We start from the raw sequence: 57,671 nt of genomic DNA on the forward strand, positions 1-57,671 counted from the left end.
ATCTTCCAGTCTGCTGATGAGCTCAAGTAAATGCTGTTGAAAGGGGCACAATATTTGAGGCCGTAGCACCTCTGATGCTGCAAGGGCTATCCGCAGCGCTGAGGCTTTTACGTTGGGCCAGGAGATCCACGCAGGGATGCGTGGATCAGTTCGGGGCCGACCAGGGATGGTCGATCCCCGAACGTTCCGTCGGCACGACGTGGAAGCCGAGGGCACCGCGCCAGCGGCGCGAGGACTGCCCGGCAGCAGCAGAGGTGCTACGGCCCGCACCGACACGCATTCAGCAGTTAAGCAGTTAAGCAGTTAAGCAGTTAAGCAGTTAAGCAGTTAAGCAGTTAAGCAGTTGGCATCGCTTATGAACACTCAGCAAACACCGTTCTTCATCACCTCAACCGCCCGGGCAATTTCCGGTGCCAGCCAGCGATCTTCCTGCCAGTTCGCCACCTCTGCCCGCAAACGGCGCAACGCCTGTTTCGTGCCTTCCGCCAACTCCGCCTCGCCATGGAAATCCAGCGCCTGCGCCGCCAGCAGGTACTCAATCGCCAGAATCTGCCACACATTCCCCACCAGCTTCAGCAGTTTCAACGCAGCTCCCGTACCCAAGCTAAGATGATCCTCCTGCAAACCCGAGGTCACGTAATTATCCAGCACCGCCGGTTGCGCCAGCTGACGGTTCTCCGCACACAACGACGCCGCCACGTACTGCGCAATCATCATGCCGGAATTCACGCCCGGCTGCGCCACCAGGAACGCCGGTAAACCGCTGACCAGTGGATTCACTAAACGATCCAGACGTCGCTCCGCAATGCTGCCAACCTCCGCCATGGCAATGGCCAACACATCAGCCGCCATCGCCACCGATTCACCGTGCGGGTTGGCCTGCGACACCACACGCCAGTTATCCACGGTGCCGAGTATCAACGGATTATCGGTACAGGCATTCAACTCGGTATTCACCTGTCGCGCCGCGTGATCAAACTGATCGCGGCTGGCACCGTGTACCTGTGGCATCGAACGCAAACTCAGTGCATCCTGGGTGCGCACACCCACGCTTTTAGCCAGCAGCGGGCTGTCGCTCAGCAACTGACGCAAACGCAGGCCACTCACTTGCATGCCAGGACTGGCTTTCAGCGCAATCACTTCGGCATCAAACGCCACTAACTGCCCGCGCAGCGCCTCAAAACTCATCGCGCCAGTCACGTCAGCCCAATCCAACAGCCGCGCCGCATCATCCAGCGCCAGACACGACAACCCGGTCATGCACGGCGTGCCGTTCACCAGGCTCAAACCCTCTTTCGCGCCAGGTCGATAAGGCGTTAATCCAGCCTGCGCCAGCGCTTGCTCTGCAGACACGATCTGTTGCTGATACTCAACATCGCCCACGCCAATTAGCGCGAGTCCGATGTGCGCCATATGGCTGAGATAGCCCACTGAACCTTGCGACGGCACCTGCGGCGTAATCTGATGATTCAGCAGCGCCAGCAAATGCTGCACCAGTGCCACGGAGACGCCCGATTTGCCATGGCTATAGTTCGCAATCGCCGCACACAGAATGGCACGCACCTGTTCACGCGCCAGTAATGGGCCCACGCCACAAGCGTGACTCAATAGCGTATTACGTGACAACTGGCTGAGCTGCTCTTCCGGCAAAGTGATATTGCACAGCGCCCCCAGACCGGTATTGATGCCATAAGCGATATGCCCGCTGGCCACAATCTGCTCGACAATCTCACGCCCCTGAGCAATACGCTGCCAGGCGCTGGCGCTTAACGTCAGTTCGGCATTGTGCCGTGCCACCTGCACCACATCCTGCCAGGAAAGCGTTTCATCGCCCCACACTGATGTCATGCTGGTTGCTCCGTGTGATGGCTCTGATGGCTGGAGATAAACTGCTTAAAGCGCTGCGAGCCTTGTGCGCCAAACATCTCTTCCGGCGTCCCCTGACAATCAATGGTCCCCTGATGCATAAACACCACCCGGTTGGAAACGTTACGCGCAAAGCCCATTTCGTGCGTCACCACCAACATGGTGCGCCCCTCTTCCGCCAGGCTGCGCATTACTTTCAATACTTCGCCCACCAGCTCGGGATCAAGTGCTGAGGTTGGCTCATCAAACAGCATCACTTCCGGGTCCATCGCCAGCGCGCGGGCAATCGCCACACGCTGCTGCTGGCCGCCGGAAAGCTGTGCCGGATAAAAATCTTTGCGATTCAACAGGCCAACGCGATCCAGCAACTGCTCCGCCTGGGCAATGCAGCTTTTCTTATCGCGCTTCAGAACATAGTGCGGCCCTTCAATCACGTTTTGCAGCACCGTCATATGCGACCACAGGTTAAAACTCTGGAACACCATGCCCAGACGCGAACGCAGGCGCTCAATCTGTTTGGGATTGGCCGCCAGCTGATGACCACGCGCATGGCGCTTCATCTCAATGGTTTCACCACCGACGCTCACCACGCCAGCATCCGGCGTTTCCAGCAGGTTGATACAGCGCAATAAGGTACTTTTACCCGAGCCGCTGGCGCCGAGAATTGAGATGACATCGCCTTGATGCGCCTGCAGCGAAATGCCTTTCAGTACTTCCATTGCGCCAAAGGATTTATGGATATCGGTGGCGCTTAAGGTTACGGGGGATGTGGATTGCATATCACTCTCCGGCAAGCGGTTTAACGGCGGGTAACGGCTTTTTTTCAACGCGATGCACCGGGGTTAAACGGCGTTCTAACAACGCGTAAAGCTGGACGATAATGAAGTTCAGGATCAGATAAATAGCGGCGGCGCAGATAAACACTTCCATGGTGCGATAGGTACGCTGAATGATCTGCTGCGCCACACCAGTGACATCCCACACAGTAACCAGACTGGCCAGCGCCGTGGACTTCACCAGCAGGATCGCTTCGGTGGAATACGCGGGCAATGCATAACGCAGCATGATGGGTGCGATGATGCGGCGCAGCAGCAGCCAGCGCGACATGCCGCAGGCCAGCCCGGCTTCGACCTGTCCGGGTGGCACCGCCAGTAGGGCACCACGCAGGATTTCAGCGGTATAAGCAGCGGTACACAGTGACAGCGCCAGCACGGCGCAGGTAAAGGGCTCGCGCAGGAATGGCCAGACAAAACTATGACGGATCACGCCAAACTGCCCCAATCCGTAATAGATCAGGAACAGCTGGATCAGTAGCGGTGAGCCGCGAAACACCAGAATGTAGCCGCGCGCAAAGCCGCTCAGCACCCGCCAGCGGCTCATGCGCAGTGACAGAATGCCGATAGCGAGAATGCCACCGCAGAGAAAGGCACTGATAAACAGGCCGAGCGTCACCGGCAGCGCGGCGCTCAGCTTGAGAAAGGTATCGGTCAGAAAGGCGAAGTCAATCATACTGCTGCTCCTTAATGCTGTGCCGCAGTGCGACTTTGCCACGCGCGTCCAAGGCGAGACTCTGCCCGACGGAACGCATGATTAGACAGCAGCGTCAGCACCAGATAGCAGCCACCGCCAATCAGATAGAAAGTGAAGTAATCGCGCGTGGATCCCGCCGCCACCTGGCTGGCGCGCATCAGCTCGACGATGCCGGTCACCGACACCAGCGCCGAATCTTTCAGGCTCATCTGCCAGACATTCGACATGCCCGGCAGCGCATAGCGCACAATCTGCGGCAGCAAAATGCGCTGGGCAATACGCCAGCGCGGCATGCCGATCGCTACCGCCGCTTCCACTTCACCTTTCGCCAGCGCCAGACGCGCCGCACGATACACCTCACCTTGATAGGATCCAGAGATGAGCCCGATTGCCAGTGCACCAATCAGGAACGGCGGCGCTTCGATAAAACCATCCGCGCCAAACATCTGTCCCACCAGGGTAATCAGGCCCGATCCGCCAAAATAGAACAGGTAGATCACCAGCAGTTCCGGGATGCCGCGAAACACCGTGGAATAGGCTTCACCCAACCAGCGAACCCAGCGCTGCGGCGACAGTTTCGCTGCCGCCACGCCGGAACCGACCACCGCGCCAATCATCAACGCCGCCAGCGACAGCAGCAGCGTGGTGAAGGCAGCCCCCAAAATCAGGCGGCCCCAGCCATCAGCACCAAAACTCAGCAGGCTCATCATCTTTCACCTCACTTACGGGGTTACGTCAGTTTTAAACCACTTCTCACTCAGCTTTTTCACGGTGCCATCGGCCAGCGCGGCCTTGATAGCCTCGTCGAGTTTGGCTTTCAGCTCGTTGTCAGCCATGCGCACGCCCATCGCCTCGCCCTCACCCCAAATCGGGCCACCCAACTGCGGGCCACTGAAGGTCAGGTTGCTGTTCTCTTTGCGCGCCAGCATCGATTGCGCGAAGGTCACATCGTCGAATACTGCATCAATACGCCCCGCCTGAAGATCGAGAATCGCATCTGCTGAGGAAGTGTATTCGCGCACGTCGGCGACATCTTTGAAGTACTTATCAATAAAGGGCGTGTAAACCGTGCCGGACGCGATACCAATCGTTTTGCCTTTTAACGCCGCTTTCAGTGGCGCAATCGCGGTGTTGATCTCTTTCTCATCGTCATGCAGCTTGATGATGTTGTGATCGGCCGGCATCAGCGGACTGTCTTTGGTGGTGATAAAGGTGGCGGGAGTCGACGCGTAAGGCACGGTGAAATTGACCACTTTTTTGCGGTCCGGCGTGATGACGATCGCATCCATGATCACGTCATATTTGCCAGCATTCAGTCCGGCGATCATGCCGTCCCAGTTTTGCACCACCAGCTTGCACTGGATGCCCATGCGCTTACACAAGTCTTCCATCAGTTCAGGTTCAAAGCCGCCTAACTTGCCGCCCGGCAGCGTCAGGTTCCAGGGTTCATAGCTGCCTTCGGTAGCGATGGTGATCGATTTCCACTCTTTGGCCTGTACAGCAACACCGCTGATCATCAGGCTGGCAAACAGGGTCGTGAGGCAAAAACGGCGAATCGGGGCACGGTGCGTCATGCGGCTTCTCCTGGTCATTAATCGAATTGGCTGTCTCTGTTAGCTGATACAGCGCAGATGACATTTCATGTATATACAAGTTAGCTTGCGGCAGATCATTGTCGGCATAAGCTTTTTGTGAGCCAGCCAGAATAAAAAGTGATAATTACCACGTGGTCTTTACTTGTACATACAACCTAGCAAGCAGTGTGCCAAATCGGCAGAGGCGGTGGAATCAGGGAATGGTCACGGCACGGACGTATTGATGCACATTTTTGGGGCGCGATTGCACTTTTATGGGGATAACGGAGTTTGAGAGGGAACGAGATGGGTCTGGTGCGTTGTCTGAGCCCGCACTTCCCTACCAATAAAAAAGGCAGCCACCTTTCAAAGGTGACTGCCTGGTAAAAAATTTGCCCTGGCGGGCATGACGACTCGGGCGATTAGAGAGGTTTTCCAGCCTGTAAATAAGCCTGCATCATCGGTTTTAACACTTTTTGCAGCTGTGACGCGCGATCCTGTTGCCAGGCAAACGGCGGGGTTTCATCCATGTAATTAAGCTGTGCCAGCTCGAGCTGTACGGCCTGTACGCCCTGCTGCGGCTGACCGTAAGCACGCGTGATATAACCACCTTTGAAACGGCCGTTAACCACCCAGCTGTAATCGCTTTGTGCGGCACAAACCTCTTTGATCGCTTCGATCACCGCCTCCGAGCAACTCTCACCGCTGTTGGTGCCAATGTTGATATCCGGCAACTGGCCGTCGAACAAGCGTGGAATCACCGAAGCAATTGAATGGGCGTCAAACAGCAACGCATAACCGTGTTCCGCTTTCAGTCGCGCCAGCTCTTGCTGGATCTGCTGGTGATAGGGCTGCCAGATATTATCGAGATAACCCTGTCGCGCGGCGGCGCTGGGGGTTTTACCCTCGGCGAAGGTCGGCGTGCCGTCAAACAGCGTCTCAGGATAGAGTCCGGTGGTAGCGGTGGTGTACAGCGGCTGGTTATCCGGCGGACGATTAAGGTCGATGACAAAACGTGAGTAGTGGCCAATCAGCACGCTGGCCCCTAAATCGCGCACAAAATCGTACAACAGCGGAATGTGCCAGTCGGTATCCGGCAGGCCGCGAGCCGCGTCGCTCAATCCTGCATCCACTTCAGGCGTTAACTGAGTACCCGCATGCGGGATGCTGACCAGCAGCGGCAGCTTACCGGCGGTGAAATGAAAAGGTGTCATTGCGCTTCTCCACGATAGATAACCTGGCACGGCAATTCGCCGCCCAACCAGTAAACCAGTTCTGCCGGACGCGCCAGCGGCCAGTGCACAAAGTTCGCCACTTTGCCGACCTCAAGCGAACCGTGCGAATGCTGTAATCCCAGCGCTTTCGCGCCCCATAAGGTCACGCCCGCCAGCGCTTCTTCCGGCGTCATGCCAAACAGCGTACAGCCCATATTCAACATCAGACGCAGCGACAGCGCCGGGGAAGTCCCCGGATTGGCATCGCTGGCCAGCGCCATTGGCACGCCGTGTTTGCGGAACAGATCCACCGGCGGGCGTTGCGTCTCGCGCAGTAGATAGAACGCGCCCGGCAGCAACACCGCAACGGTGCCGTGCTGCGCCATCGCTTGCGCATCGGCTTCGGTGGCGTATTCAAGATGATCGGCTGACAAGGCGCCGTATTCAGCTGCCAGCGTGGCACCGCCCAGTGCAGAAAGCTGTTCAGCGTGCAGTTTAACCGGCATCCCCAGCGCTTTGGCTTGATCAAACACCGCGCTAACCTGCTCAGGGGAGAAGGCCAGATGTTCGCAGAAGGCATCGACGGCATCCGCCAGCCCTTCCGCCTTCACCTGTGGTAACAGGCGATTGCAGATGATATCGATCCAGCCTTGTGGATTTTCTTTAAACTCGGGGGGGAAGCCGTGCGCGGCCAGGCAGGTGGAGAGCACATCGGCGGGCACCGTTTCCGCCAATTCGCGGATGGCGCGCAGCATGGTTAGCTCGCTGGTTTCATCGAGGCCATAACCCGATTTAATCTCCACTGTAGTGACGCCTTCTGCCAGCAATCGATCCAGACGCCAGCGCGCGCTTGCCACCAACTCCTGCTGTGATGCCGCGCGCGTAGCACGCACCGTGGAGAGAATACCGCCGCCTTGCGCCGCGATCTCGGCATAGCTGACGCCGTTCAGACGCTGCTCGAACTCCTGGCTGCGATCGCCGCCAAACACCAGATGCGTATGGCAATCCACTAAACCTGGCGTGATGATGCCACCGTCAAATTGCTGCTGCGTACGCGGGGCAAAATCCGGCAGTTCACTGCGCGGTCCTACCCAAATCAGCTCGCCGTTATCCACCGCCAGTGCGCCGTCGGCAATCAGGTTATAGTGCCCGTCTCGCATGGTGACGATATCGGCCCCCAGCCACAGGCTGTCGATCTGCTTCGCTTCTGCCATCCCACTCCCCTTCACGTCTGACGATTTACAGTGCGTCTCAAAGTATGTATATGTATATACAACTTTCCGCCCTTAAGGATCAACCATGGCCGTTTTTTTTGCCCCACGCGCGCTGCTGGCCGACGGCTGGCATGAAGACGTATTGATTACCACTGACGCATCCGGACAGATTGCTGAACTTACCCCCAGCAGCACACCAGGCAGCGCCACTCGCCTTGCTGGCCCGGTGATCCCCGCTATCGCTAACCTGCATTCGCACGCCTTCCAGCGTGCCATGGCCGGGCTGGCGGAAGTGGCGGGCGATCCGCAAGACAGTTTCTGGACCTGGCGCGATCTGATGTACCGCATGGTGCAGCGCCTGTCGCCGGAGCAGGTCGGCGATATCGCCACCCATCTCTATATCGATATGCTGAAAGGCGGCTATAGCCAGGTGGCGGAATTCCACTACTTGCACCACGATGCGCAGGGCAAACCCTATGCCGATGACGCGATGCTGCTCAACCTGATTGCCGCCGCCGAGACGGCCGGGATCGGTCAGACGCTGCTGCCGGTGCTCTATAGCTACAGCGGATTTGGATCGCAACCGGCCAGCGACGGCCAGCGCCGTTTTATCCAGCAAACGGAGGCTTATCTGCAGCAACAGCAACGCGTTGCGCAATGGAGCGCCAATAAGCCGCTGCTTAATCATGGCATCTGTTTCCACTCGCTGCGCGCGGTGAGTGAAGCTCAGATGCGTGAAGTGCTGGCCGCTGGCGCTGCTGATGTGCCGGTACATATTCATGTGGCCGAGCAGGAAAAAGAGGTCAATGACAGCCTGGCGTGGAGCGGCGAGCGTCCGGTTGCCTGGCTGTATAATCGCTTCGAAGTAGATCAGCGCTGGTGCCTGATTCATGCCACCCATCTGGACGACAGCGAAATCCACCGCATGGCGGCCAGCGGTGCGATTGCCGGACTCTGTCCGACCACCGAAGCCAATCTCGGCGACGGCATCTTCCCGGCGGTAGAATATATTGCCCAGGGTGGACGCTGGGGCATTGGCTCGGACAGCCATGTATCGCTCAGCGCGCAGGAAGAGCTGCGTTGGCTGGAGTACGGTCAGCGCCTGCGCGATCGTCGTCGCAACCGAATCACCCTGCCCCATCAGCCTTCTGTGGGCGATCTGTTGTGGCAGCAGGCGGCACAAGGCGGTGCGCAGGCGTGCGCGATCAACACCGGTGAACTGGCGGTGGGTAAACGCGCCGACTGGCTGGTACTGGAAAACGATGCCTTCCTGAGCAGCGTGAGTTCCGCTTCGCTACTCAATCGCTGGCTGTTTGGTGGTACGCAAAGCCAGATCCGCGATGTGTTTGTCGCCGGTAATCAGGTGATCAGCGAAGGCCATCATCCCGCCGAAGAGGCCGCAGCCGCGCGCTTCGCCCAGGCCATGAGTGCACTGCAATGAGAACGTATTTCGACTACAGCCAGCTGCCCGTGAGCCGCTGGCGCAACGGCGGCGGCGAAACGCGTGAAATCGTCAGCTTTCCGCCAGGTGAGGCAGAGTTTGGCTGGCGCGCCAGTATTGCCACCATCGATGCTGACGGACCTTTTTCGCCGTTCCCCGGTATCGATCGTGTGATTACGCTGCTGCATGGCGATAGCGTGGTGCTGCGCAGCGAGAGCGTCGAACACGCGTTGTTGCCGCATCAGCCGTGGGCATTTCCTGGCGAATGGTCGATTGAGGCACAGATCAGCGGCAGCTGTCAGGATTTCAATATCATGACGCGCCGCGACAGCTGGCAGGCGCAGGTGGAGATCGTGCAACACGCCGCTACCAGCCAACACGGTGTCGCTTGGGTATTATCCGGCGAATGGCAGAGTACGGACGGCAAACGCGTCACGGTTAATCAGGGAATGTGGTGGATGGATGAAGAGACGCAGCTGGCACCGCGAACCTCGGATGCCAGCCTGCTGTTTGTGGTGCTTAGCCGTGTCCTCTGAAACGCCCCAGTAACTTATAGCGCGAGCCTGGATAGAGCAGGCGCGCGTAAGTCACAATCTTGTTGTCGCTCCAGGTCTGACGACGAATCAACAAGCAGGGTTCGTGCTCATCCAGCGCCAGATGTTTACGCTGGCGCAAATCGGGCAGGACCGCTTCCACAATATGCTCACCGGCGGTCAACGGCGCCACACGCATCAAATAGGTGTAGGGCGTCAGTTGATGATAATCCTGACTGAGGTAATCCGGCGCCACCAGCGGGTTGACCAGACGATCTTCCAGTTGCACCGGCATATCGTTTTCGTAGTGCACAATCAACGAATGATACAGCGTCTGCCCGGTGGATAAGCCCAACACAGCGGCCTGCTCCGGATCGGCCTTCATCTGCCCAATCGACAAAATTTTGCAGCTATGGCGATGACCGCGCTGAGCAATCTCATCGGCAATGTTATGCACTTCCAGCATCGCGGTGTACCCCTTCATCTCCGCGACAAAGGTGCCCACACCCTGCATACGCACCAGGAACCCTTCACTGGTGAGTTCACGCAGTGCGCGGTTGATGGTCATGCGGCTCACGCCCAGTTCGTTAACCAGTTCACTTTCGGACGGTACGCGTTGATTCGCTTTCCAGTGACCTTCCCGGATCTGGCTGACGATCGCCTGTTTCACGCGCTGATAAATCGGTGCTGGCTCATCGCCCATCGCTGCGGCCAGCTGCGCTATTGCCGTTTGCTCCGCCATATCCTGTTCCTTTTCCGAATAATGCCCAAAGTTTACTGTCTCAGCACGTAAATGTATATACATCCAATTGTGCAGACAGCCCGTTAACAGTGCAGCGTTCTCCCTGTTTCGGTGCAATGCAGCTGCGGCTGGATGACACATCCCGCATTGCGGCGCATTTCACAGAATCCAATCAATCTGGCACAGCCCTTGCTACTTGTATAGACAAGATTAGACACTTATGCTTCACTCAGCTCATTCAATGGTGCTACCCCATGCCACATCGCAAACCCAGGGCTTGCAGGTAGTACCCGATCACTTGTATAGACAGGAGTAGACTATGTCAGGTTCGGTTCAGGAAATTCGCCTCGTTCCCGGTGAAGTGGACCTCGCGACCTTGCGGGCGATTTATCAAAGCAAGGTGACGCTCACGTTAGCGGATGACGCTCGTGCGGCCATCGATCGCGCGAATGAAACCGTCGATGCCATCGTGGCATCAGGCAAAGTGGTGTACGGCATCAATACCGGCTTCGGCAAACTGGCTCAGACACAGATTCCTGCTGAGCGTCTGGCAGAGTTGCAGCGCAATCTGGTGCTGTCGCACAGCGTGGGTTTGGGCAACTTACTGCCAGATAACATCACGCGCTTAGTGGTCGCCACCAAAATTATCAGCCTGGCACGCGGTCACTCCGGCGTACGTATCCAGTTAATCGAAGCCCTGCTGGCGCTGTTTAATGCCGGTGTGATGCCGTGTATCCCGGAAAAAGGTTCGGTTGGCGCATCCGGCGACTTAGCACCGCTGGCCCATCTGTCACTGATGTTGCTGGGCGAAGGCCAGGTACGCGTTGACGGAGAACTGATTCCTGCCACCGAAGGGCTGGCACGCGTCGGCCTGCAGCCGATTGTGCTGGGACCGAAAGAAGGTCTGGCACTGCTCAACGGTACCCAGGTCTCTAACGCGCTGGCACTGCGTGGCCTGTTTGAAGCTGAGAACCTGTTCGCCGCAGGTCTGATGGCCGGCGCGCTGTCACTGGAAGCGATCAAAGGCTCAGTAAAACCTTTCGATGCACGTATTCATCAGGCGCGCGGTCAGCACGGGCAAATCGCGGTGGCCGCTGCCGTTTCTTCCTTACTGGAAGGCAGTGAAATCCTCAGCTCACATACCAATTGTGGTCGCGTGCAGGATCCCTACTCGATTCGTTGTGTTCCGCAGGTGATGGGCGCGTGTTTAGACAACCTCAGCCATGCGGCGCGTGTATTGCAAATCGAAGCCAACGCGGCCTCTGATAACCCGCTGGTGTTCAGTGAAAGCGGTGATGTGATTTCTGGCGGTAACTTCCACGCCGAACCTGTGGCATTTGCCGCCGATATCATCGCATTGGCGATTGCCGAAATCGGCGCGATTTCCGAGCGCCGTATGGCCCTGTTGCTGGATACCGGTCTCTCAGGCCTGCCGCCATTCCTGGTGCGCGATGGTGGTGTGAACTCTGGCTTTATGATTGCTCAGGTCACCGCTGCCGCACTGGCTTCTGAAAACAAATCGCTGGCGCATCCGGGTAGCGTGGATAGCCTGCCGACCTCTGCGAACCAGGAAGATCACGTGTCGATGGCCACCTACGCCGCGCGTCGCCTCGGTGATATGTGCTTCAACACCGCTGCCGTGGTCGGCATTGAAGCCATGGCTGCGGCGCAAGGTATCGACTTCCATCGTCCACTGCAAAGCTCGACTGCGCTGGAACAAGAGATGAGTCGCATCCGCGAGAACGTTGCCTTCCTTGATCAAGACCGTTTAATGGCGCCGGATATCGAATCCATGCGTCTGTGGGCCAGCAGTCACGCCTGGCCTGAATCTTTGACTGCGCTGCTGCCAAGCCAGCGTTCACCTTCCCTTTAAGGAATTGATGATGAGCGAAACTTTATCTCAGGCTGTTGCCCGTGAAATCCGTGCGCCGCGCGGTAACGAACTGCATTGTGCGAACTGGTTGATTGAAGCGGCTTACCGCATGATCCAGAACAACCTCGATCCTGATGTGGCCGAGCGCCCGGAAGATCTGGTGGTATACGGCGGCATCGGTAAAGCCGCGCGTAACTGGGAGTGCTTTGAGCAGATTCTGCGTTCACTGCGTGCGTTGCAGCCTGAAGAAACCCTGCTGATCCAGTCGGGTAAACCAGTGGGCGTGTTCCGTACTCATGCCGATGCACCTCGCGTGCTGCTGGCTAACTCTAACCTGGTGCCACACTGGGCTAACTGGGATCATTTCCACGAGCTGGATAAAGCCGGCCTGATGATGTACGGCCAGATGACCGCCGGTTCCTGGATCTACATCGGTGCACAGGGCATCGTGCAGGGCACCTTTGAGACCTTCGCCGAAGCCGGTCGCCAGCATTATGACAGCGATCTGAGCGGTCGCTGGATCCTGACAGCAGGCCTGGGCGGCATGGGCGGCGCACAACCGCTGGCGGGCGTACTGGCCGGTGCCAGCGTGCTGGCGATTGAATGCCAGGAATCCCGCATCGATTTCCGTCTGCGCACCCGTTACGTTGACCATAAAGCTTATACCTTAGACGAAGCGCTGGATCTGATTGAGAAAGCCACCAAAGCGAAGCAGGCAATTTCCGTTGGCCTGCTGGGCAACGCCGCGGAAATCGTGCCGGAGCTGGTGAAGCGCGCCAAAGCGGGTGGCATGAAGCCGGATATCGTCACCGATCAGACTTCTGCACACGATCCAATCAATGGCTATCTGCCAGTGGGTTGGGATCTGGATCGCTGGCAGGCCGAGCGCGTCAGCAATCCTAAAGCGGTTGAAAAAGCCGCTCGCGCGTCAATGGCGGTGCATGTGCAGGCCATGCTCGACTTCCATCATATGGGCGTGCCGACCGTGGATTACGGTAACAACATCCGTCAGGTAGCGTTGGATGAAGGGGTGAAAAACGCCTTTGATTTCCCAGGCTTCGTACCCGCCTATATTCGCCCGCTGTTCTGCGAAGGCAAAGGTCCGTTCCGCTGGGTGGCGCTGTCAGGCGATCCAGAGGATATCTACAAAACCGATGCCAAGCTGAAGGAGCTGTTCCCGGAGCACAAGAACCTGCACCGCTGGCTCGACATGGCGCAGGAACGTATTGCCTTCCAGGGACTGCCAGCGCGCATCTGCTGGCTGGGACTGGGCGAGCGCCATAAAGCCGCACTGGCATTCAACGAAATGGTGCGCAACGGTGAACTGAAAGCGCCTATCGTCATCGGCCGTGACCACCTGGACTGTGGTTCCGTCGCCTCACCAAACCGTGAAACTGAAGCGATGAAAGACGGTTCGGATGCTGTCTCCGACTGGCCGCTGCTGAATGCCCTGCTGAACACCGCAGGCGGCGCGACCTGGGTTAGCCTGCATCACGGCGGCGGCGTTGGCATGGGCTTCTCGCAGCACTCCGGCGTGGTGATTGTCTGCGACGGCACTGCCGAAGCCGACGCGCGTCTTGGCCGCGTATTGTGGAATGACCCGGCAACCGGTGTGATGCGTCACGCGGATGCGGGCTATGAACTGGCGCAGAGCTGCGCGAAAGAACATGGCTTGAACCTGCCGATGCAGAAGTAATTTGTCGTGATAACTGAAGTCGCCCTTAACCGGGCGACCTTAGTTCAGCCGCCAAATTTCCTCGTTACTCTCTACTCTCAACCCGCAACCCTCAACTCTCAACCCTCAAATCCTTAAATCCTTAAATCCTTAAATCCTTAAATCCTTAAATCCTTAAATCCTTAAATGCAACATGCTGCATGCTGCATGCTGCCGGGTATATTCCATTTCGCTATACCCTATAGCCAAATTATTCCTTTCCACGATAGACGCCGCCCTGCGCTTACCACTACAGTGGAGACATCACGTTACGTGTCAGAGAAATCGCAGCAACTGCTGCTGATGGAGAGCCTTACTTTATGAGCCTGCCTGCCGTCCTGCTGGAAAACGCCCTGAACTGGCGTCGTCAGTTACACCAACATCCTGAACTCGGTTACCAGGAGCAACAAACCAGTGAACTGGTTGCGAATGTGCTCGCTGAAGCAGGGTTACAGGTGTTCCGTAGCCTGGCAGGCACTGGCGTGATTGGCACACTGGAAAACGGCCCAGGCCCGGTGATTGGTTTACGCGCCGATATGGATGCATTGCCGATTACCGAAAAAGGCGCGCCGGAGTGGAAATCTACCCGCTCAGGCGTGATGCACGCCTGCGGTCACGACGGACACACGGCCATTCTGCTCGCGGCGGCCTGCCAACTGGCCGCGACGCGCAACTTCAAAGGCACGGTGCACTTCCTGTTTCAGCCCGCGGAAGAGAATCTTGGCGGTGCGCGGAAAATGGTGGAAGAAGGTTTGTTTACCCGTTTCCCAATGGATGCGGTGTACGCCATGCACAACTGGCCAGGTTTGCCGGTGGGTTCGCTGGCGGTGAATCCAGGTGCGATGATGGCCTCGCTCGATTCCTTTGAAATCACCCTCAACGGCAAAAGCTGTCATGCGGCGATGCCGGAGAGCGGTGCCGACCCGATGGTGGTGGCAGCAGAGCTGATCATGGCGCTGCAAACCATTCCGTCACGCCGTTTGTCACCGCTGGCGTCAGCGGTGGTGAGCGTGACGCAGATCCACGGTGGTGAGGCGATCAATGTGATTCCCGAGCAGATTGTGCTGCGTGGTACGGTGCGATGTTTGCAGACTGACGTACGTGACCGCGTGCGCAGTCTGATTGAAGATTTTGTCACTACCCTGCCGCGCCCGTTTGGCGTCAGCGGCGAGATTCACTGGTATCCGGGTTATCCCGTCACCGCCAACCATGCCGGTCCAGCGGAACAGGTGCGCGAGGTTGCCCAGCGCGTGTTAGGTGAATCGCAGGTGCACTGGCAGGTGAATCCTTCCATGGCCTCGGAAGATTTCGCCTGTATGCTGGAATCCTGCCCGGGTGCTTACTTCTGGCTCGGTGCCGATGGCGCATCCCCCTCCGCCCCATTGCACAACGCGCATTATGATTTCAATGATGATCTGATACCGATTGGTATCCGCTTCTGGCAGCAACTGGTGGAGAACGTGCTGGTCAAAGCCTGACTGGCAAGATTCGCGGAACCCAGGAATATCAATCGAGGTGGCATGTTGGTTAAAGCCTGACTGGCGGATTTCTAAAACCAGCAATCTCAAGCGGCATTGTATCAGGCAGCAATAGATTCGACGGCGCGACTCAAGCTGAAGGGAATCGGTTACCTGCCCGCTATGCACCCACCCCGCAAAACCCCTCGATGCACGATTGCACGATTGATTTTATATCCTCTCTCGACTGTGCGTTTGACCCGCAACCCAAGGCTGCGGGTATTGATTTACCCGTCAGATCCCAGCTTGCTGCAATCGCGTTTCCGCCTCATCCAGCGTCGCTGACTCTCCGGTGGCCACTAAGCAGCACGCCAGCTGTAAACGCAGCGCCTGCGGCACGGCACGTTCGCCGGCCAGCACCTGTTTGATCCAGTCTGCGGTGTCTTGCGCATTTTTACTTTCTGGCAGTTCCACGCTGATTTCTGGCTGGCGCTCAACCCACACTTCCGCCTCTGCGCCCGCACCGCCAATGTAGTTAATCGCCGGACAGCGTTGTGGGTTGGCATACACTTCACCTTCGGTGCCATTCAGCAGGATGGCGGGTGCATCAATATCCTGGAAGAACTTGCCGACGCGCGGCACATATTCCGGATGGGAAACACTCGCCAGACGCAACGCGGCACGTTCGGTAAACGGTGTCGCCAGCTTCGCCAGCGTATGTGCGCTGTTACGCACGCCCATGCGCCAGCGCAGCGACAGCTGTTTTGCCATCGGTGCACACAGGTGATCGATGGTGATAAACGCCAGCTCACCGCTCTCCAGTTTCGCTTGTGCCTGCTGCGCCGTGGTGGCCGGCGCAATATCCAGCGCTGCCAGTACCGCTTCGGTGGTGATGCGGGTTGGATCGTCACTCACACCGTGCAGCAACACCGGAAACCCGAGTTTGCTTAATAGTAAAGCTAACAGCGGCGTGAGATTGCCCTGACGACGTGCGCCGTTGTAGCTGGGGATCACAATTGGCATCGGGCGATTGGCGGGCGGCTGCAACTGCATCATTTGCTGCTGCATAGCGTGGTAAAAACCGCGCATCTCCTCTTCGCCTTCGCCCTTGATACGCAGGGCGATCAGCACACCGCCGAGCTCCAGTTCTGGCACTTCATCCGCCAGCATGGCGCTGTAAAGGGCAACGGCGGTGTCGAAATCGATATCGCGCGCGTGGTTCTTACCGCGCCCAATCTCTTTGATAATTTTATTCAGTTCCATCAGGGCATTCCCGCTTCCAGGGCGCGCCGATAACCGGCTGCCAAAAGGTCATTGATGTGCGTCTGGGCACACCTAAGATTTCTTACTTTTACGCTTCGCTGGTTTGACTGCGGTTTTAACCGCTACTTTTACCACTGGTTTTATGCTGGCTTCGGGCACCGCCGGTTGTTCAATCGGAAACACCGGTAAGGCGGCCAGCAGCCGACTGCCATAAGCTTTATTAAGCAGTCGCCGATCGTATATCACGATCTCCCCGAAGCAGTGATGGCTACGAATCAGACGGCCGACCTGCTGAATCAACGTAAACGAAGCGCTCGGTAGACTCTGCACTTCGAACGGGTAGCGTTTAAGGCTCTTCAACCACTCCCCTTCGGTCAAAATTACCGGACTGTCTACCGGGGGAAAAGCGATTTTATGGATGTGCACCTGCGTCAGCAGATCGCCCTTTAAATCCAGGCCTTCAGCAAAAGACTGCAGTCCAACCAGAATACTGGTTTGCCCCGCTTCGACTCGCTGGCGATGCAGCTCCACTAAGCGCGAACGAGGTTGATCGCCCTGCACCAACATCGATAAGCGTAATGCGCTGACATGGCTGACAAACTGCTGCATCGCGCGCCCGCTGGCAAACAGCACCAGCACGCCTTTGTGCTTCTCTTCTGCCATTTGTTGCAGGAAAAAGCCTGCCATCTCGGCAATGTGCTCCGCTTCATTAGCCATCAGCGGTTCATAGCGCATTTGCGGGATCACCAGCTTGCCCTGATCGACATGATTAAATGGCGAATCCAGCGCCACAAAGCGATCGCCCGCTTTCTCGTTTAGCCCTGACATCTCTTGCAGCCGATTGAAGCTGTTCAGTGAACGCAAGGTCGCCGAGGTCACCACCACATGCGGAATCTTGCGCCACAGCAGTTTCTCCAGCTGATCGCTGACGCGAATCCCGGCGCAGTGGAATAGCAGATGCGCCTGGCCGTCCCGAATTTCACGGGTAATCCATTTCGATACCGGCGCATTAGAGGCTTTCTCCATGGCCGCCAGTCGCCACAGTTTGCTGATCGATTCGAACCAACCAAACTGGCGGTTAAGCTGAATGATTGCCCGATGCAGACGCATGATGTCGGCTTTGCCGGTTTGCTCACCCAACTCATTGAGTAAACCCTCGCTCAACCCGCGCAATGCATCGCTCAGTTTGAATAACCGTGCGCACATCGTCATCAGCTCTTCCGGCAACTCACCCAGCACAAAACGAAACTCGCCCGGCTGATTGTGCGCGGGTAACAGCGGATTGAGCGCGTCGCACAGGATTTGCAGCAGTTCACGCATCTCATCGCAATGGCCTTTTAACCGCTCTGGGTTGGTCAGCGGTGGCGGCGATTTCGGGCGGAACTGTGCCATGATGGTTTCCACCAGCCGCACAAACAGATCGAGCTGCAAGCTGCTCCAGCCGGGAGTGATTTCCGCACTCATCTCCAGCGCGTCACGCGCCACTTCCGGCAGATGATGACCTTCGTCCAGCACCAGCATCAGGTGTTTGGCAGGCGGTAAAACGGATTCATTCTCCATCGCCGCCATTACCAGCGCATGGTTCGCCACCACCACATCCGCCTGTTCAATTTCACGGCGCGCGACAAAGAACGGGCATTCACGATACCAGCGACAGTGATGCCCCAGGCAGTTGGCTTTATCGGTGGAAAGGCGCTGCCACAGGCTGTCATCAATCGAGACATCGGAGTGATCGCGCAGGCCGTCCCATTTGTAGCTGCTGAGTTGCTTTTCCAGTTTGGCACAGAACTTCTGCTCTTCTTTCGACCCGGTTACCGCTTCTTCATCGAGATACAGCAGCAAATCGCCTTGCTGATCTTCCGTCGCAGCCAGCGCCGCGAGATTGCGCGGGCAGACATAGCGGCCGCGACCAAATGCAGCAGTGAAGGTGAGATCGGGGATGATTTTTTTCAGCAGCGGCAGGTCTTTGCTGAAGATTTGATCCTGCAGCGCGACGTTGGCGGTGCTGATCACTAACCGTTTCTCCTCGGCGCGGCTTACCGCGATGCCGGGGATCAAATAAGACAAGGTTTTGCCCACGCCGGTGGGGGCCTCAATCGCCAGATGGCGGCCTTCATCACCGGCCAGGCTTTTCGCCACTTCAGCGATCATCTGACGCTGTGGCGCACGGGGGATAAAGTCAGGAACCTGCTGCTGCAGCGCCTTATACCATTGCGCAATCTGGCTTTTTATCGCTGCTGTCAGGGCCATGTTGATTACTGTTTGCTGAATTGGCCTGTATTTTTACACAGTATCGGCGCAGCGTCAGCTTTCACTGCTATTTTTTCGCGCTGGATTCAGAATTTCACGCATCGCGCGGATCAGCGTTTCGCGCGCGCGTCCACGGCGGAAGGCAAACGAAAACGGTGCGCGGAAGTGAAAATGCTGTGGCAACAAGCGGCACAACGTGCCCTGCTGTTCCCCGCTTTGCGCGTAATGCTCCGGCAAATAGCCGATAAATCGGCCGGAGAGGATCAGCGTCAACTGCGCTTCAATACTCTCCACTGAGGCGTTAGTCTGGCGGAAGCCGCGCTTGTTTAACTCCTGCTGATTCCAGTAACGCCGCGTCACCATGCCGGTTTGCTGCACGGTGCGCATATCCGGATCGCCCTGCGCCAGTGGATGGTGCGGACTGCAATACAACCAGTGTTGCTCCTCATAAAGCGGAATGGTGACCAGATTGCTGGCACGCAGTGGAAAGTGCCCGATTGCCAGATCAAGGCGGTCTTCCAGTAACTGCTGCTGCAGTTCATTGGGATCGCGCACGCTGAGATTAAAAAATACCGCCGGAAAACGCTGATTAAAGCGCGCAATCGCCGCCGGAAGATCCAGCGTGCTGTCAGTCACTGTCGCATCCACCACACCCAACGAAAAGGTGCCACCTTGCGCGCTTTTCAGCGTCTCGACCTGCTCCTGCCAACCCGCCAGCGTGGCCAGCATTTCCTGGCTGTAGCGATGAAACTGCTCGCCTTTGCTGGTGAGGGTAAAGCCGCCACGTCCGCGCTGGCACAGAATAAACCCCAGCTGCGTTTCCAGCTCACTCATGTAAGCGCTGATGGCGGGGGTGGTCATATTCAGCGCCTGCTGTGCACGCGAGTAGCCCTGATTTTCCACCACGCTGGCAAACACCTGCAGCAGTTTGAGATTAGGTAATGTTTGCACCGCATTTCCTTCAGTGATTACTGACTAAAGTTAACCAATCTATGAAGTGATTATTTACTGTCAAGGATTTTTCCCGCGTCTCCCTCAGGCCATGATAAGACTCACTTAGCCGAAGGAGTTCGTGATGACCGATTTTCCTCAGCCGCAGGGTGGCAACGAGATGCCCCGTTTCGCTGGCCGTGGCACCATGATGCGTTTGCCCGCTGCCGAATCCCCTGCCGATCTTGATGTGGCGTTTGTAGGCATTCCGCTGGATATCGGAACATCGCAACGCAGCGGTACGCGCTATGGGCCACGCGCCATTCGCGCCGATTCAGTGATGATTCGCCCGTATAACATGGCGACCGGCGCGGCCCCTTTTGATTCGTTGCGCGTCGGCGATCTCGGCGATGTGCCGATCAATACCTACAGCCTGCTGAAGTCGGTCGATATCATCGAAAACTATTATACCGAGTTGAACAATTGGCCGATTATTCCGTTAACGCTCGGTGGCGATCACACGCTGACACTGCCGATTTTGCGCGCGCTGGCGAAGAAGCATGGGCCAATGGGCCTGATCCATATTGACGCGCATACCGATACCAACGATGAGATGTTTGGCGAGAAGATTGCCCACGGCACCACGTTCCGCCGCGCGGTGGAAGAAGGCCTGCTTGACTGCCAGCGCGTGGTGCAGATTGGTCAGCGTGCTCAAGGCTACGCCGCCGATGATTTCCAGTGGGGCGTCGATCAGGGCTTCCATCTGGTGCCTGCCGAACAGTGCTGGTATCGCTCCATGGCCCCATTAATGGCTGAGGTGCGTGCACGCATCGGCGACGGTCCGGTATATCTCAGCTATGACATCGACAGTTTTGATCCCGCCTGGGCACCCGGCACCGGCACGCCAGAAGTCGGCGGCCTGACCTCGATGCAGGGACTGGAGATTGTGCGCGGCTGTCGCGGACTCAATCTGGTCGGTGGCGATCTGGTCGAGGTGTCACCGCCGTACGATATCAGCGGCATGACCTCCCAGCTTGCGGCCAATATCCTTTATGAGATGCTGTGCGTATTGCCCGGCGTCCGTTACACAGAGAAGAAAGCATGACACAACAGAATTTGGTGTTTCCGGCGCGCGTGTTGCGCGGCGCGGGTGTGATCAATCAACTGGGCGAGATTTGCGCGGGGCTGGGCAAACGCGCCCTGCTGATCGGCGGCCATCAGGCATTGCAATCGGTGGAAGCGCAGGTGCGCGCTCAACTGCTGGCAGCCAACGTGACGCTGCTGGCGCAGGAGTGGTTTGGTGGTGAGACTTCAATCAATCAGATTAACCGTCTGGCGGCGATCGCTACCGAACTGCAAGCTGACGTGATTATCGGTGTCGGCGGCGGTAAATCGCTGGATACCGTAAAAGCCGTGGGAGCGCAGTTGGGCTTGCCGTTTATCACCATCCCGACCATTGCCGCTACCTGTTCGGCAGTGACGCCATTGACCATTCGCTACGACGATAACGGCAATTTCTTCGATATTTTCCCGCTGCCACAGGCACCGGCGGCAGTGATCATCGACAGTGAGTTGCTGGCTAAAGCCCCCGCTCGCTGGCTGGCTGCTGGTCTGGGCGATACCCTGGCGAAATGGTATGAGTTCCGCGCGGTGAGCGTCCGCCATCCGGCGCGCGAAGGCAATGCATTGTCATCGCTGGCACATAGCCAGATTTGCTATGACGTGATCGCGGAACACGGCCCGGCAGCTTATGCAGCAGTGCTGCGCGGTGAGAGCAGTGCCTCTTTGGATCAGGTGCTGGATGCCATCTTTACCTGGGCGGGATTGACCTCGCTGATGAGCAACGGCGCCCACGCAGCGGCTTCACATGCGATTTATGAAGGTTTTACCTTCTGCGATAAGACGCGTGAGTTTGGTCATGGCCTGTTGGTGGGCTTTGGCAACTTGTGCCTGCTGGCGCTGGAAGATCGCAGCGATGAAGAGGTGCTGGATGAGATGCGTCTGGCGCGCGATTGCGGTGTGCCATTGACGCTGCGTGAGATTGCCGAGTTGGATGATGCCGAGCTGGCGCTGATTGTGCGTGAATCTGTGCATGCGCCGGATATGGAGAATATGTCAGTCACCGTGACTGAAGCCCGTCTGCTGGCGGCGATGCAGCGGATTGAAGGGTTGGCTGTTCGGGTTTAAATCTGAGCTAAGTACTTGAGCAGGATGAGACGAGTACTTATGCGGAGTGAGAACGAAAAGTATAGGTGTGTTTAGTTTGGGGGCTGGGGGCTGAGTCCTGTGCTGGGTGCGGGCCGTAACACCTCTGCTCCTGCCGGGCAGTCCTCGCGCCGCTGACGCGGTGCCCTCGGCTTCCACGTCGTGCCTACGGAACGTTCGGGGATCGACCATCCCTGGTCGGCCCCGAACTGATCCACGCATCCCTGCGTGGATCTCCTGGCCCAACGTAAAAGCCTCAGCGCTGCGGATAGCCCTTGCAGCATCAGAGGTGCTACGGCCTCAAATATTGTGCCCTTTTCGACAGCATTCACTTAAGCTCATCAGCCGGCTGTAAGATCTGGTTCAACATGCCCGCTATGGACTAAACCAGGCTGCCGTTAACAGTAAGCACGATGGTTAATGAGCAGGCTGGGGGCGCTTTGGCGCAGGCAATCCACAGCGCCGAGCAGAGTGAGTCTGCCAGGATAGCCCGCAGGACGCGGGCAAAAGGCGGGGCGGCACAGGGATGTGCCATCCCCCGCCGTTCCGTGAGGCAGACGAACGAAGTGAGGGGACCGCGTCAGCGGCGCGAGGACGCCAGCGCCAAAGCGCCCCCAGCCTGCGTCACCGCCTATTAGTAACAGTAGCGCCTGAAAATAAAATTGCGGAGATAAAATTAACCTGCATACCCAAGGCACTGCGACAGGTTAGGTGCAAATTTTTACACCTACACCCTATGCACGAGCCAGCAGCGTCACCACTTCCTGCACATCCGCGACGTCATCCAGCTCCATGCAAATCGCTTCCAGCTGTTCAACCTGGTCAACGGGCAACACACGCCCCGCTAAGCTACGGTATTTAGCCAGCAGCGCTTCAAGGCTCAGCGGATTCGCGGGCGCACCAGACGGCACCGGCACATGCTGCTGCCACTGCTCGCCCTGTTGAGTTTCAACACGCACCCACGGCTCGTCGTCACGCCCCTGCTGCTCATCAATCATCAACTCAATCCGCGCCATAAAGGCTTCAACCTGAGGATGCAGACGTTTGGCATCATCGTAACTGGACAATTCAGCGGAGCCATACAGCGCACGCGCCGCCAGTGCATACGGCAGGCTCATTTGCGCACTTGCCAGGCTCTGCAACTCACGTCCGCCACACATCTCCAGCAGGAACGGATTCAGTCCTACCACGATACGTTCAATCTGCTCGACACGCACCGGGTGTTCTTTTAGCAGTAACCCCAGCGCATCAATCGCCGAATGCGTCCCACGACAAGCGGCATACGGCTTGATCGAGCAGCGCGCCAGCTTCCACACCACACCAAGGTCGGCGGTTAATGCAGCGGGTTGCTGTGTTTCAGCGGCCAGGGTTTGCAGGAATCCACCCCACTTCGCTTCAAATACCGCCGAGGGTCCGTTGATACCGCGCTGCGCCAACAAGGCCGCCTGCACGCCACCTTCAGCTGCACGTGCGGCATGCAGCTTTTTGGTGTGCGAGCCGTCGTGAATAAAGCCCCACAGCCCACCGCTAAAGCTGGCGGCAATGCCCATGGCCGACGCGCACTGATCGCGATCCAGCAGCAGCAGTGAACACACCGCCGCTGCGGCACCAAACACGCCACAGCTGGCGGTGGAGTGCCAGCCTGCGCCGTTATGCGCAGAGTAGCCGCCGCAAGCTTCCAGCACCCGGCGTCCGACGTCATAACCGATCACCATGGCCACCAGCAGCGCCTGACCGTCAACCGGCTGCGTCGCCAAAGGCAGTGCCGCCAGAATGGCGGGAATAACCACCGCGCCAGAGTGATCGCAGCCGCCGGTATCATCCAACTCATACATATGTGCGGCCACGCCGTTGAGCCATGCCGCCTGGCGTGGACTCACCTGCTTTGCACTTCCCCACACTTGTGCCTGCTGATGCCCACCTTCTGCGAACGCCAATGACAAACATTCGCGCCAGATAGGACTGTCGCTGCCCGCCAGTGACGCCCCGAGCGTATCCAGCAGATGGCGCTTCGCCTGTTCGACCAGCGCGTCAGGCAGCTGTTCAAAACGGGTGTCGGCGATAAATGCCGCCAGTTGTTCAAGCGTCGAGGCCATGCGCCCCTCCCGTGATGCGGGTAAACACTTCTGCCGGATGGGAAAAATCATTGTCCGGCTGCGTTTGCCAATGCGCCGCCACCTGCTCCGCCGTGGCGATCCACACATTGTGCTGTTGCAGCGTCTCGATCAGTTCACGCAGCAAGCCGATGCGCCCGGCAGTGCCGATAATTTCCGGATGCAGGCGCAGCAGATAACACAGGCCAAAGCGGTGGAAGCCGTGGAAGTCTTGTGTCATGTTCGCCAGCGTTTCGGCATAAGGTGCAATCCGCGACTGCCCCGGTGGGATGGCCGGGCTCAGGTTAAAGGCAAAATAGGGTTCATCTTCCAGGGTGTAGTGCATCGGCAGTTCCACCAGCCGCGTGCCGGGATGGAAATAGGGCAGATCGTCGCCGCGCCAGCTTGATGACCAGCGAATACCCTGCTCCACCAGCGCTTCCGCCAGGCCCGGTTTCCACTGTCCTGCTGGGGTGCGGAAACCCTGAATCGGTTTGCCAGTAAACTGTGCCAGCTGGTCGCAGCCGCGCGTCACGCTGGCGAGCTGCTGCTCCAGCGACAACGCCGAGAAGTCTTCATGGCGCTCGCCGCTACAGGCAATTTCATGCCCATCGGCCACGATGCGTTTAATCAGCTCCGGTTGCTCTGTCGCCACAATTGCCGGTAAGCACCAGCTGGCTTGCAGCTGTTTTTCTGCCAGTAACGCCAGCAAGCGATCCACACCGCGCAGGGTGCCATAACGCCATACCGACAGGGTTTTATCGCGTCCGGCGACGGCAGGTGCCTGGGTCAAAATACCGTGGATATCATTGAAATCGATGGTCAGGATGGCGGCGGACTGGAAGCCCAGCGGCCAGCGGGAAGATTCAGTCATGCTGTTGCTCCTGCAGATACCACTGCGCCACCGCATCACAGCGCGCAAACCACACGTCATCACGCGCCGTCATATGTTCAAACAGCTGCTCCAGCAGCAGGATGCGGCCCGGCTGACCGGAAATTTTCGGGTGGAACAGCGTGGTCAGGCACAGGCCTTCATCCATTGCGCCGTCGAATTCGCGCTGCCAGTTATCACGGGTATGCGCATAGCTGGCAATACGATCGCCGCCTTTCGGGAAGTCAGGCTGGCGCGTATAGGCCAGCGAGGCGTAATCATCCATCTCCCACTTACCGGGGATCTCGACCAGCGGCGTGTGACCCGCCACCGGGATGCTGTAAGGACGATCGTCGCCGCGCATGCTGCTGGAATAAATCACCCCAGCATCACGCAGAATTTGTGGCGTTTCGGCATGCCAGTCACCTGACGGCGTGCGGAAACCGCAGGCGGTGATGCCCAAATGCTGTTTAAAGATTTCAGCGGATTTCGCCATCACGGCACGCTGTTCATCCGGCGAAATCGCCCAGAAAGATTCGTGACGATAGCCGTGATAGGCCACTTCGTGGCCTTGTTCGATAATCGCCTGACACTGCTGCGGCCACTGCTCCACGACCCACGCTGGTACAAAAAACGTGGCGGGAATCTGGAAAGCGCGCAGCAGGTCGAGCAATCGCCCGAGCGCACGGTACGGCCCATACGCACCAAAGGTGAAATATTCTGGCGTTGACCACAGGCTGCCATTCAACATGGCATCGCCGGTGGGACCATCAAGGTCAAACGCCAGCGCCATACAGCCGCGTTTCCCCTGCGGCCAGCGCACTGCGCCCGGTTGTTGCATCGCTACGCTCCTTTAGCCCTGGTTCACGGTCGCCTGAGTCACGCCATTGTCAGCCAGACCCCATTTCGCGAGGATCTTCTGGTAGCTGCCATCAGCAATCATCGCGTCAATCGCCGCTTGTACCGCGGTGGTCAGCTCGCTGGCATCTTTACCAATCGCCATGCCGGTGTACTGGAAGGAGAAGGCTTTATCGAGCGGCTTATATTTACCTTTTTCAAGATCCATGATGTACGGCAGCGTTTCACTCCCCTGCACCACACCATCCAGACGGTTCTGACGCAGCTGGGTGCGTGCATCCGCCGTACCTTCGGCGCCGACGACGATGATGGCTGGCTTACCGGCGGCTTCGCAGTGCGCTTTAGACCAGTTGGCAATCTCTACCGGGAAAGTGGTACGACGGCTGGTGCCAACCTTCTTACCACACAGATCCATGGCGCTATTGATGTCGCTGCGCGCTACCTGAGTGTAGAACTGCGGACCGGTTTTAAAGTAATCGATAAAGTTAACCACCTTCTGGCGCTCTTTGGTGTCGGTCATGCCGGACATCACCAAATCAACACGCTTGGTCACCACCGCGTTCACCATCTGCTCAAAGGCGATCTCCTGCCAGTTGATCTTCACGCCCAGTTTCTCACCGATCGCCTGACCGAGATCGTAATCCACGCCGGTGAGTTGGTTGGTGGCCGGATCTTTAAAATCCATTGGCGGATAGTTCGGCATGATTGCCACAGTCAGGCCTTTCTCTTTGATGGCGGCTGGCACGGCGATATCCGCCCAGGCAGAAGATTGCAGTAACAGCGCGGCACTGATGGCACTCAATAACAGTTTTTTCATGTTTTTCACCCCGGTCACGTTAAAGAAGAATCGCGTTAATAAAGTTTTTCATCCGTGGGTTTTGCGGGTTCAGCAGAATGTCTTCTGGTGCGCCCTGCTCGATAATGCGTCCCTCGTCCATAAACACCACCTGGTTCGCCACTTCACGGGCAAAGCCCATCTCGTGAGTGACCACCAGCATGGTGGTGCCCTCTTTTGCTAACTGGCGCATCACCGCCAGCACTTCGCCGACCATCTCCGGATCCAGCGCCGAAGTGGGTTCGTCAAACAGCATCAGTTTCGGTTTCATCGCCAGCGCACGGGCAATCGCCACACGCTGCTGCTGCCCGCCAGACAGTGACTGCGGATAGTCGTGCGCTTTGTGCGCCAGACCGACGCGATCCAGCAGCGCCATCGCCTCTTCACTGGCTTCGCGTTTTGGACGCAGCAGGACGCGGCACGGCCCTTCGATAATGTTCTCCAGCGCGGTTTTGTGCGGGAACAAGTTAAAGCGCTGGAAAACCATGCCAGTTTGCAGACGCTGGCGAGCAATCTGCTTATCGCTCAGCGCATGCAGTTTGTTGCCCGCAATGCGATAGCCCGCTAATTCGTTGTCGACCCAAATGCCACCCTGATCGACCTTCTCCAGCTGATTAATGCAGCGCAGGAAGGTACTTTTACCGGAGCCGGATGGCCCGAGAATGCACATCACCTCGCCGTAATTCACTTCGAGGCTGACATCCTTCAGCGCATGGAACTGGTCGAAATATTTGTTCACCTTGACGGCGCGCACGATGTTTCTCATCTCTCTCTCCCAATTACTGACGCTGGCGGTGGCCGCGTGAGAAGAAGCGCTCAAGGCGACTCTGACCAAACGACAGCACGGTGACGATGATCAGGTACCAGATGCCCGCCACGAACAGCAGTTCCATCACGCGCGCATTGGCGAAGTAGATGGTTTGCGTGTTGTAGAGCAGTTCGGAGTACTGAATCATGCTGGCCAGACTGGTGGTTTTGATCATGCTGATGAATTCGTTACCCACCGGCGGCAAAATCACGCGCATCGCCTGCGGCAAAATGATGCGCTGCAGCGCTTGCAGACGCGGCATGCCAATCGCCTTCGCCGCTTCGTACTGTCCGGTATCCACGGACAGCAAACCGGCGCGCACCACTTCGGAGGTATAAGCCCCCTGGTTGATGCTCAGACCCAGCAGTGCCGCGAGGAACGGGGTCATGATGGTGACGGTTTGCACGCTGAACATGCCGGGAATACTGATGGTGGGAAACACCAGCGCGAGGTTGAACCACAGCAGCAGTTGCAGAATCAGCGGCGTGCCACGGAAGATCCAGGCGTAACCCACGGCGATGTAGTGCAGCACCGGATTGGGCGACATATACATAATCGCGGTGATCACGCCGAACAGGATGCCGAGTCCCATTGCCAGCACCGACATAATCAGCGTGTTCACCACGCCGTTAAGGATTGCCTGGGCAGTAAAGAACTGGCCGACAAACGACCATTCAATGTTGCCGTGGGCGAAGGCATTCACCAGCAACGCAAGCAGCACCAGGATCACCGCTGAAGCCGTGATGCGGCCGTAATAGCGACGTGGCACCACCTGATAGCGATCCAGATCGTAATGCATCTGCTCGCGGCTATTTTTCAAGCCGGGTTCAACCGGAGTGGATTGGGACATAGACGTCTCCTCAGGCGCGCGGGCCAGCGTAATCTTCAGTCCAGCGCTGCTGGTCCTGCATCAGGATTTGCAAACGCGCGAGCTGTTCGCGCACGCGGGCCGGTGCGGTGCCGCCATAGCCGCTACGTGCCGCCAGTGCCGCTTCCAGCGTCAGGGCACTGCGCACTTCTGGCGTTAAGCGTGCATCGACAGCTTGCAACTGCGCATCGCTCAGGTCGGACAGGCCGCAATTTTCGCGTTCACACAGTTGCACCAGCTGGCCGGTGATTTCATGGGCTTCACGGAACGGCACGCCGCGCATCGCCAGCCAGTCGGCCACTTCGGTGGCCAGAGTGAAACCGTCCGGTGCCTGTTCGCGCATGACGTCGGTGTTGAATTTCAGCGTCGACATCATGCCGGCCATGGCAGGCAGCACCAGCAGCAGCGTGTCCACGGCATCAATCACGTTGCGTTTGTCATCGCTCAGGTCGCGGTTGTAGGAGAGCGGCATGGCTTTCATGGTGGTGAGCAGTGCCATCAGGTTGCCGACCAGACGACCAGAACGACCACGTGTCAGTTCGGCAATGTCCGGGTTTTTCTTCTGCTGCATGATTGAGCTGCCGGTGGCATAGCTGTCATGCAGCTCCACCCAACGGAACTGGCGCGAAGCCCACATGCACACCTCCTCGCACAGGCGCGAAAGGTTGATACCGATCATGCTGGTGACGAACAGGAATTCAGCGGCGTAATCGCGGCTGGCCACCGCATCAATCGAGTTTTCGCACGGTGCGAGGTAAGCCAGGTCTTCAGCGGCTTTTTCCGGCTGGCGCGCAATCGCCGATCCGGCCATCGCTGCGGCACCGAGTGGGCAGCGCGCGCTGCGGCGATCCCAGTCCTGCATGCGCTCAATGTCGCGGGCAAAAGATTGCGCATGAGCCAGCAGTTGATGACCGAACACAATCGGCTGTGCCTGCTGTAAATGGGTAAAGCCTGGCGCCACGCTTTCGGTGTGCTGTGCGGCTTGCTCGACCAGAGATTGCTGCAGAGCCAGTAAAGCACTCACGACTTTGCGGCCGTTGTCACGCAAGTAGAGGCGCAAATCGTTGACGGTCTGATCGTTACGCGAACGGCCGGCGCGCAGTTTGCCGCCCAATGGTCCTAAGCGCTCGGTCAGTGCGCGTTCAATAAAGGTATGAACATCTTCGTCAGCCGCAATCGGATGCAGATTACCCGCACGATAATCGGCATCCAGCGCATCAATCGCCGCCAGCATGGTATGGAGTTCTTCGCTGCTCAGCAGATCGCCGCGAGCCAGCTCACGGGCATGTGCCCGGCAGCCTGCTAAATCGTAAGGTGCCAGGGCAAAGTAATAATCCGGGCTGCGCGACAGCGCGGTTAAACTGGCCGCCGGTGCCGCTTTAAAGCGCGCACCCCATAACAGTTCGGCATTATCAGACATGCTATTTCCCCTTGCAGATACTCGTCAGCGATATGAAAAAGATATGAATGAACCAGAGGTGATAATAAAAACTTATTTCACACTCACACTGGTAAATACGTCATATTTCAGGTTCACTGTACTTTCACCGCAATTATTCCGGAGTTGAATAGCAAAGATGGAAAGTAAAGTTTCCCAGTCTGGAAACAATGCAAATAATCGCGGCGATAATGCGGTTCTGGCACTGAGTAATATCGATTTAAAATTGCTTCGCGTATTTAAATGCGTGGTGGAAGCCGGGGGATTAACCGCTGCCAGCAACGAACTGAATATTGGTTTAGCCGCCATCAGTAAGCAGGTTTCCGATCTGGAGATTCGTCTCGGCATGACGTTATGCAGCCGGGGGCGCGAAGGCTTTGAACTGACGCAGTACGGCATTAATGTCTATCAGGCCACACTGGAGCTGTTCGTCTCCCTGAATCTGTTCCGCGAACGTCTGCACAACAGCCGTAATGAACTGCTGGGCGACATCGCGATTTGCGTGGTGGATAACACCATTACTGATCCGCACTCCCCGGTCACCGCGGCGGTGCAACAGTTGCACCAGAAAGCACCAAAGGTGCAGATTCGCTTACAGACTGCGCAATTAGATGATATTGAACGCGGGATGAGTGAAGGCCGTTTTCATTGTGGTATTGCGCCGGTTTATGAAATGAAAAGTGATTTTGATTACTTCCCGCTTTATAAAGAATATTCGAAATTATATTGCTCCATGTCACATCCTTTATATTCTGGATCTTGTGATAAGAATATATCGGTGGAAATATTACGTGAGCAGAAAATCATTAATCATTTATATGTGACGCCGCGCGATGACCGCCGCCTCATTCCATTACAGGACAGCGGTGCGCAGGCGGTGCAAGTGGAATCCGTCGCCATGCTGATTTTAACCGGGCACTTTATTGGTTATTTACCCGAGCACTATGCCGCGCCCTTTATTGCGCGGGGGCAGCTGTGTGAATTGGGTGATGAATCGGTACGTCGGGAAAATCCGTTCTGCCTGATGATGAAAAAAGGCCGGAAAATTAATCCGATTATCCGGCTGTTCATGCAATCACTGGGCCTGGCCGAGGCCGAAGAGGCGCACTAAGTTGGTGCGATCACCCCACCACTTTATACATCACCGTGGTGGCATCTAACGCCCCTTCCGTCGATTCGGCGTACAACGGAATGGAACCCGCAATTTGCCAGTCCATCGATAAGTAAAGCTGCGTAGCCACATCGCCGCTGCGCGTATCCAACACCAGCAGCGTTTTGCCCTGCTCAACCGCTAATTGCTCAGCCTGCTGCATCAGACGACGTGCAATTCCCTGGCGACGAGCAGCGGGATGTACCAGCAATTTACTGATCTCCGCGCGATGACGCCCATTCGGCATGGCGCTAAACCCGACCATTACCGTCGCAACAATCACACCCTGCTGCCGCGCCACCAGCAGCTGATTATCGCCGCTTGCCAGGCTGTAGATTTTATCCTGCCAGAAGCGTTCCATCGCTGCGCGATCGTCGGCATCAATAAAACCGACGCTGGCCCCGTCAGCCACGCACCCCTGCAGCACCTCGGTCAACGCGGCTAGCAGGGGCTGTGCCTGAGTGGCACTTAACTGTTCAATTTCAATCATGGTTTGCACACCACCAGAATGTAACGCGCGCCGCCTTCAGGATGCGCCTGGAATGATGATTTGCCGGTGAGATGAAAACGCAGGCAATCCCCCGCCTGCAATGTCCAGCGTTGATCGTCCATGGTGAACGTCAGCTCGCCAGATTGCAGCCAGATATGCTGCTCCAGCCCCTGTACCGGCGGTGCGTCATAATCGATACGCGCACCGGGTTGCAACACGCTCTCAACCAGTTCGGCCTTGAAATGGCTGGCGGGCGGCGAGACACTGCGACGCAGATAACCGCTGGCATCGTCGCGCCAAACGCTCTGATCGCTCGCTTTCAGCAGCAGCGCGGCTTCCTCTTCCACTTCACTTAGCAGGCGTGACATGGTCAAGCCATAGGCGACGCACAGCCGGTTAAGCAAAGCGGCTGTGGGGCTGGTCTCCGCCCGTTCAATGCGCGACAATGAAGCCCGGCTGATGCCGGTAGCCATCGCCAGTTCGTCCAGTGACCAGCCACGTTGCACACGCAATTCGGCTAATCGTGCGGCCAGTCGATCTTCGGTATCCGGTACAGACATCTCCACCTCTCATATTTGGGAAATAATTCTCACATATGAAATAAAGCCTCAATTTGCTTAAAACGTCAAGTTGTACAAATATAAAAGAGTTGTACAACCCAAACGAGGCGGTTAAGGTGTTGTAATGCAGGTCAGAATTTTCGAGGACGCCATGGCCTTATACAGTATCGGTGATGTTGCCGAACGCTGTGGAATCAACCCGGTAACACTACGCGCCTGGCAGCGCCGTTACGGTTTATTAAAACCCCAGCGTACAGAAGGCGGTCATCGCCAGTTTGATGATGAAGATGTTCAGCGCATTGAGGAGATCAAGCGCTGGATAGAAAGCGGTGTGCCTGTTGGCAAGGTGAAAGCCCTGCTGGAAGGCCAAACCGTTAATGTGCACGATGGCTGGACCGCGCTGCAGGAAGAACTGATGAGCGTGCTGCGTCACGTTCGTCCGGCTAAATTGCGCACCAAAATTGCCACCATTGGTCGCGAACATCCGGTGGATGCGCTGATCGATCACGTGTTTGTTCCCGTGCGCCAGCGCCTGGGACTGGATCAACACACCGCCCGTACCATGTGCAGCCTGCTGGATGGCGCGCTAATAGATTACGTGGCGTTTTGTCTGGCGGGCGGCCGTAAAAAAGCCGGCAAAGATGCATTGATGATTGGCTGGGGCGTGGAAGATCGCACTCGCCTGTGGCTGGAAGCCTGGCGCTTGTCGCAGCAGGGCTGGCGCATGGATGTCTTAGCCGAGCCGCTGGATATGCCGCGTCCTGAGCTGTTCCCTGGTCAGAATCTGTTTATCTGGACCGGTAAGAAACCGACGCGTCGGCAGCTGGAGCAGTTTGAACACTGGCAGGCACAAGGGTTTGCCACTCACATTCACGATCCCGCCTGACAAAAATCGCACACACGGCCTTTGCCTCGCCGGGTGTGCGCGTTATCATGCCGCACTCCATGACTCTTCTCAGGTTTCCCTTATGAACTGGAATAAAATTCTCATTGGCTCCCTGTTTGCTGTGATGGCCATTGGCGGCATGGGTGGCATGATGCTGGTAGGCTACAGTCTTATCCTTCCCAGCCACTGAGTTGACGTTGCACGCGTTCTAACACGCGGTCGCAAATCAGTGCCAACAGGGCGACCAGCAGCGCCCCCTGAATCACATAGGCGGTGTTAAAGCCGCTCAGTCCGATAATGACCGGCGATCCCAGGCTTTCTGCGCCCACTGTCGACGCGATGGTCGCGGTGCCGATGCTGATCATCACCGAGGTACGCACGCCTGCCATGATCACCGGTGCGGCCAGCGCCAGCTCAATCTGCCATAAGCGCCGCCATGGCCCCATGCCCAGCCCCACGGCAATTTCCCGGTTGCTGTCCGGCACGCTGTCTAAACCTGCCAGCGTTCCCTGCAAAATCGGCAACAGCCCGTAAAGAAACAGCGCTATGATGGCCGGTGTCGCGCCAAAGCCCATCACCGGCACGGCTATCGCCAGCACCGCTACCGGTGGGAAGGTCTGCCCCGCTGCCGCCAGCGTCTCCAGTAACGGCCTGAACGCCCGCCCGGCGCGGCGCGTCGCAAAAACACCACTGCCCACGCCAAAAATAATCGCCAGCGCGCTGCCGCTGATCACCAATGACAGATGTGCGAGGGCCAGCCGCCAGAAACTCTCTTGCTGATACAACGGACGTTCCAGCTGCGGGAACCAGTGGGCAAACAGCGGTGCACTATGCGGCAACCCCCACAGCAGCAGCAGAAACACCGCCAGCAGCCAGTACAGTGGATCGCGCCAGACACGCATCAGATCGCCTCCCGCTGGCGCAGCAGATCGCTGAAGTGCAGGACACCCAACGGCTGTTGATGTTGATCGATCACCGGCAGTTTGTCGGTGCGCCGAGCGATAAACTGTGACAGCGCCTCGCGCAGCGTCAGGTGCGCGGCTATTGGCTCACCGTCCAGCCACTCGCCGCGCCGCGCGGCGCTGCCAGCACGTCCCAATGCCAGCAGTCGCACGCCAAGCTCGCTGCGGCCAAAGAATTCGCGGGCGAAATCCGTGGCAGGCTGCGTCAGCAACTCAATCGGCTTGCCCTGCTGCACGATTTCACCACCGTCCATCAGCACCAGTTGATCCGCCAGCGTCAGCGCTTCGTCGATGTCGTGCGTCACCAGCACCACCGTGCGTCCTGACAGCTTCTGAATACGCAGCATCTCCTGTTGCAGCGCCTGACGGTTCACCGGATCGAGTGCGCCAAAGGGCTCATCCATCAGCAACAATTCGGGATCGGCGGCCAGCGCGCGCGCCACGCCAACCCGCTGCTGTTGTCCGCCGGAAAGTTGATGGGGAAAACGCGTCGCCAGATGCGTATCCAGATTGAGCAGCGTCAGCAGCTCCTCTACGCGCTGTTGAATTTTTGCCTGCGGCCAGCCGAGCAGTGACGGCACGGTAGCGATATTCTTTGCCACGTTCCAATGCGGGAACAGGCCAATCGACTGGATGGCATAGCCAATACGCCGCCGCAGCGCACGTGCATCCATGCGTTCAATCGGTTCACCGGCAAAGCGGATTTCGCCGCTGTCATGCTCCACCAGCCGGTTGATCATTTTCAGCGTGGTGGATTTGCCCGAGCCGGAGGTGCCGATCAGCACGGTGAAACTGCCCTTCTCAATATGCAAAGTGAGATCGCGCACCGCTGCTTTGCCCGCAAACATTTTGCTTACCTGGTGAAACTCAATCATCGGTTCTCTCCAGCAGTGCCGACAGTAAACGCAATGCGGCATCAAACACCACCGCCAGCGCCACCACCGGAATCACGCCCAGCAACACCAAATCCAGTGCGCTGCTGAGTAATCCCTGAAATACAATGGCGCCAAAGCCACCGGCACCAATCAGCGCCGCGACCACCGCCAGTCCAATGGTTTGCACCACCACCACACGCAAGCCCGAAAGCCACACCGGCAGCGCCAGCGGGAGTTCGGCGTGCCAGAACTGTTGCAGTGCACTCATGCCCATACCGCGTGCGGTTTCGCGCACCTCCTGCGGCACCTGCTGCAATCCGGCCACCACGCTGCGCACTAGCGGCAGCAGCGCATACAACACCAGCGCGATTAGCGCGGGCGCCAGACCAATGCCGCTGATGCCCCAACTCGCCAGCACCGGGAAGTGAGCCACCAGCCCCGCCAGCGGCGCAATCAGCAGGCCAAACAGCGCCACGGAAGGCACAGTCTGGACCAGGTTGAGTACGCTGAAAGCGGCACTTTGCCAGCGCGGTCGTCGGGCAATCGCTAATCCCAGCGGTAAACCTATCAACAACGTGGGGAGTAATGTGCCGCCCAGCAACAGCAGATGCTGGCTAAAGGCCGCATCAAACACCGCCGTACGGTTGGCATACTCTTTCATCAGGGAGAGATGGTCGAGGTGACCGCTGAGCAATAACAGCAGCGGAACAATCCAGATTTGCAGATTCAGCAGAATTCGCCACGGCGTGCTGGCCGTGAGCTGGCGGATAGCCTCAGCGGCCAGCAATAAAGCCAGCGCCGCCGCACACCATAAACCGCTGCCAAAGGCCGTGCGTGCCAGCGGGCTGCCGCTGTTAGCCAGCTGCGCCGCCGTCTGCCCGCCAATAAAGATCAGCAGCGCAAACAGAATCTCAGCGTCCAGCAATGCCATCACCAGATTGCGACGCCGTGGCTTCCACCACAACCCTTGCCATAGCCACAGTAACGGCAGCAGCAACAGCCAGGATTGCGTGACCTGCCACAGCATTAGCGGCTGGCCGGACACCAGGCGGTTGGCGGCGAAACTGAGTAACGGCAAGGTAGCCAGAGCCAGCGTGATCAGCAGCGTTAACACCAGCAGCACCGGCTGCTGGCGCGGTCTTGATAACAGTAACGGCACCGCTTACAGCAACTTATTCTGCTGTAGCCACTGTTTCGCCACCTGGCTGGCATCCTGACCATCAACCGCAATCTGTGCATTGAGTTGTTGCAGGGTTTTCTCATCCAGCTTACTGAACACCGGCTGCAACCAGTTACCGATCTCCGGATACTGTTTCAGCACGCTTTCCCGAATCACTGGCGCAGGGGCATAAATTGGCTGCACGCCTTTGGGATCGGTCAGCGTTTGCAAACCGAGCGCCGCCACCGGGCCATCGGTGCCATAGGCCATGGCTGCGTTGACGCCAGAGGTTTGCTGTGCCGCCGCTTTGATGGTTACCGCCGTATCACCGCCCGCCAGCGACAGTAGCTGTGACTGATCCAGCTTGAAGTTGTAGGCTTTTTCAAAAGCGGGTAGCGCATCGCTGCGTTCGATAAATTCCGCCGACGCCGCCAGTTTAAAGGTGCCGCCTTTTTTCAGGTAGGCGCTGAGATCGTCGAGGGAGTTGAGACTATTTTTCTGTGCCACATCGCCGCGCACCGCGATGGTCCAGGTATTGTTGGCGGGCGCAGGGGTTAACCACACCAGATGATTTTTATCCGCATCGAGCTTTTTCACCTTCTCATAGCCCTGCTGCGCATTTTTCCAGGCAGCATCTTTCTCATCACTGAAGAAGAAGGCGCCGTTGCCGGTGTATTCCGGGTAGATATCCAGTTCACCTGCGGTGATGGCTCCGCGCACGACCTGCGTGGTGCCGAGCTGGATCTTGTTAACGGTTTTCACCCCATGTTTATCCAGCACCTGCAGAATAATGTTGCCTAACAGCGAGCCTTCCGTATCTATCTTTGAACCGACCTTAACCGGATCGGCCGCATTTGCAGCGCCCACACTCATCGCTAATGCGATCATCCCCAATAACCCCTGCTTAATCATGCCGCTGTCCTCTGCTTATATTTCAGTCTGTGACTATCAAGCGTAGCCTGGCGAAACAGGATGGGGGCGGTCAAGCGCCCCAGTTCGAGCTTTTTCTGCTATTTAACGCACATTGCTTATAACCCATTCGCAGGACATATAACCAAATGGAATTTTTAATGCGTAGGTACAGGCTTATTCTCATAGTCCCACTCTTTACAATAAAATACATAACATCATGTCCGACTTAGCTTCTCCGGCGCACGTGGCGCTGGCAGGGAATACGCCGACTGGCGAAACCAAATGGATTCGCAGCGCGGCTGACGTATCGAATCTCGTGAACAACAGCAACGAGTCTCGCAGCAATGCGCGCATCGTGGTGGCCATCGCCCTCGGCGGTGTGTTCCTCGATGCCTACGACCTTGGCGCACTGGCCTTTGGTATCAAAGATGTCACGCGCGAATTTAACCTGACGCCGACCGGCACCGGGATGGTGGCCTCCGCGATTACCTTCGGCGCGATTGTGGGTGCGCTGATTGGCGGTTATCTCACCGATAAAATTGGCCGCTACCGCGTGTTTATGGCGGATATGTTCTTCTTTGTGGTTGCGGCGCTGGCCTGCGCCTTTGCCCCGAACGAATACGTGTTGGGCGGTGCACGCTTTGTGATGGGATTGGGCGTGGGCATCGATCTTCCTGTCGCCATGGCGTTTCTTGCCGAGTTTTCTAAACTGCGCGGGCAAGGGAATAAGGCCGCCAGCGTGGCAATGTGGTGTCCCACCTGGTATGCGGCAATCAGTATTTCCTATCTGCTGGTGCTGCTGCTGTATGCGGTGCTGCCGGAAAGTCACACCGACTGGTTGTGGCGACTGATCCTCGGCTTCGGCGCGGTACCTGCGCTGCTGATTATTGCCATTCGCAGCCGTTATATGAGTGAGTCTCCAGTGTGGGCGGCCAATCAGGGCAACCTGCACGGCGCCGCGCAGATCCTGCAGCGCTCCTACAACATCAATGCCCATGTCGCGGAAGATGCCGAACTGACGCAGGCCAAGCCGGTGCGCAAAGCCAGCTGGCGTAACTATGGCGCGCTGCTACAGGGGGTTTATCGTCGTCGTACTATTCTGGCGACCGTCACCTCCATCGCCTCTTCGTTCGCCTACAACGCGGTGGCCTTTGGCCTGCCGGTGATCATCTCCAGCTTCTTTGCGCAATCGATGCTGACCACTATTTTGGTGTCGCTGGCGTTGAATCTGCTGTTCGCTTTCGTGGGTGGCTTGCTGGCCGTGCGTCTGGTGCCGCGTCTCGGCGCGTGGAAGATGTCGGTGGCGGGTTACAGCTGTCAGTGCATTGCCCTTCTGGGGTTAGCGCTGATTGGTCGCCCGGAAGGCGGTGAACAAGCGGCACTGGCGATTGCGATGCTAGCGCTGTTCCTGTTTGGTCAGGGGTTCGGTCCGGGCTCACACACCATGACCTTTGCCTCGCTGAGCTACCCTGCTTCACTGCGCGGCGTGGGGGTTGGTTTTAACCAGACGCTGATGCGCGGCAGTTCAACCGTGTCGCTGTTCCTGTTCCCACTACTGGTGGCGGCATTCGGCACCGGCGTGTTCTGGGTGATTTTCCTCGCCCCGCTGATTGGCTTGCTGGCGCTGCTGGCGATCCGCTGGGAGCCCTCAGGCTACGATGTGGATGCGGAAGACTTCACTTGAGACAACAACGCCCCGTTAAGGGGCGTTTTTTATGCGGTCAGGCGGAAATCGCCAAACGTATGGGGAATGCGCGGGAAGGTGTGTAGGAACCAGGGCGTAAATTGTTCGGGTTGATCCAGCATCTCCTGCTGAATCTGCTCAATCGAGCGATAACACCAGGCATCCGCTTCTTCCGGATTCAGGTTGGGTTCAATATCACTGGTGGCGAAGAATACATGACCATACTCGTGCTCGGTCAGACCGTTGCTTAATGGCAGGTTGTAGCTCAGTTCGAACACTGGCGTCAGCGCTACTTGCATCCCCATCTCTTCACGCAAGCGACGTTCAGCGGCATCCCGGGTCGATTCCTGCGGATAAGGGTGGCCGCAGCAGGTGTTGCTCCACAAGCCGCCACAATGATATTTACCGTTTGCACGACGTTGCAGCAGCAGTTCATGGCGCGAATTGAACACGTAGACCGTCACCGCACGATGCAGCAATCCTTTCTCATGTACTTCCAGCTTTTCCATCTTGCCGGTGGGACGATCGAGGTGGTCGACGAGAATAACTTCAATGGCGGGCATGACAACTCCTTCAGATAATTCTCAGCTATTGTACACAACCTCAAAGACTGAAACTGAGGAAATCGCGCACATTCCGTGCGCTTAAGTAGAGAAATTTAAGCTTAGCAGTCATCAGACAAAGCGGTAACGACTCAGGATGTAGAATTCAAATCGGCCAACCATGGGCGCTATAAAGTCGTCATCGTTATCAGCCAGGATGCGGAGGCGTGCACAGTCCCGGGCCGCCTTGAGTCTGTCGTCGCCACGCTCTGACCGCTCAATTCCGCCTATGCGCACAGATAAGGCTGCCCTCTCTTAAAGGGCAGCCTGATTTGACTGAGTGATTACCTGACAGGCATTCGCGTTTAAAGCCGCCCCTTCAGTTTTAGCTCGGATTCGATTGTCGTATCGCGGGCAGTTGTATGCCGGCTTGCGCCCCACACTTCATCATATGCATAGCCAGTGAGATCTTTAATCACCACACGCGTTTCAGCATCGCAACCTCTTGCCGTGCCACCCAGTTTGCGGCGCGCCACCTCTTTGATTAGCAACTTATGGCTACGCTGCGTCAGTTTGAATTTAAAGGTCAGCCAGAAGCTCGCCGCCAGCAGTGCCGTGGTGACAAACACCATCAACCCGACAATCGCATGGATGGCGCTCTCCGGTTGCGCACCGTTGCCTTTCACAAAACCACTCTCCTGCAGCACGATGCCAATCATGAAAATGGCGATGGCCACCGAACTTTTACGCGTCAACACCATGACACCAGCAAATATCCCTTCACGCCGCTTACAGGTCACCATCTCATCAATATCGGGAATAAAGCTGTAGATGTTCCACGGAATGTAAAACAGCCCGGCGCGCACGATGCCCAAAAACAGAAAGACTGCGCTGAACAGCAGCGTGGGCACCTGCCATTGCCACAGATAAACCGCAAACAGGAACAGGAAGATAGCGACGATACTCAGGTAGGACATACGCAGCGCGTTGGAGGGCGTCATATTAAAGCGGCCAAGCAGCATCATGAAAATGAAAGTGCCGGGAATCGACATAAACATCATGTTACTTAGCAGCAGTGAAGCCAGTGAGGCATCCTGCTTCAGGCCGTAGATCACGAAATAGGTGAACACCGCCAGAAAGGCATCCATCGCGGTGAAGGAGCAGATATAAATCAGCAGATGCTGACGAAAGGCTTTGATTTTGAATGACGATGCCAAATCGACAAACAGATACTTTAGGTGGGCCTTCAGGCTCCCCTGGCGCGCCGAATGTTGCGCCACATCCTCTTCCGGCTGAATATCTTTGGCCTCCCAGGTGGTCAACCAGGTAATAAACACCGCCACGTAGTAAATCACCGAGAAGATGACGCCGGTCAGCGTATAGGTAATGGCGTTGTCTTTGCCGGTATAGGTCATGATGATGCCCGGCACTGAGACGGCAAGGAAACTGCCAAGCGCTGAGAACATTAGGCGCACGCCCGAAAGACGCGTGCGCTCGCTAAAGCGATTGGTCATCTCCGAGGACAAGGTTTCCCACGGCACCAGCACCATTGCCGACAGCAGTTCGATGGTGAGATAAGTGCCGAGATAGTACCAGTAGCCCATATCCGTCACCCACAGCGCGCCATACAGCAGCATTAAGGGAGAGGAGATCAGCAGGAAGAAACGGCGGCGGCCAAATTTTCGCCCCAGCCAGGTATTGCCGAAGTTGTCAGTAATGTAGCCCATGATCGGACTTAATATCGCATCGATGACGCGGGCGATGGCAAATATCGAGCCCGCTTCAAACACCGATAATCCGCAGTAGGTGGTATAGAAAAACAGCAACCAGGTGCCAATCACCGCAAAGGCACCGCCGCCAAAGAGATCCGTCAGGCCGTAGCCGATCGCGACGCCATAACCGACGCGACGTTCTGTAGGTTTAACCATCGATCCGATTCCTGTTCTGGTAGGGTATGTAATAGCGGCAAGGTGCTATGCCCTGCCGCCGTTGTTATCAACAGAATTGGAAATCAACTTATAGGGCCGGGATGCTATCCCGCATTGGCTAGCATCTGCGCTTTGACACAGAGTTCCGCCGCCTTAAAGGCATGGGCTTGCGTCATGGCGTGCTCTGTACGATGGAGGCAGTCGTTAATCAGCTGTCCAAAGAACGGGAAGCCCACTTCACCGGAAACGGCATAGCGGAACTCTCCTTCTTTGTTCACCAGATACACCACGTCCTGCTCACCGCGTGTGAGATCGGTGTATTTGCGGATCTCGATATAACCGTCCGTGCCGAGCAACGTCATGCGCCCATCACCCCAGGTGGATAAGCCATCCGGCGTAAACCAGTCGCAGCGGAAGTAGCCGTTGGCGCCGTTCTCGCCAGCCAGCATCGCATCGCCAAAGTCCTCAAATTGCGGGTGCTGTGGATGGCGGAAATTCCGCACCTGGCTCGCCACCACCGTGGCGTCGCTGTTGCCGGTGTAGTAGAGGAATTGCTCAATTTGATGGCTGCCGATGTCACACAGGATGCCGCCGAAATAGCGACGCTGATAGAACCAGTCGGGCCGTCCGGTGCCTTCACGATGTGGGCCGGTACCCAAAGTTTGCACCACCTGGCCGATAGCCCCTTTCTCTACCAGCTGTCCGGCAAACACCGCGCTCTCCACGTGCAGACGTTCGCTGTAATACACCGCATATTTGCGCCCGGTTTTAGCGCACATCGCTTTGGCGTCTTCCAGCTGTTCCAGGCTGGTGAGCGGGGCTTTATCCGTGAAGTAATCCTTGCCCGCCGCCATCACTTTCAGCCCCAGCGCACAGCGTTCCGAGGGAATCGCAGCGCCTGCCACCAGTTGCACCTGCGCATCGGCCAGAATGGTCTCCAGCGAATCGGCGATCTGCACCTGCGGGAACTGCTGCACAAACTTATCGACTTTGGCGGCATCGGGATCGTATACCCACTTCAGCGTGGCTCCGGCCTCGGTCAGGCCATTGCACATGCCATAAATGTGGCCGTGATCCAGTCCTGCCGCCGCAATGATAAATTCCCCCGGCTGCACCACCGGTTGTGGTTTGCCTTTCGGCGCGTAGTTCATGCCATCCTGTTTGTTCATGGTTGTTTCCTCACGCAAAGTTTTTACCCAATGGGATGTCATCAACATCGGCGAAGTTGTCTACCGAAGCCTGTTTTTCGTAGAAGTGCGGTGCATAGGCGATCAGCCCGCCAGTGCGATAAAAAGCATCCTCTTTGGGGATCGGTAACGAGACGGTGCTTTTGGTGATGGCCGACTTGTAGATGGCGGTAATCAGTTCCAGCGAGCGTTTGCCCTGCTCACCATCAATCAGCGGTGCACGCTGCTGTTCGATCGCTGAGAAGAAGTCATCGACCTGTCCGGCGTGCAGTGTCCAGGTGAGCGGTGCGGTGCTGGCATGCAGGCGATCCAGCTCCTGCTCCAGCGCCAGATTGTTCTCTTTTTCCGGGAAGCCATTCTCTGCCGCCTGCATGGCGACCGCTTTCCACGGCGCTGAGAGACGTGCTTTCTCACCCTGCAGCACGATTTTCTGATCTTCACCGTGATGCACCACAGAAGCGGTCAACTGCGCCAGCGTGCCGTTGGGATAGCGGAAAATCGCGGCGCTGAGATCTTCCACTTCGGCATTGTCGTGCGCCACGTTGCCGATCATCGCCACCACTTCACTGGGCGCACCGAGCATCCATTGCATGGCATCGATGTGGTGGACCGCATGGTTAATCGTGCAGCCGCCGCCCTCTTTCTCCCAGGTGCCGCGCCACCACAGGTCGTAGTACGAATGGCCACGCCACCAGAATGAATCGATTTGCGCGTGGCAAATTTTGCCCGCCAGGCCCGAATCCACTGCCGCTTTCAACTGCCAGAACGCATCGGTGAAGCGGTTCTGCGCCACCACTGACAGAATTTTGCCACTGGCTTTTTGCGCAGCAATCATCGCATCGCACTCTTCCAGCGAGGCCGCCATAGGCTTTTCGCACAGCACATGCTTGCCCGCCTGCAGGGCCGCAATGGTGTTTTCCGCATGCACATAAGGCGGCGTACAGACGTCGACCACGTCGATATCTGCGCCCTCGGCCAGCATCTCGCGGTGATCCTGGTAAACCCGCACATCGAGCAGGCCGTAGCGCTGCAATTTCTCCCGCGCTTTTTCGGGATACACGTCCGCTACCGCGACAATTCTGCCGCGCTCAGGAAACTGCAGAAACGCCTGGATATGTGAATTGGCAATATTGCCCATGCCCACTATCGCAATTTTTAACATCGTGATTCTCCGCTCATGACCGCTGTTGAGGTGTCTGCGAGGAACATAAAAAAGCGCTGCTGACCGGACAATCTGTTTTTGTGAGAATGCTCGCAGAGCGATGCATGAGTTTGTGAACCAAATGTAAAACCGTCTTAATATCAGTCCACTGCGTCTGCAAAAATTTGCAAAAATTGATTGGGATGGGGATCACACTATGGCTGGCAAGCTCAGAATGGACGAAATTTCAGCAATCACCGGCTACTCAGTGAGTACGGTTTCACGCGTGTTGAGCGGGAAATCCTACACCAGCGAAAAAGCGCGTGAGGCGATTGTCGACTGCGCGCGCAGGCTAGGTGTATTGCAGGAAATGGTGAGTGGTCGCCTGCTGATCAATGACATTGTGGTGTTTGCCCCAGGACGCACTTTCACCCCACGCGGCGATCACTTTTACCATGAAGTGACACGCGGGATTGCTGAGGCCTGCGCGTCGCATGATGTGCATATCAGCTATTGCCCACTGGAGGAACAGCGCGCCGATGTGAAGCTGTTTCTGGAAAAAGCCGCAGCAAAAAACATCAGCGCCATCATCATTATCGGCACCGACGATCAAGCGATCTTCAGTCTGGCGGCGTCACTCGGTAAACCCTGTGTGCTGATTAACTCTCGTGATAAAGATATGCGGCTGGATGCGGTGTCACCCGATCATCGGGCGATTGGTTTCAGCGCTATGCAGCATCTGTTTGAGCAAGGCCACCGCCGGGTGTTGACCGTGACCTGCCTGCGACGTGAGACGCTGTTTTTGCGTCTGGAAGGGATCAAAGACGCCTACCGCCATTTTCATATGCCGTTTAATGCCCAGCAGGATTTGATCGTCATCGAAGCCTACTCCTCGCAGGACACCGAGATCGCACTGAATCACTGGCTGGATACGCACCCACGCGATCAGTGGCCAGATGTGATTCTGCCCGGCGGCAAAGGCATTATTACCGGCGTGCAGAATGCACTGCTGTCACGCGGCTTGCGCATTCCCGAAGATATTTCGCTGATGACGACAGATTTAGCCAGCCGGCTGGAAGGATCGCCGGAGATGCCCATCACCGGCTTTGCGGTGCCCTGTCGCGAGCTGGGTTATGAAGCGATCCAACTGATCCAGAACCGCCTCAATCGTCCGCAGTCGTCGATTTACAATCTGTTGTTGCAGGGGAAACTGGTGGATCGCGGCACGGTGGCGAATGCCACCCGCCATGCGGCACGAGAAGAGATCCGCAACGCGTTTCCGTGAGATGCCCTAAAGCAGAAACGCACGTCATCAGCGCATCGTGCCTGTGCACCCAAGCCCAACATCAAAACCTCAGCGCTGATGCTAAACCTTTTGAATTACCAATCCGTTCAAGCCTCAAGCACATAGCCTTTTCTAACAAACCACACCTAAGCTCAGAAGCAGGCTGGTGCCGCTCAGGGGCAGGCAATCCGCAGCGCCGAACAGAGTGAGTCTGCCAGGAGAGACCGCATGGATGCGGCCGAAAGGCTGGGCTGGAACAGGGATGTTCCATCCCAGCCGGTCCGTAAGGCGGACGAATGACGTGAGGGTACCGCGTCAGCGGCGCGAAGACCGCCGGCCCCTGAGCGGCACCAGCCTGCGTTATCACTTGTGGTAAATCGCCCAGCCTTACAACTTAAAGCTCTGCACCACCAGCTCCAGCTGCACGCTCTGCTCTTCCATGGCGCGCGCGGCAGCCGACACCTGCTCGACCAGCGCGGCATTCTGCTGGGTGCTGCCATCCAGCTGCGTGATTGCCAGATTAACCTGCTCGATGCCCATGCTTTGCTCGCGACTGGCAGACATGATTTCACTCATCAGGGTGGTCACGCTGCTCACGCCCTGCATCAGCTCATCCATGGTTTGACCGGCTTGTTCCACCAGCTGGCTGCCGGTATCGATATTGGCCACCGACTCCTCAATCAGCTTCTTGATCTCACGCGCCGAGTTAGCGGAGCGCTGCGCCAGATTACGCACTTCTGACGCCACCACAGCAAATCCACGCCCCTGCTCACCCGCTCGGGCCGCTTCCACCGCCGCGTTAAGTGCGAGGATATTGGTCTGGAAGGCGATGCTGTCAATCACGCTGATGATATCCACCACCTTACGTGATGAGTGATTAATCGCTCCCATGGTGGTGACCACCTGACGCACCACGTCCGTTCCGCGCGCCGCCACCTGCGAGGCACCGTCCGCCAATTGATTGGCATGGGTAGCATTGTCGGCGTTCTGACGTACCGTGCCGGTCAGCTCTTCCATTGACGCGGCGGTTTCGACAATCGAACTGGCCTGCGATTCAGTACGCGCAGACAGATCGGCATTGCCGCTGGCAATTTCACGCGAGGCAGAGGTAATCGCCAGTGCGCTGTCGCCGACCTGACGCATCAGCCCCTGCAGATACTCAATAAACTGGTTAAAGCTCTGCGCCACCGCGTTAAATTCCGGGCTGTTGCTGGCAGGCAGACGCTGGGTTAAATCCGCGCCGCCAGTCGACAGCGCTTCGATATTGCGGTTCAGCAGGCTAAGACGTTTCATCATGGCGCGCACGAAGCCGAGCAGCACCAGCAGCAGGATCACCGCCAGCGGGATCTGCACCAGGCCCAGGCGAGTCAGCATGCTGTGGGTTTGCGCATCCAGCAAACTGGACGGCACATCGCTGGCGAGATACCACGGGCTACCGGCGATCGCCTGCAGGAACAGCGTGTGCTCGCCATCTTCGCCTTTAAAGGTGGTTTGCGTAGGCTGATGACCTGCCTGGCTCAGCAGACCTTTCAGCGCACCCGCCATCGGCAGCTGCGTATCCGCGAGATTTTCCAGCTTCGGTGCACCTTCCAGCAGTGCGGCGTTGCCCACCACTTTGCCATCCGCTTCAACGATCAACACACGTCCGTGAATGGCGTCGCCCATCTGTTTCGCCAGTTGGTTGAAGAAACCGAGCGTTACGTCGATGGTTGATACCCCCCACACCGTGCCATCACGATAAATCGCCATCGCACAGTTGGTACGCGGCTGCGGGCTGGCCGCATCCTGATAGGCTTTAGCCCAGGCACATTGCCCTTTGGCCGCGGCCATACCGTCTTTGTACCACGGCTGCTCCCAGTATTTGTCCGCTGCGTCGGAGTTCCAGTAAGTGTTGACCTGTAACTGGTTGCTGGCGTTACGGGCGAAGAACGAACTGTCTTTTTCCTTCGCCGGATCGCGGCGATTAGGCAGCGGCCAGATACCGCCGCCAAATACGTTGCTGTCCTGATACTGGTTCACCAGCGCAGGCAGCAAGTTGTCTATGGCCGCGCTATCCATCACGCCTGCGGCTTCGGTAATGGCACGTTGCTGCGCCTGCACGCGGTTCATCTGTTCGACAATACGTCCCGCCAGGCCATCCACCTCATAGCGCACTAATCGGCTTTCGTTTTGACTCAACTGCGGTGCCACAAACTGATTGATCACCACCACGGTAACCAGCATCAGTACCACGAAAAATGCGACCAACGTCGCGGTAAAACGAGATTGTGTAGTTTTTAACATCAGTGTGCCCTTACCCTGGTTGGCGAGTTGCCTGATCGAGGTTAACGGCGTGTTACAGAGGAACTTGAGGTGAGCAAGATCACAAAAATGCAAATAGTTGATTTAGGTGATCATTAGGAGGGTGACTAACGTCGCGCTTACTCATCAGAGTGCGGGCAACCGCCCGCAGAGAGGGCTATTGCGGCGGGTCCACCACTTCCTGACGTGGCCGAAATATATGGTCATTACCTTCTGCCTGCAAACGCTGCAGCAGCTGTTGTCCACCGCGGTCATCGGCCTGAGCAAACTGACGTTCCGCTTCGGTGATCGGTGTCGCCCACAGCAGATTCGGACGATCGTCATCGCGCTTGGGCAGTCGGAACTGGGCAACTTCCGGTGCTAAGCCATTGGCCAGCAGGAAACTCTCGAAGCCCACTGGTGCCACTTCCGATGCCAGCGTGTGCCCTTCGCCAATCCACGTCAGCCGCGCCCACGGCAAGTGCGCGAATTCTGCCAGCGCGCTGGCCATCTGCACCGCATTGGCTTCGGTCATCACTTCACCGTCTACTGCCATCGCCAGCTCAACACGGCGGTACTGCGGGGCCAGCTCATCAAACAGGTAATCCACCTGCGGCATGGGCCGAATCCCCATACCCAGCGTGAGAAAAACCCACACGCCATTGTGCCAGTGCTGAGAGATGGCCATTGGCGGCCAGCTCCCTTGATCGATAGCGTAATACTTTACCGACTCACCAAACTGCGCCTGGTAGCACTGCATCAGCTCATGCTGCACAACATCCCATAAATGGCCGTCATGCCAGTCACGCCAGAAGTGGCGCTGCTGCTCGGCGCGTGCATAGTAATCATTGGTGGAAGCGGATCCGAGCGGTGCGGTCAGGCGATTCTCTTTGATGCAGCCAGCAGAGAAACTCACCTGCTTATCCTGATACAGACTCCAGCCGGGGATCACCGCCAGCAGTTGGCCGTAATACCACAGGGCTGCACCGTCATCACTCGGTTCCCACAAAATCTGTAGACCGGCAGGGTCGAGCATCGGCTCGGCTTCTAAGGTGCGGCAATACTCTGCGCTGAGCAGAGGCGCAATGCCCTGCTCCATCGCTTCACGATCTTCACGCGCCGGTGCAGGCAACAGATTGCGCAGCCAGCAGCCGCGCACCGCATACTGACTGCGAAACAGATCGTTGGGCCAGATGTAAAAGTAGGCCGTGCGCGCATCCTGTTCGACGATGGCGGTCAGTGTGTTTTGCTGATTTGGCACCTCAGCAATCAGAGGTTGGTGTGTCATAACGCCTCGACAAAGCCTTGAGGGATCCATTTTCCCTGAGAATAGAGCAGGATCGGCACTCGCACCACGTGATACAAGGGTAAAACTCTCAAAGTGCAGTCAGGAAGCGTGAGAATGACTGATGAATGCCAGCACAACGCCCTGACAAACTTCAAATTAATTCGCGATTCATTTGCCGCCTCGCATGCTATTGTCTGCACATTCCTCCTTGCGGAGCTGCTCAGCATGGTGCTGCAAAACCTCGATTTGAACCTGCGCGATGTCGTGATTTTCGCGATTTTAGTGTGGCTGTTTCTTCGCTATACATGGGTGATGTCAGCGCTCACGTTTATGCTCGGTGGTGCGGTGCTATTGGTGTTGTTACCCATCGACATTTACTACAGCTTGCTGCCATTAGCGCTGCTGGGAGTGGGATTAGGGATGCTGCTTCATCATTATCAGCAGCGCCAGCTCACCCTTAAACGTGAAGCCCGCACACCGCGCACCTACACCAAAAAGCAGGACGAGCTGCATTTGTAACGTTAGCGTCCCATACGTTGCATGGCGCGGGAATAAGCCCCGCGCTGAATCGACCAGCGCAGCAAACCGGCAATCACCGCGATCTCTTTATCCACGCGCCACTGTGTCAACGGGCTAATCGGCTGCTGAATTTGCTGTTGCGCCCAGTCCGGTAACAACCCCATCCCGGCTTTTAGCATCACCCGCATCGCCGGTTTCGCCTGCCAGCTTGGGGCCGGTGCATTAATTAATAGCTGCATCACTTCCAGCGTACGTTCATCACAGATCAGTTCCGGGCGCATCGCCTGCAGATAATCTTCCACCGCCTGTACCGTTTTGGGCACCTTCTCCGCCCCTAAGGCTTCGGCGATGAGCGCCGCTTCATCGTAATAACGATCCTGCTCGGCCAGCGCGGCCGGATGCAGCATTTGCAACATCAAGGCGCTGATGCCACCACATAACATCGAAGGAAAGTCGCCGTGCACGCGCCAGATCACATGGTCAGGACCAAACAAACCCGGATCGCCCAGCGGCTGCGAAATATCGAATTCGTTGAGTGCGAGGCCGTTAAGACGAAAGACTTGCTGCTGGATACGATTGCGGAGGTTCATGACGTTTGTCGGTTATGCCCGTTGGCAGAATAAGCTCGGGCCTATCATATACTGCCAGGGGTAACGGTGCGATTCATCCTGCGACAAACCGCACCGTTCCACAAAGTGGCGACAACTAACGCTTACAGATAATCAAACTGCCCGTCTTGGGTGCGTACCGAATCGAGGCCAATCATCACGTTGAATTTGCCCGGCTCGGCGACATGCTGCATTTTTTGATTCCAGAATTTCAGTGCATCCACATCAATCTTAAAGCTTACGGTCTGTGACTCGCCCGCTTTCAGCATGATGCGTTTGAAGCCACGCAGCTCCTGCACTGGGCGGCTGATGCTGGCCACCGGATCGTTGAGATACATCTGTACCACCGTGGCACCATCACGTTTGCCGGTGTTGGTGACGGTAACGCTCGCGTCAACTGTGCCGGTGCGCGGCATGGTTTTCGCAGACATCTTCACTGGTGACACCGTAAAGGTGGTGTAGCTCAGGCCGTAACCAAACGGATAGAGTGGACCGTTCACCGCATCGTAGTAGTGCGAGGTGTACTTGTTCGGCTTGGCGAAGTTATACGGACGCCCGGTTGGCAAGTGATTGTAGTAAATCGGCAGCTGTCCTACGGAACGCGGGAAGGACATCGGCAGCTTGCCCGATGGGTTGTAGTCGCCAAACAACACGTCCGCAATCGCATTCCCCCCTTCGGTGCCGCTGAACCAGGTTTCGAGCATCGCATCAGCCATATGATCTTCGTTGACGACTGTCAGCGGACGACCGTTCATCAACACAATCACCAACGGCTTACCGGTCGCTTTCAGCGCCGCCAGCAGTTTTTGCTGGCTTGGCGGAATCACCAGGTCACTGCGACTGGAGGCCTCATGCGCCATCCCCTGCGCTTCACCCACAGCGGCGACTACGACATCCGCTTTCTTCGCCTGGGCAACGGCTTCATCAATCAATTCCTGCGGCGAGCGTTTATCCACGCTAACCGCCTGTTCGTAAAGGTTGAGGAAGTCCTGAATACCTTTGTTATCGGTGATGTTGGCCCCTTTGGCATACAGCACGGTGCCTTTGCCCGCCATCGCATTGCGTACACCCTGCAGCAGCGGAATCGACTGTTTCGCCACGCCCGCGGCTGACCAGCTGCCCATAATGTCACGCTGGCTGTCAGCCAATGGCCCCACCAGCGCCACGGTGGCGTCTTTTTTCAGCGGTAAGGTTTCATGCCAGTTTTTCAGCAGCACGATGCTCTTACGCGCCACGTCACGTGCTTCTGCACGATGCAGACGGCTCTCGGCATTGGTGTCCTGCGGATCGCTGCCTTTCGGCCCTAAATGGCTGTAGGGATCGTTAAACAAGCCCATATCATATTTGACGTTCAGCACGTGACGCGCGGCATCGTCGATCTCCGCCATGGTAACGGCGCCACTCTTTACCAGCCCAGGCAAGTATTTGCTGTAGTACTCATCGCTCATACTCATATCGATGCCGGACTTCAGCGCAATACGCACCGCATCCTGCGGATCGCTAGCCACGCCGTGCTTCAGCAACTCTTTGATCGCGCCATGATCGCTGATAGTGATGCCTTTAAATTTCCACTCACCGCGCAGCAGGTCTTTCAGCAACCAGCCATCCGCCGTCGCTGGCGTGCCGTTGAGGGAGTTGAGCGCTACCATCACGCCGCCACTCCCCGCATCCAGCGAAGCTTTGTACGGTGGCAGATAATCCTGGAACAGGCGCTGTGGGCTCATATCCACAGTGTTGTAATCACGTCCGCCTTCCACTGCGCCATAGGCAGCGAAGTGCTTCACGCTGGTCATGATCGAATAACGGTCGGCGGCGCTTTTGCCCTGCATGGATTTCACCATCGCGCTGCCCATTTGCGAGGACAGGAAAGTGTCTTCTCCGAAGCCTTCAGACACGCGTCCCCAGCGCGGTTCGCGCGTGACATCCACCATCGGCGCCCAGGTCATATTGAGACCATCGTCGGCGGCTTCATAAGCGGAGATGCGGCCGACTTCACCGATCGCATCCAGATCCCAGCTGGCCGCGAGGCCGAGTGGTATCGGGAAAATAGTACGCTGACCGTGCACTACGTCGTAAGCGAAGAACAATGGAATTTTCAGGCGGCTCAGTTGCATCACCTGATCCTGCATCGCGCGAATATCCGGACGCGTGACGGTATTGAAGATTGCGCCAACCTGACCGTGCTGGATCATGTCGCGCACTGCCTCCTTCGGCGTGTCTGGCCCCACGCTGATCAAGCGCATCTGCCCGATTTTTTCATCAAGGGTCATTTTGCCGAGCAGCTGGTTAACAAAGGCGTCACGCGCCTGTTCAGTCATCGGATGGGGGCCAAACAGGTCATCTGCGAAGGCAGGCTGCATGGCAAGGGAAACAGCGAGGCTAACAGAGCAAATCCATTTCATCAGGTCGGGTTCTCTTAAGTGACTGCGCAATATCGAAATAACCGGGCCAGTGTGCCACAAGTTCAGGATAGCAGGTAGCCACCGATGTCACACCGCGATCATGCCGTTGACGCGTGCTAAAGTAGATGCGCAACGTTAACGACAAGGACAGGTTCATGAATAACAACACCTCACACCCTACACTGCTGGCTGAACTGCGCCGCCTCGTCGGCCCTTCACACCTGTTAACTGAGGCGGAACAAACCGCACGCTATCGTAAGGGTTTCCGCTCCGGTGAAGGCGATGCGCTGGCGGTGGTGTTCCCCGGCTCCTTGCTGGAACTGTGGCGGATAATGCAGGCGCTGGTGCAGGCCGATGCGGTGATTTTGATGCAGGCCGCCAACACCGGCCTGACCGAAGGCTCCACGCCTAACGGCAATGATTATGATCGCCCGGTGGTGATCATCAGTACTTTGCGCCTCGATAAATTGCAGCTGATTGATGGCGGCAATCAGATTCTGGCCTTCCCTGGCAGCACCCTTTATCAGCTGGAAAAAGCCCTTAAGCCGCTGGGACGTGAACCACACTCGGTGATCGGCTCCTCTTGTATCGGCGCATCAGTGATGGGCGGGATTTGTAATAACTCCGGCGGTTCACTGATCAAACGCGGCCCGGCCTACAGCGAAATGGCGCTTTATGCGCAGATTGATGCCGACGGCAAACTGAAGCTGGTCAATCATCTCGGCATGGATCTCGGCCACTCGCCGGAAGAGATGCTCGGTCGACTGGATGACGATCGCTGGCAGCAAAGTGACGTGCGCTGGGATGAACGTCATGCTTCAGATCATGAATATGCAGAACGCGTGCGCGATATCCATGCGGATACACCCGCTCGCTTCAACGCCGATGAGCGCCGCCTGTTCGAGGCTTCGGGTTGCGCGGGCAAACTGGCGGTATTCGCCGTGCGTCTTGATACCTTCCCCAGCGAACCGAAGCAGCAGGTGTTTTATATCGGTACTAACGATCCAGCGGTATTGGGCGATCTGCGCCGCCATATCCTGGCCGAGTTTAAAAACTTACCGGTAGCGGGCGAATACATGCACCGCGACATTTTCGACATCGCCGAAGTGTACGGCAAAGACACTTTTGTGATGATTGATAAGCTCGGCACCGACAAAATGCCACTGTTCTTCACGCTGAAAGGTCGGGTGGATGCCTGGCTGGGTAAGCTGAGTTTTGTTAAACCGCACTTCACCGATCGCGTATTGCAGCGCATCAGCGGTTGGTTGCCTGCCCATCTGCCGAAACGTATGAAGCAGTATCGCGATAAGTTTGAGCATCACCTGATGCTGAAAATGTCCGGTGAAGGCGTAGCGGAAGCGCAGGAGTATTTGCACGAATACTTCCGCGAAGGCGGTGGCGAGTTCTTTGCCTGTGACGGCAAGGAAGGCGCACATGCTTTCCTGCATCGCTTCGCCGCTGCCGGTGCCGCAGTGCGCTACCACGCGGTGCATGCGGATGAAGTGGAAGATATTCTGGCGCTGGATATCGCGCTGCGTCGTAACGATCAGGATTGGTTTGAGCGCTTACCGGCGGAGTTTGATAACGATCTTAGTCATCGCCTTTATTACGGCCACTTCTTCTGTCATGTCTTCCACCAGGATTACATCGTGAAGAAAGGCGTGGATGCGCATGCGTTGAAGGAGAAGATGCTGGCGATCCTCAGCGAACGCGGTGCCGAGTATCCGGCTGAGCATAACGTCGGGCATCTGTATCAGGCAAAACCGCAGTTGCAGGCGTTTTATCGTCAGCTGGATCCGACCAATACCTTTAATCCGGGGATCGGCAAAACCAGCAAACAGAAAGGTTGGGCGGTTAAGGCTTGATAAATTAATGGGCGGCCCGAGAGCCGCCCAATGGATTATGGCAGTTGCTCGCCCTCTTCCTGCGTGGCCGCTGGCACGGCTCGACGTTCAATGATCATCGTCTGCGGTGTGGACAGCACAATGCCCTCTTTGCGCAGGCGCGTCAGAATATCGAACAGCAGGTCACTCTTAGCGCTGGAGATCTGACGCTGGCCCGCCACGTTGCCGGTGACGCTCAACACGATGCCCGCAGAGGTCAAATCCTTGAATGAGACGGATGGCTCAGGCGTTTCCAGAATGCGCTCGTTCTCCTGGTAAACCTCCAGCAGAATCTCACGCACACGCACCGGATCAATATCCAGCGGGAAGGTCAACATAATGGTCACAACACCCTGTGCATTGCCCATGGTGGCGTTACGCACGTTCTGTGAGATGAACTGTGAGTTCGGCACAATCACCGTGGATTTATCACTGAGCTGAATCTCGGTGGCACGCACATTGATACGGCGAATATCCCCTTCAATGCCGCTAATACTCACCAGATCGCCCACTTTTACCGGCCGCTCGGTTAACAGAATCAAACCGGAGATAAAGTTCTTCACGATCTCTTGTAAGCCGAAACCGATACCGACCGACAAGGCACTGACGATCCACGCCAGTTTGTTCCACTGCAGGCCCATGATCGACAGCGTCAGCAGAATGATCAGCACATAGCCGATATTGCTGAACAGCGTCACCAGCGACACGCGCATGCCCACGTCCATGGTGGTTTTGGGCAGGAAATCTTTATCCAGCCAGCGACGCACCGAACGTAGCACGTAGATGCCCACCACCAGACACAGAATGGCATTCACCATATGCGCCGGCACGATGTTCAACGACTCCAGCCCTTTGCCGCCCCAGAACTCAATCACTTTCTGAATCAGCTCGATCGGCGTTGAAGAGGCGAAGGTGCCGTTTAGCAGCGCCAGCACCACAATACCGATCAGTGCGGTTTTACCAACTGCGCCCAGCAGCGTAGCCGCCTGCTGCAGATAACGCTCATCAATGTTTAATGAGGTCTGCAGACGTTTGCCGGTGGCATTGTTGGTGGAGAATAGGCTTTCACAGCCGTCATTGATCAAATGGCTGAGGAAGTAGAACGAGCCAAACAGAATGCCGCACCAAATCACCTCATAACCGAGGAAGCGGGCCAGCGTGACATAACCGATGATCAGTGAAATCAATATCGCGAGCGCGGTGAGCGTCAGCGCCAGCTGAACCAGTCCAACAATGGTCGGGCGCGCTTCTGGCGCATTGCCCTCTTGCACCATACGGCGGCGTACGCGATTGGTACGCATGCTGATCGCCATACCGGTGGTGCCAATCAGCAGCGCCGTCAGACCGTTCGCGAAAATAGTGGTGTTCAGGCTGGTGCCAACGCTGTAGTTAAAGGCTTCCGCTGTCTGGAAAATAAACACCAATCCAGCCGTAATCGGCGGGAACGGCTTCAGCGCCTGTGCGACTTCATTGGAGATGCCGGGCAATCGCCAGCTCGGACGACGCGTGGACAGGAAGGCTCGCCCTAATCCGGCGATCAAACCGCAATAGACACTGAGTTGTACCAGACGCTCAACAAAATCCTGCACGTCAGTCGAGACTTCATCACGGCGGGTAAACGCCAGCGCGATAAAGTTGAAGGTCAGCACCACGGCCGCCAGGGTGGTCAAGGCAATTGCCGCGGCCAGGAAGCTGCGACGCAAGCGCCCCTCTGGCAGTTTATTGATGCTCACCCAGGCCAAAAACTCTTCGCAGTAGCGACGGCCCAGGGTCATCACCAGCATTGCCGCAATCAACCAACCCATGGTGCCGAAACGCCAACCGGGTTCCCAGGAGAGCGCAGCGGTGTTCTGCAGTTCAGCGATAAAGTCGCTGATCTTCTCACCGTCCAGATCCTGACGGCTGACCATTGGCGCCCAAAAACGCGGCCCCAAAATGCTGCCTGAGTTGAGCGCCAGCTGGCTTTTCAACTGATCACGGCGCAGGTTGACGATCTGTGAGGAGAGCACCAGCGCGCCATTTTTAATGCCGTCGGCCTGCTTGATTTGGTCATCCAGCTTGCTTTTCTGGCTCTCCAGCGAAGCGCGTTTACGCGTCACTTCCGGCGTCTCTTTCACACCGCTGTCCGGCTTCGGTGCCGGACCGAGCACCGCTAACTGTGCATCCAGCTGCTGCCCCTGCGGGATCAGCGACTGGCTGAGGGTTTCTGCATTACCCGAAAGCTCCAGCGCCATCTCATTGAGCTGGTTGAGCTGGCTCTCATTGGTATCGCCTGACACCTGGCCTTTAATCTTGTCGAGGATTTTCTGCATTTTCGGCAGCTCAACCACAGGATTGACCTTGGGTGCGGCGTCCTCTTGCTGAGCTGCGGCGGCAGTATTGTCATCCGCGTAGCTCAGTGCCGGGCTTAACAGCACCAGCAGCAGTATAAATGGGGTAAATAGCGAACGAAGCTTGTACATATGAGTAAGATTCCAGCGCAATGACAGCCGATAAATGCCAGTTAACTTTAGATGGCGGCCAGTGTAGAGCGTAGCCGAAGCGGAAACTATAGGAATGAAGCGCGAAAACATTGGTGCTGACGATTAGGGATTTTTTTGGTCATTCGGGAGGACTTATCCCGCCAATCGGAAGCACTCACAGACGCACAATCCATTGTGCATCAGTGAAGGGAAACAGACGTCGTGATTACTCGTTGCTGGCCGTTTGCGACGATTTCTGCTTCTTGTAGGCCAGCGCCGCTGCCGGAACCGGCGCCGCATTGCCGGTTTCCAGCCAGTCGCGCAGACGGTTGGCATCGGCAAAGTGGGTGTACTTGCCAAACGCATCCAGCACCACCAGCGCCACCGGACGGTTATTAATCACCGTGCGCATCACCAGGCAGTGGCCGGCTTCATCGGTATAACCGGTTTTAGTCAATGCGATACGCCAGTCGTTTTTGTACACCAGGTGATTGGTATTACGGAACGGCAGCGCATAGTTCGGATGCTTAAACACCGCCGTATCTTCTTTGGTGGTGCTCAGTTCACCAATCAACGGATATTGACGCGTGGCTTTTGCCAGCTTGATCAAGTCTTCCGCATTGGAGACGTTGTGAATCGACAAACCTGTCGGTTCAACATAGTGGGTATGCGTCATGCCCAGCGCACGCGCTTTGGCATTCATCGCGCGGATAAAGGCGTCATAGCCACCTGGATAGTGATGCGCCAGGCTGGCGGCAGCACGGTTTTCCGATGACATCAGCGCCAGCAGCAGCATATTGCGGCGGCTGATTTCACTGTTCAATTTGACGCGCGAGAACACACCGCGCATCTCTGGCGTGTGGCTGATATCCACCGACAGCATCTCGTCCATCGGCAGTTTCGCATCCAGCACCACCATTGCAGTCATCAGCTTGGTGAGTGACGCGATAGGCCGCACACGATCCGGATGGCTGGAGAACAGCACTTTATTGGTTTCAAGATCGACAATCATGGCACTGCCGGAGGCGATTTGCGGTTGGGCAATCGGCGCCAGATTAGACAGCGCAGCAGGCGCGGCCAGTGCCGGAGTGACAGCTGCCGGTGCGGCGACAAATAGCGCCAGCGACAGCAAGGAAATACGCATTTTTACAGACATCGTGTCAAAAAAATCCGGTAAGGAGTTTTGCGCCGTGTTTAAGACACAGGCCGCGCGCATCAAACCAGACGGGATGCGGGCTGGCAGCAGCATAATACGCGCTTATCTGCGAAATTTCTTAGGTAGATTGTTTCTGAGCGTTAAAAAAACGGGAGACCTAATGGCCTCCCGTTCACGGTGTCGTTGCAGGTTAGAACAATCGTGGTCCGTAACCCCACAACACCACGGTCAGTGCCAGCAGCACTTCAAACACCAGCACACCAATCGCCAGTGTCGATCCTGAGAAGCGCATGCTCTCTTCACGATCAATATTGAGGAACACCGGAATGCCGACGTACAGCAGATAGCCGGTATAGAGTAACGCCACCGCGCCGACCAACACGCACAGCCACACCAGCGGATAAAGTGCCACCAGCCCACTAATAAATAACGGGGTAGCGACATAGCCAGCAAACACGGTACAGCGCTGAACGCTGGGACGCTGCGGATAATCGCGCGCCATCCAATGAATGACGCGGCCCATCACCGCCACGCCGCCTAAGATAATCAGATAGAAAAGAATGCCGAGACCGATGCCGGTCAGCAGGTTGAGTTGTACGAACTGCCCTTCGCCCAGATTCCAGCCCAATTGTGTGGTACCGATAAAGGCACAGATCACCGGGATCGCTGCCATCATCAAAACATGGTGGGTGTAGTGGTGCGAAACGCTCTCGTTTTCTTGCTTGATATCGCGCA

The 57,671-nt window shown here is 57.0% G+C and carries 48 protein-coding genes (1 of these 48 running past the window's edge); 13 read left to right on the plus strand and 35 right to left on the minus strand.

The annotated features are described in order from the left end of the window. Positions 1-363: 363 nt before the first annotated feature. From CRO33_RS04875 to hutI, 7 genes are all read right to left on the minus strand, one after another. Positions 364-1,848 carry an HAL/PAL/TAL family ammonia-lyase gene (locus tag CRO33_RS04875; RefSeq protein WP_097117293.1) on the minus strand — a complete coding sequence of 495 codons (1,485 nt, stop codon included), beginning with the start codon at positions 1,846-1,848 and terminating at the stop codon, positions 364-366. Further along, positions 1,845-2,645 carry an ABC transporter ATP-binding protein gene (locus CRO33_RS04880; RefSeq protein ID WP_034820922.1) on the minus strand — a complete coding sequence of 267 codons (801 nt, stop codon included), beginning with the start codon at positions 2,643-2,645 and terminating at the stop codon, positions 1,845-1,847. Before CRO33_RS04880 ends, CRO33_RS04875 begins: the two co-directional genes overlap by 4 nt. A 1-nt stretch (position 2,646) precedes the next feature. Further along, on the minus strand, positions 2,647-3,375 hold the full coding sequence (locus tag CRO33_RS04885; protein WP_034820924.1) for an ABC transporter permease: 729 nt from the start codon (positions 3,373-3,375) through the stop codon (positions 2,647-2,649). An 11-nt stretch (positions 3,376-3,386) separates the two neighbouring features. Then, a complete protein-coding gene (locus CRO33_RS04890) occupies positions 3,387-4,106 on the minus strand; it encodes an ABC transporter permease (RefSeq protein ID WP_034820926.1) in 720 nt (239 codons plus the stop codon). A gap of 12 nt (positions 4,107-4,118) precedes the next feature. Then, on the minus strand, positions 4,119-4,970 hold the full coding sequence (locus CRO33_RS04895; RefSeq protein WP_097117295.1) for a transporter substrate-binding domain-containing protein: 852 nt from the start codon (positions 4,968-4,970) through the stop codon (positions 4,119-4,121). A 422-nt stretch (positions 4,971-5,392) separates the two neighbouring features. Further along, complete coding sequence (gene hutG, locus CRO33_RS04900; RefSeq protein ID WP_097117296.1) at positions 5,393-6,184, minus strand: N-formylglutamate deformylase; 792 nt, start codon at positions 6,182-6,184, stop codon at positions 5,393-5,395. Beyond that, positions 6,181-7,398 carry an imidazolonepropionase gene (gene hutI, locus CRO33_RS04905; RefSeq protein WP_034820932.1) on the minus strand — a complete coding sequence of 406 codons (1,218 nt, stop codon included), beginning with the start codon at positions 7,396-7,398 and terminating at the stop codon, positions 6,181-6,183. Before hutI ends, hutG begins: the two co-directional genes overlap by 4 nt. Positions 7,399-7,483: 85 nt before the next feature. Between hutI and CRO33_RS04910 the strand changes: the two genes are divergently transcribed. Both CRO33_RS04910 and CRO33_RS04915 read left to right on the plus strand, forming a co-directional pair. Continuing rightward, complete coding sequence (locus tag CRO33_RS04910; protein WP_097117298.1) at positions 7,484-8,839, plus strand: formimidoylglutamate deiminase; 1,356 nt, start codon at positions 7,484-7,486, stop codon at positions 8,837-8,839. Further along, positions 8,836-9,375, plus strand: coding sequence for a HutD/Ves family protein (locus CRO33_RS04915; protein ID WP_097117300.1), 540 nt, complete (start codon positions 8,836-8,838; stop codon positions 9,373-9,375). The genes CRO33_RS04910 and CRO33_RS04915 overlap by 4 nt, the downstream gene beginning before the upstream one ends. Here the strand turns inward: CRO33_RS04915 and hutC are convergent. Then, the gene (hutC, locus tag CRO33_RS04920) at positions 9,359-10,114 is read right to left on the minus strand and encodes a histidine utilization repressor (RefSeq protein WP_034820947.1); all 756 of its coding nucleotides are present in this window, start codon (positions 10,112-10,114) and stop codon (positions 9,359-9,361) included. The genes CRO33_RS04915 and hutC overlap by 17 nt on opposite strands. 319 nt (positions 10,115-10,433) lie before the next feature. On the opposite strand from hutC, the gene hutH reads away from it, so the two are divergent. The 3 genes from hutH to CRO33_RS04935 all read left to right on the plus strand — a co-directional run bounded on the left by hutH (position 10,434) and on the right by CRO33_RS04935 (position 15,179). Continuing rightward, positions 10,434-11,987, plus strand: a complete 1,554-nt coding sequence (hutH, locus tag CRO33_RS04925) for a histidine ammonia-lyase (RefSeq protein ID WP_097117301.1) — start codon at positions 10,434-10,436, stop codon at positions 11,985-11,987. 10 nt (positions 11,988-11,997) lie between these two features. Continuing rightward, positions 11,998-13,683, plus strand: a complete 1,686-nt coding sequence (gene hutU / locus CRO33_RS04930) for a urocanate hydratase (protein ID WP_038647984.1) — start codon at positions 11,998-12,000, stop codon at positions 13,681-13,683. Positions 13,684-14,021: 338 nt separating this feature from the next. After that, positions 14,022-15,179 carry a M20 aminoacylase family protein gene (locus CRO33_RS04935; protein WP_097117303.1) on the plus strand — a complete coding sequence of 386 codons (1,158 nt, stop codon included), beginning with the start codon at positions 14,022-14,024 and terminating at the stop codon, positions 15,177-15,179. A gap of 273 nt (positions 15,180-15,452) precedes the next feature. On the opposite strand, the gene ybiB is transcribed toward CRO33_RS04935, so the two are convergent. The 3 genes from ybiB to CRO33_RS04950 form a co-directional block, all read right to left on the minus strand. Next, positions 15,453-16,421, minus strand: a complete 969-nt coding sequence (gene ybiB, locus CRO33_RS04940; protein WP_097117305.1) for a DNA-binding protein YbiB — start codon at positions 16,419-16,421, stop codon at positions 15,453-15,455. Positions 16,422-16,493: 72 nt separating this feature from the next. Then, complete coding sequence (dinG, locus tag CRO33_RS04945) at positions 16,494-18,671, minus strand: ATP-dependent DNA helicase DinG (RefSeq protein ID WP_097117306.1); 2,178 nt, start codon at positions 18,669-18,671, stop codon at positions 16,494-16,496. A gap of 54 nt (positions 18,672-18,725) precedes the next feature. Then, positions 18,726-19,622 (minus strand): LysR family transcriptional regulator, encoded by an 897-nt coding sequence (locus tag CRO33_RS04950; protein ID WP_097117308.1) that lies wholly within the window; start codon positions 19,620-19,622, stop codon positions 18,726-18,728. Positions 19,623-19,746: 124 nt separating this feature from the next. Here CRO33_RS04950 and speB point away from each other — a divergent pair, with 124 nt between their 5' ends. Beyond that, on the plus strand, positions 19,747-20,706 hold the full coding sequence (speB, locus tag CRO33_RS04955; protein WP_097117310.1) for an agmatinase: 960 nt from the start codon (positions 19,747-19,749) through the stop codon (positions 20,704-20,706). Further along, on the plus strand, positions 20,703-21,788 hold the full coding sequence (locus CRO33_RS04960; protein WP_097117313.1) for an iron-containing alcohol dehydrogenase family protein: 1,086 nt from the start codon (positions 20,703-20,705) through the stop codon (positions 21,786-21,788). Before speB ends, CRO33_RS04960 begins: the two co-directional genes overlap by 4 nt. 752 nt (positions 21,789-22,540) lie before the next feature. Here the strand turns inward: CRO33_RS04960 and CRO33_RS04970 are convergent. From CRO33_RS04970 to argH, 7 genes are read right to left on the minus strand one after another with little or no spacing between them, the layout of a single operon-like run. Beyond that, complete coding sequence (locus CRO33_RS04970) at positions 22,541-23,902, minus strand: MmgE/PrpD family protein (protein ID WP_097117316.1); 1,362 nt, start codon at positions 23,900-23,902, stop codon at positions 22,541-22,543. Then, positions 23,886-24,773 (minus strand): polysaccharide deacetylase family protein, encoded by an 888-nt coding sequence (locus CRO33_RS04975; protein WP_097117318.1) that lies wholly within the window; start codon positions 24,771-24,773, stop codon positions 23,886-23,888. The genes CRO33_RS04970 and CRO33_RS04975 overlap by 17 nt, the downstream gene beginning before the upstream one ends. Then, positions 24,766-25,611, minus strand: a complete 846-nt coding sequence (locus tag CRO33_RS04980) for a polysaccharide deacetylase family protein (RefSeq protein WP_034820981.1) — start codon at positions 25,609-25,611, stop codon at positions 24,766-24,768. The genes CRO33_RS04975 and CRO33_RS04980 overlap by 8 nt, the downstream gene beginning before the upstream one ends. A 12-nt stretch (positions 25,612-25,623) precedes the next feature. Next, a complete protein-coding gene (locus CRO33_RS04985) occupies positions 25,624-26,445 on the minus strand; it encodes an ABC transporter substrate-binding protein (protein WP_097117585.1) in 822 nt (273 codons plus the stop codon). 19 nt (positions 26,446-26,464) lie between these two features. After that, positions 26,465-27,229 carry an amino acid ABC transporter ATP-binding protein gene (locus CRO33_RS04990; RefSeq protein ID WP_034820986.1) on the minus strand — a complete coding sequence of 255 codons (765 nt, stop codon included), beginning with the start codon at positions 27,227-27,229 and terminating at the stop codon, positions 26,465-26,467. A gap of 13 nt (positions 27,230-27,242) precedes the next feature. Next, positions 27,243-28,121 carry an amino acid ABC transporter permease gene (locus CRO33_RS04995; RefSeq protein ID WP_097117320.1) on the minus strand — a complete coding sequence of 293 codons (879 nt, stop codon included), beginning with the start codon at positions 28,119-28,121 and terminating at the stop codon, positions 27,243-27,245. 10 nt (positions 28,122-28,131) lie between these two features. Continuing rightward, positions 28,132-29,559, minus strand: coding sequence for an argininosuccinate lyase (gene argH / locus CRO33_RS05000; protein ID WP_097117322.1), 1,428 nt, complete (start codon positions 29,557-29,559; stop codon positions 28,132-28,134). A gap of 157 nt (positions 29,560-29,716) precedes the next feature. Between argH and CRO33_RS05005 the strand changes: the two genes are divergently transcribed. Further along, positions 29,717-30,688: a LysR family transcriptional regulator gene (locus tag CRO33_RS05005; RefSeq protein WP_097117324.1), complete on the plus strand. Its 972-nt coding sequence runs from the start codon at positions 29,717-29,719 to the stop codon at positions 30,686-30,688. Positions 30,689-30,698: 10 nt separating this feature from the next. Here the strand turns inward: CRO33_RS05005 and CRO33_RS05010 are convergent, their stop codons facing one another. Together CRO33_RS05010 and CRO33_RS05015 are read right to left on the minus strand one after the other, a co-directional pair. Further along, positions 30,699-31,217: a GNAT family N-acetyltransferase gene (locus CRO33_RS05010; RefSeq protein WP_097117326.1), complete on the minus strand. Its 519-nt coding sequence runs from the start codon at positions 31,215-31,217 to the stop codon at positions 30,699-30,701. Next, entirely contained in the window at positions 31,214-31,777 is a 564-nt protein-coding gene (locus CRO33_RS05015; protein WP_058961578.1) for a helix-turn-helix domain-containing protein, read from the minus strand. The genes CRO33_RS05010 and CRO33_RS05015 overlap by 4 nt, the downstream gene beginning before the upstream one ends. Positions 31,778-31,928: 151 nt before the next feature. Here CRO33_RS05015 and CRO33_RS05020 point away from each other — a divergent pair, with 151 nt between their 5' ends. Further along, a complete protein-coding gene (locus CRO33_RS05020) occupies positions 31,929-32,663 on the plus strand; it encodes a MerR family transcriptional regulator (RefSeq protein ID WP_058961622.1) in 735 nt (244 codons plus the stop codon). A 170-nt stretch (positions 32,664-32,833) separates the two neighbouring features. On the opposite strand, the gene CRO33_RS05025 is transcribed toward CRO33_RS05020, so the two are convergent. The 4 genes from CRO33_RS05025 to osmF are packed head-to-tail and all read right to left on the minus strand — an operon-like array spanning position 32,834 to position 36,571. After that, positions 32,834-33,565, minus strand: a complete 732-nt coding sequence (locus tag CRO33_RS05025) for an ABC transporter permease (protein WP_097117328.1) — start codon at positions 33,563-33,565, stop codon at positions 32,834-32,836. Next, positions 33,565-34,500 carry an ABC transporter ATP-binding protein gene (locus CRO33_RS05030; protein WP_097117329.1) on the minus strand — a complete coding sequence of 312 codons (936 nt, stop codon included), beginning with the start codon at positions 34,498-34,500 and terminating at the stop codon, positions 33,565-33,567. The genes CRO33_RS05025 and CRO33_RS05030 overlap by 1 nt, the downstream gene beginning before the upstream one ends. Continuing rightward, complete coding sequence (locus CRO33_RS05035; protein ID WP_097117331.1) at positions 34,493-35,659, minus strand: ABC transporter permease; 1,167 nt, start codon at positions 35,657-35,659, stop codon at positions 34,493-34,495. Before CRO33_RS05035 ends, CRO33_RS05030 begins: the two co-directional genes overlap by 8 nt. Before the next feature lie 3 nt (positions 35,660-35,662). Then, on the minus strand, positions 35,663-36,571 hold the full coding sequence (gene osmF / locus CRO33_RS05040) for a glycine betaine ABC transporter substrate-binding protein OsmF (RefSeq protein WP_097117333.1): 909 nt from the start codon (positions 36,569-36,571) through the stop codon (positions 35,663-35,665). Positions 36,572-36,788: 217 nt separating this feature from the next. Between osmF and CRO33_RS05045 the strand changes: the two genes are divergently transcribed. Continuing rightward, positions 36,789-38,255, plus strand: coding sequence for an MFS transporter (locus tag CRO33_RS05045; RefSeq protein WP_097117335.1), 1,467 nt, complete (start codon positions 36,789-36,791; stop codon positions 38,253-38,255). 29 nt (positions 38,256-38,284) lie between these two features. On the opposite strand, the gene idi is transcribed toward CRO33_RS05045, so the two are convergent. The 4 genes from idi to CRO33_RS05065 all read right to left on the minus strand — a co-directional run bounded on the left by idi (position 38,285) and on the right by CRO33_RS05065 (position 43,074). Beyond that, positions 38,285-38,818 (minus strand): isopentenyl-diphosphate Delta-isomerase, encoded by a 534-nt coding sequence (gene idi / locus CRO33_RS05050; protein WP_097117336.1) that lies wholly within the window; start codon positions 38,816-38,818, stop codon positions 38,285-38,287. A 344-nt stretch (positions 38,819-39,162) separates the two neighbouring features. Continuing rightward, entirely contained in the window at positions 39,163-40,725 is a 1,563-nt protein-coding gene (locus CRO33_RS05055; protein WP_097117339.1) for an MFS transporter, read from the minus strand. A gap of 104 nt (positions 40,726-40,829) precedes the next feature. Then, the gene (locus tag CRO33_RS05060; protein ID WP_097117341.1) at positions 40,830-41,894 is read right to left on the minus strand and encodes a Gfo/Idh/MocA family protein; all 1,065 of its coding nucleotides are present in this window, start codon (positions 41,892-41,894) and stop codon (positions 40,830-40,832) included. 10 nt (positions 41,895-41,904) lie between these two features. Continuing rightward, positions 41,905-43,074, minus strand: a complete 1,170-nt coding sequence (locus tag CRO33_RS05065; protein WP_097117343.1) for a Gfo/Idh/MocA family protein — start codon at positions 43,072-43,074, stop codon at positions 41,905-41,907. 196 nt (positions 43,075-43,270) lie between these two features. Between CRO33_RS05065 and CRO33_RS05070 the strand changes: the two genes are divergently transcribed. Then, on the plus strand, positions 43,271-44,338 hold the full coding sequence (locus tag CRO33_RS05070; RefSeq protein ID WP_097117345.1) for a LacI family DNA-binding transcriptional regulator: 1,068 nt from the start codon (positions 43,271-43,273) through the stop codon (positions 44,336-44,338). 387 nt (positions 44,339-44,725) lie between these two features. Here CRO33_RS05070 and CRO33_RS05080 read toward each other — a convergent pair whose 3' ends face one another. Together CRO33_RS05080 and CRO33_RS05085 are read right to left on the minus strand one after the other, a co-directional pair. Continuing rightward, the gene (locus tag CRO33_RS05080) at positions 44,726-46,621 is read right to left on the minus strand and encodes a methyl-accepting chemotaxis protein (RefSeq protein WP_097117347.1); all 1,896 of its coding nucleotides are present in this window, start codon (positions 46,619-46,621) and stop codon (positions 44,726-44,728) included. Between the two features lie 175 nt (positions 46,622-46,796). After that, complete coding sequence (locus CRO33_RS05085) at positions 46,797-47,906, minus strand: suppressor of fused domain protein (RefSeq protein WP_097117349.1); 1,110 nt, start codon at positions 47,904-47,906, stop codon at positions 46,797-46,799. Between the two features lie 114 nt (positions 47,907-48,020). Here CRO33_RS05085 and CRO33_RS05090 point away from each other — a divergent pair, with 114 nt between their 5' ends. Next, positions 48,021-48,425, plus strand: coding sequence for a hypothetical protein (locus CRO33_RS05090; RefSeq protein WP_249221618.1), 405 nt, complete (start codon positions 48,021-48,023; stop codon positions 48,423-48,425). A gap of 2 nt (positions 48,426-48,427) precedes the next feature. Here the strand turns inward: CRO33_RS05090 and CRO33_RS05095 are convergent, their stop codons facing one another. Next, on the minus strand, positions 48,428-49,015 hold the full coding sequence (locus CRO33_RS05095; protein WP_097117352.1) for an oxygenase MpaB family protein: 588 nt from the start codon (positions 49,013-49,015) through the stop codon (positions 48,428-48,430). 122 nt (positions 49,016-49,137) lie between these two features. After that, complete coding sequence (bglX, locus tag CRO33_RS05100) at positions 49,138-51,435, minus strand: beta-glucosidase BglX (protein WP_097117354.1); 2,298 nt, start codon at positions 51,433-51,435, stop codon at positions 49,138-49,140. 155 nt (positions 51,436-51,590) lie between these two features. On the opposite strand from bglX, the gene dld reads away from it, so the two are divergent. Continuing rightward, entirely contained in the window at positions 51,591-53,300 is a 1,710-nt protein-coding gene (gene dld / locus CRO33_RS05105) for a D-lactate dehydrogenase (protein WP_097117356.1), read from the plus strand. A gap of 35 nt (positions 53,301-53,335) precedes the next feature. On the opposite strand, the gene CRO33_RS05110 is transcribed toward dld, so the two are convergent. From CRO33_RS05110 to CRO33_RS05120, 3 genes are all read right to left on the minus strand, one after another. Further along, a complete protein-coding gene (locus CRO33_RS05110; protein WP_097117358.1) occupies positions 53,336-55,780 on the minus strand; it encodes a DUF3772 domain-containing protein in 2,445 nt (814 codons plus the stop codon). Positions 55,781-56,006: 226 nt separating this feature from the next. Next, a complete protein-coding gene (gene pbpG / locus CRO33_RS05115; RefSeq protein WP_097117586.1) occupies positions 56,007-56,936 on the minus strand; it encodes a D-alanyl-D-alanine endopeptidase in 930 nt (309 codons plus the stop codon). Between the two features lie 190 nt (positions 56,937-57,126). Beyond that, on the minus strand, positions 57,127-57,671 hold the 3' portion of the coding sequence (locus CRO33_RS05120) for a Yip1 family protein (RefSeq protein WP_038648059.1). Its footprint extends 43 nt past the window's final position; 545 of the gene's 588 nt are visible here — the last part of the coding sequence; its start codon lies beyond the right edge, outside the window — the gene reads right to left on this strand; the stop codon is at positions 57,127-57,129.

Source organism: Pantoea sp. GL120224-02 (genome assembly GCF_900215395.1).
In the GTDB taxonomy this organism is placed as follows: Bacteria; Pseudomonadota; Gammaproteobacteria; order Enterobacterales; family Enterobacteriaceae; genus Pantoea; species Pantoea communis.

Excerpts from the sequence above, each read along its gene's own strand:
- argH (WP_097117322.1), bottom strand. The coding sequence starts at position 29,559 with ATGTCTGATAATGCCGAACTGTTATGGGGTGCGCGCTTTAAAGCGGCA.
- bglX (WP_097117354.1), bottom strand. The coding sequence starts at position 51,435 with ATGAAATGGATTTGCTCTGTTAGCCTCGCTGTTTCCCTTGCCATGCAG.
- CRO33_RS04935 (WP_097117303.1), top strand. The coding sequence starts at position 14,022 with ATGAGCCTGCCTGCCGTCCTGCTGGAAAACGCCCTGAACTGGCGTCGT.
- dinG (WP_097117306.1), bottom strand. The coding sequence starts at position 18,671 with ATGGCCCTGACAGCAGCGATAAAAAGCCAGATTGCGCAATGGTATAAG.
- CRO33_RS05080 (WP_097117347.1), bottom strand. The coding sequence starts at position 46,621 with ATGTTAAAAACTACACAATCTCGTTTTACCGCGACGTTGGTCGCATTT.
- CRO33_RS05070 (WP_097117345.1), top strand. The coding sequence starts at position 43,271 with ATGGCTGGCAAGCTCAGAATGGACGAAATTTCAGCAATCACCGGCTAC.
- CRO33_RS05015 (WP_058961578.1), bottom strand. The coding sequence starts at position 31,777 with ATGTCTGTACCGGATACCGAAGATCGACTGGCCGCACGATTAGCCGAA.
- idi (WP_097117336.1), bottom strand. The coding sequence starts at position 38,818 with ATGCCCGCCATTGAAGTTATTCTCGTCGACCACCTCGATCGTCCCACC.
- hutG (WP_097117296.1), bottom strand. The coding sequence starts at position 6,184 with ATGACACCTTTTCATTTCACCGCCGGTAAGCTGCCGCTGCTGGTCAGC.
- CRO33_RS04910 (WP_097117298.1), top strand. The coding sequence starts at position 7,484 with ATGGCCGTTTTTTTTGCCCCACGCGCGCTGCTGGCCGACGGCTGGCAT.
- ybiB (WP_097117305.1), bottom strand. The coding sequence starts at position 16,421 with ATGGAACTGAATAAAATTATCAAAGAGATTGGGCGCGGTAAGAACCAC.
- CRO33_RS05095 (WP_097117352.1), bottom strand. The coding sequence starts at position 49,015 with ATGAACCTCCGCAATCGTATCCAGCAGCAAGTCTTTCGTCTTAACGGC.
- CRO33_RS04995 (WP_097117320.1), bottom strand. The coding sequence starts at position 28,121 with ATGTCCCAATCCACTCCGGTTGAACCCGGCTTGAAAAATAGCCGCGAG.
- CRO33_RS05020 (WP_058961622.1), top strand. The coding sequence starts at position 31,929 with ATGGCCTTATACAGTATCGGTGATGTTGCCGAACGCTGTGGAATCAAC.
- CRO33_RS05055 (WP_097117339.1), bottom strand. The coding sequence starts at position 40,725 with ATGGTTAAACCTACAGAACGTCGCGTCGGTTATGGCGTCGCGATCGGC.
- CRO33_RS04975 (WP_097117318.1), bottom strand. The coding sequence starts at position 24,773 with ATGACTGAATCTTCCCGCTGGCCGCTGGGCTTCCAGTCCGCCGCCATC.
- CRO33_RS05065 (WP_097117343.1), bottom strand. The coding sequence starts at position 43,074 with ATGTTAAAAATTGCGATAGTGGGCATGGGCAATATTGCCAATTCACAT.
- CRO33_RS05010 (WP_097117326.1), bottom strand. The coding sequence starts at position 31,217 with ATGATTGAAATTGAACAGTTAAGTGCCACTCAGGCACAGCCCCTGCTA.
- pbpG (WP_097117586.1), bottom strand. The coding sequence starts at position 56,936 with ATGTCTGTAAAAATGCGTATTTCCTTGCTGTCGCTGGCGCTATTTGTC.
- CRO33_RS05005 (WP_097117324.1), top strand. The coding sequence starts at position 29,717 with ATGGAAAGTAAAGTTTCCCAGTCTGGAAACAATGCAAATAATCGCGGC.
- hutH (WP_097117301.1), top strand. The coding sequence starts at position 10,434 with ATGTCAGGTTCGGTTCAGGAAATTCGCCTCGTTCCCGGTGAAGTGGAC.
- hutC (WP_034820947.1), bottom strand. The coding sequence starts at position 10,114 with ATGGCGGAGCAAACGGCAATAGCGCAGCTGGCCGCAGCGATGGGCGAT.
- CRO33_RS04915 (WP_097117300.1), top strand. The coding sequence starts at position 8,836 with ATGAGAACGTATTTCGACTACAGCCAGCTGCCCGTGAGCCGCTGGCGC.
- CRO33_RS04895 (WP_097117295.1), bottom strand. The coding sequence starts at position 4,970 with ATGACGCACCGTGCCCCGATTCGCCGTTTTTGCCTCACGACCCTGTTT.
- CRO33_RS05085 (WP_097117349.1), bottom strand. The coding sequence starts at position 47,906 with ATGACACACCAACCTCTGATTGCTGAGGTGCCAAATCAGCAAAACACA.
- CRO33_RS05060 (WP_097117341.1), bottom strand. The coding sequence starts at position 41,894 with ATGAACAAACAGGATGGCATGAACTACGCGCCGAAAGGCAAACCACAA.
- CRO33_RS05110 (WP_097117358.1), bottom strand. The coding sequence starts at position 55,780 with ATGTACAAGCTTCGTTCGCTATTTACCCCATTTATACTGCTGCTGGTG.
- dld (WP_097117356.1), top strand. The coding sequence starts at position 51,591 with ATGAATAACAACACCTCACACCCTACACTGCTGGCTGAACTGCGCCGC.
- osmF (WP_097117333.1), bottom strand. The coding sequence starts at position 36,571 with ATGATTAAGCAGGGGTTATTGGGGATGATCGCATTAGCGATGAGTGTG.
- hutU (WP_038647984.1), top strand. The coding sequence starts at position 11,998 with ATGAGCGAAACTTTATCTCAGGCTGTTGCCCGTGAAATCCGTGCGCCG.
- CRO33_RS04880 (WP_034820922.1), bottom strand. The coding sequence starts at position 2,645 with ATGCAATCCACATCCCCCGTAACCTTAAGCGCCACCGATATCCATAAA.
- CRO33_RS05090 (WP_249221618.1), top strand. The coding sequence starts at position 48,021 with ATGACTGATGAATGCCAGCACAACGCCCTGACAAACTTCAAATTAATT.
- CRO33_RS04985 (WP_097117585.1), bottom strand. The coding sequence starts at position 26,445 with ATGAAAAAACTGTTATTGAGTGCCATCAGTGCCGCGCTGTTACTGCAA.
- CRO33_RS04885 (WP_034820924.1), bottom strand. The coding sequence starts at position 3,375 with ATGATTGACTTCGCCTTTCTGACCGATACCTTTCTCAAGCTGAGCGCC.
- CRO33_RS05030 (WP_097117329.1), bottom strand. The coding sequence starts at position 34,500 with ATGATTGAGTTTCACCAGGTAAGCAAAATGTTTGCGGGCAAAGCAGCG.
- CRO33_RS05045 (WP_097117335.1), top strand. The coding sequence starts at position 36,789 with ATGTCCGACTTAGCTTCTCCGGCGCACGTGGCGCTGGCAGGGAATACG.
- speB (WP_097117310.1), top strand. The coding sequence starts at position 19,747 with ATGACCGATTTTCCTCAGCCGCAGGGTGGCAACGAGATGCCCCGTTTC.
- CRO33_RS04875 (WP_097117293.1), bottom strand. The coding sequence starts at position 1,848 with ATGACATCAGTGTGGGGCGATGAAACGCTTTCCTGGCAGGATGTGGTG.
- CRO33_RS04970 (WP_097117316.1), bottom strand. The coding sequence starts at position 23,902 with ATGGCCTCGACGCTTGAACAACTGGCGGCATTTATCGCCGACACCCGT.
- hutI (WP_034820932.1), bottom strand. The coding sequence starts at position 7,398 with ATGGCAGAAGCGAAGCAGATCGACAGCCTGTGGCTGGGGGCCGATATC.
- CRO33_RS04960 (WP_097117313.1), top strand. The coding sequence starts at position 20,703 with ATGACACAACAGAATTTGGTGTTTCCGGCGCGCGTGTTGCGCGGCGCG.
- CRO33_RS04890 (WP_034820926.1), bottom strand. The coding sequence starts at position 4,106 with ATGATGAGCCTGCTGAGTTTTGGTGCTGATGGCTGGGGCCGCCTGATT.
- CRO33_RS04980 (WP_034820981.1), bottom strand. The coding sequence starts at position 25,611 with ATGCAACAACCGGGCGCAGTGCGCTGGCCGCAGGGGAAACGCGGCTGT.
- CRO33_RS05025 (WP_097117328.1), bottom strand. The coding sequence starts at position 33,565 with ATGCGTGTCTGGCGCGATCCACTGTACTGGCTGCTGGCGGTGTTTCTG.
- CRO33_RS04990 (WP_034820986.1), bottom strand. The coding sequence starts at position 27,229 with ATGAGAAACATCGTGCGCGCCGTCAAGGTGAACAAATATTTCGACCAG.